Below are 56,411 nucleotides of genomic sequence, written 5' to 3' on the forward strand. Positions count from 1 at the left end.
TAGGGGTGGGCTTCCCCTTCCAGTCCGCCGGTTTCGCCCACTGGGCCCGGCGCCGGGCCGCCCCAAGGCGGGCCCAGGCCCCCTCGGGGGGCTGCCGCGTAGCGGCTGGGGGTCCACCATACTGGGCGCGCGTAAGCGCGTACGGGGGGGTTATATTACCAAGTTGCCTTTCACCCAGGCCTACGCTCGAAACATGGAAGTCATCCGGATCCGGGGTGCACGCACCCACAATCTCAAGAATGTGTCGCTGGAGCTTCCGCGCCACCAACTGGTCGTGATTACCGGGCTCTCCGGCTCGGGCAAGTCGTCGCTGGCGTTCGATACGCTCTATGCCGAAGGCCAGCGCCGCTATGTCGAGAGCCTGTCGGCCTACGCGCGCCAGTTCCTGCAGTTGATGGACAAGCCCGAGGTGGACCTGATCGAGGGGCTGTCGCCGGCGATTTCCATCGAGCAGAAGGCGGCCAGCCACAACCCGCGCTCGACCGTGGGCACGGTCACCGAAATCCACGACTACCTGCGCCTGCTGTTCGCCCGCGTGGGCACGCCCTATTGTCCGGACCACGGCCTGCCGCTGCAGGCCCAGAGCGTCAGCCAGATGGTGGACATCACGCTCGCGCTGCCGGCCGAAAGCCGGCTGTCCATCCTGGCGCCGCTGGTGCGCGACCGCAAGGGCAGCTTCGAGGACGAACTGGCCAGCCTGCAGGCCCAGGGCTACGTGCGCGTGCGGGTGGACGGACAGGTGCTGGACATCGACAGCGTGCCGCCGCTCAAAAAGAACGAGAAACACAGCATAGACGTGGTCATCGACCGCCTGCGCGTGCGGCCCGAGGCGCAGCAACGGCTGGCCGAGAGTTTCGAGACGGCCATCGGCCTGGCCGACGGCCGCGCCATCGTGCTGGAAATGGACGCCGCCGAGAACGACGAAGGCCGTGAGCACCTGTTCTCCAGCCGCTATGCCTGTCCCGCCTGCGGCCACAGCCTGCCCGAACTGGAACCGCGGCTGTTCAGTTTCAACAACCCGATCGGCGCCTGTCCGAGCTGCGACGGCATCGGCCACGTGGGCTTTTTCGACCCCAAGCGGGTCGTGGCGTTTCCCGAACTGAGCCTGGCCAGCGGCGCGATCCGCGGCTGGGACCGGCGCAATCCCTTCTATCACCAGCTCCTGACCAGCCTGGCCGCGTTCTACGACTTCGACGTGGACACGCCTTTCGAAGCGCTGTCCGAGGAGACCCAGCAGCGCGTGCTCTACGGTTCGGGCGAGCAGGAAATCGCCTTCACCTACGTCAACGAGAAGGGACGCACCACCGTTCGCGCGCACCCGTTCGAAGGCGTGATCCCGAACCTGGAACGGCGCTGGAAGGAAACCGATTCGGCCACGGTGCGCGAAGAGCTGGGCAAGTACCGCAACGTCAAGACCTGCCCCGACTGCGGCGGGTCGCGCCTGCGCGCCGAAGCGCGCAACGTCCGCATCGGCGAGGGCGACTACGGCCGCGCCATCTACCAATTGGAGGCCCTGCCGCTGGCGGACTGCCAGGCCTGGTTCGAGGACCTGGCGCTGGCCGGCGCCAAGCGCGAGATCGCCGACCGCATCGTGCGCGAAATCACGGCGCGCCTGAGCTTTCTGAACAACGTCGGGCTGAGCTATCTGTCGCTGGACCGCAGCGCCGACACCATTTCCGGCGGCGAGGCCCAGCGCATCCGCCTGGCCAGCCAGATCGGCTCCGGCCTGACCGGCGTGATGTACGTGCTGGACGAACCGTCCATCGGCCTGCACCAGCGCGACAACGACAGGCTGATCGGCACGCTGCGCCATCTGCGCAACCTGGGCAACAGCGTGATCGTGGTCGAGCACGACGAAGACATGATCCGCGAAGCCGACTGGGTGGTGGACATGGGGCCGGGCGCCGGCGAGCACGGCGGCCAGGTCGTCGCGCAGGGCTCGCCCGACCAGATCGTGGCCGACCCGGCCTCGCTGACCGGCCAGTACCTGAGCGGCCGCAAGTCCATCGCCATCCCGGCGCGGCGGCCGGTGCACGGTCAGGAAGACCTGCCCTGGCTGGAACTCAAGGGCTGCACCGGCAACAACCTCAAGGACGTGGACCTGCGCATTCCCGCCGGCCGCCTGATCTGCATCACCGGCGTATCGGGCTCGGGCAAATCGACCCTGGTCAACGACACGCTGGTCAACGTGGTGTCGCGCCATCTCTACAACAGCCAGGCCGAGCCGGCGCCCTACGAGTCCATCGACGGGCTGGAACACTTCGACAAGATCATCAGCGTCGACCAGAGCCCCATCGGCCGCACTCCGCGCAGCAACCCGGCCACCTATACCGGCCTGTTCACGCCCATCCGCGAACTGTTCGCCGGCGTGCCCGAGGCCCGCGCGCGCGGCTACGATCCCGGGCGCTTCAGCTTCAACGTCAAGGGCGGCCGCTGCGAGGCCTGCCAGGGCGACGGCGTGGTCAAGGTGGAAATGCACTTCCTGCCCGACATCTACGTTCCCTGCGACGTCTGCCACGGCAGCCGCTACAACCGCGAAACCCTGGAGATCCGCTACCGCGGCCGCAACATCAGCGAAGTGCTGGATCTGACCGTCGAGCAGGCCCTGGAGTACTTCGAAGCCGTGCCCGCCATCGCGCGCAAGCTGCAGACCCTGATCGACGTGGGGCTGGGCTACATCCGGCTGGGCCAGAGCGCCACCACCCTGTCCGGCGGCGAAGCCCAGCGCGTCAAGCTCTCGCAGGAACTATCCAAGCGCGGCACCGGCAGCACCCTGTACATCCTGGACGAACCCACCACCGGGCTGCACTTCCACGACATCTCGCTGCTGCTGGAAGTCGTCGGCCACCTGGTGGACGCCGGCAACACCGTAGTCGTGATCGAACACAACCTCGACGTCATCAAGACCGCCGACTGGATCGTGGACATGGGCCCCGAAGGCGGCGACGGCGGCGGCCGGATCATCGCGCAAGGCACCCCCGAGGACATCGCCGCCGAACCCCGCAGCCACACCGGCGGCTACCTGAAAAAATACTTGCGGTAAGCGCGGAGCTAAAACTCGCACACCGTGTAGAGGCTCAGGCCGGAAGCCCGCACGGCTTTCGAGCCGCCCAGCGCCGGCAGGTCGACCACCGCGGCGGCCTCCACGACGTTGGCGCCCAGGCGCTGCAACAGTTTCGAACCGGCCAGCATGGTTCCGCCGGTGGCGACCAGGTCGTCGACCAGCAGCACGCGCTGGCCCGGACGCACGGAGTCGGCGTGCATTTCCACCGTCGAGGTGCCGTATTCCAGCGCATACTGCTCGGCGATCGTATCGAAGGGCAGCTTGCCTTTCTTCCGCACCGGCACGAATCCCAGGTTCAGTTCGTGCGCGATCACGCTGCCGACGATGAAGCCCCGGGCATCGATGCCGGCGATCAGGTCCAGGCGCTGGTTCATGTAGCGGTAGACGAACAACTCGATCAGCACCCGGAAACTGCGCGGGTCCTGCAGCAACGGCGTGATGTCCCGGAACTGCACGCCCGGCTCGGGCCAGTCGGGCACCGTACGGATGCGGTCGCGAATGTAGTTCGGATCCAGGAACATGGCAGGCTCGGCGCAAGAAAGGCGGGGAAAGAACCGGGCACCTTCGCCCGGGCGAACAGGCTGCACTGTAAACCAAAGACGTGAAGCAAGGATCGTGCCCTTGCTACTATACTGGTAGATCGTCGCAATTGAATGACCGCCGCCGCGCATCGTGCCGGCGCAGGGCTACGGCCCATCCGCCCGGCGGTCCGGACCACCATGAACACCTCAGACAACGGCTCGTCCAACGTATACGTACCCGGCGCGTCCGAACCGGTCGATGTCATCGACTCGGCGCGCTGCACCCTGGCGGTGGAGATCGACGCGCTCAAGGCGCTGTCGGACCGGCTGGACCGGACCTTCGTGCGCGCCGTCGACATCCTGCTCGCCTGCCCGGGCCGGGTCGTGGTGAGCGGGATCGGCAAGTCGGGCCACATCGCCCGCAAGATCGCCGCCACGCTCGCCTCGACCGGCACGCCGGCGTTCTTCGTGCACGCCGCCGAGGCGGTCCACGGCGATCTCGGCATGATCACCGCAAACGATGTGCTCGTCGCGATATCGTACTCGGGCACCACCGCCGAACTGCTGACGATCGTGCCGGTAATCAAGCGCCTGGGCGCGCCGCTGATCGCCATTACCGGCAACGCCGACTCCGAACTGGCCCAGTTGGCCGACGTGCACCTCGACGGCAGCGTGCCCCAGGAGGCCTGCCCGCTCAACCTCGCCCCCACCGCCAGCACCACCACCGCGCTGGCGCTGGGCGACGCGTTGGCAGTGGCCTGCCTGGAAGCGCGCGGCTTCGGTCCCGAGGACTTCGCCCGCTCGCATCCGGGCGGCGCACTGGGCCGTCGCCTGCTGACCCACGTCAGCGACGTAATGCGCACCGGCCGCGACCTTCCCATCGTGCAGGCAAATTCCTCGGTCACCGACGCGCTCGAGGAAATCACCCGCAAGGGCATGGGCATGACGGCGGTGCTGGACGGCGACCGCGTGATCGGCATCTTCACCGACGGCGACCTGCGCCGCCTGATCGAGCGCGAAGGCGACATCCGCAACCTGACCGTGATCGCCGGCATGACCCGCAACCCGCTGTCCATCGGACCCGACGCGCTGGCGACCGAAGCCGCCGCGGTGATGGACGAAAACCGCAAGAACCAGTTGCTGGTGCAGGACGCGGCGGGCACGCTGGTCGGCGCGCTTCATACCCACGATCTGATGGCAGCCAAGGTGCTTTGACGTTTCCATGACGAATCTCTTCATTCCCCATCCCGCCGAAGCCCTGATCCTGGCCCGCGTGCCGCAAGACCTGCGCGAGCGCGTGGCGCGCCTGCGCCTGATGATCTTCGACGTGGACGGCGTGCTGACCGACGGCCGCCTGCACTATGGCGAGCACGGCGAAACGGTCAAGATCTTCCATGCGCTCGACGGCTTCGGGCTGCGCATGCTGCATGAAAGCGGCATCGAAGTGGCCTTCATGACCGGCCGCGACTCGCCCACGGTATCGCGGCGCGCCGCCGAACTGGGCATCTCGGAAGTCCAGCAGGGCGTGCGCGACAAGAGCGCGGCCGTCGCCGCCCTGGCCCAGCGCCACGGCCTGGACCTGGCCGAAGTCGGCTTCATGGGCGACGACATCATCGACCTGGCCGCCATGCAGCGCGTGGGCTTCGCCGCCAGCGTCGCCGAGGCCCCGACCTACGTCGGCCAGGCCGCGCACTGGATCGCCCAGCGCCCCGCCGGCCACGGCGCGGTGCGCGAATGCTGCGACCTGATCCTGGCCTCCCAGGGCCGGCTCGGCGGCTACGTCGCCAATCGTACCCGATCCCCCGTCACTGCCGGGGGATCTGAACAATGAGCCCCCCCCTACGCGCTGCGCGCGCCCCCCAGGGGGCGGCACTGGCGGACCGGCAAAGCCGGATCCGCTGTGCCCTGGGTCCGAAGCACGCAGGCGCAGCGGTCCAAGATGACGCTTCCAGACCCAGGATGCGGTGGATCCGGCTCCGCCGGTCCACCCGCATCGCCCCCTGGGGGGCGCGCGCAGCGCGTAGGGGGGGGCCCTCATCATGAAAGACAAAGTCGCTTCGGGCGTATCCATCGCACTGCTGGCCGCGCTCGTGGCGGGAACGTGGTGGGCGGCGGATTATGCGAAGCGGGCGGTGCTCGAGGATCCGCCGCGCCGCATGACGCACGAGATCGACTCCTACGTCGAGCAATTCGTCATGGTCCGCAGCGACGAGGCCGGCGTGCCGATCACGCGCATGGAGGGCGACCGGCTGGAGCACTACCCGGACGACGATTCGTCCGAGGTGGACCAGTTCCGCGCGGTCAGCCAGCGGCCCGAACGCCCGACCATGACGGCGCGCTCCATCCATGCCCGCATGGACGAAGACGGCGCGCGCGTGGTCATGCGCGGCGACGTACAGTTGCGCAGGCTGCCGAGCCCGGGCCGCGCCGAGCTGGATATCCGCAGCGAACAGATCACGCTGATGCCGGATGAAGACGTGGCCTTCACCGACCTGCCGGCCACCGTCGTCAACGGCACGTCGCGCATCGAAGGACGCGGCATGCGCTACGACAACGTCTCGCGGGAACTGCAGGTGCACAACCAGACCCGGGTGCAGATCGTGCCTGGCGGCCCACGGCCCGCGGCGCCTGCCGCGCGCCGGCCATCGAACGGATAAGGACAAAAGAACCGTGCTTCATCATCGCATCTTCCGACTCGCCACCCATGCCGTACTGGCGCTGGCGGCGGCCGCGGGCGCCGGACAGGCCGTGGCGGCGCGTGCCGACAACGCGCAGCCCACCACCGTCGACGCCGACTCGCTGCGCTACGACGACCTCAAGCAGACCAGCATCTTCACCGGCAACGTGGTGCTGACCAAAGGCTCGCTGATCCTGCGCGCAGACCGCATGGAACTGCGCGAGGACGCCGAGGGCTACCAGTTCGGCGTGGCCACCGCCAACGGCGGCAAGCTGGTCAACGTCCGCCAGCGCCGCGAGGGCACCGACGAATACATCGAAGGCGTGGCCGAACGCGTCGAATACGACGGCCGCAACGAACTGATCCATTTCATCTCCAAGGCCATCGTCAAGCGGCTGGCCTGCGAGCAAATGGTCGACGAAGTGCGGGGACAGCGCGTGACCTACAACCAGCGCACCGAGACCTACACCGCCACGGGCGGCCCGCAGGCGCCCACCTCCAACCAGCGCGTGCGCACCATCATCCAGCCGCGCGCCCAAGGCGCGGGCAACGCGCCGGCCTCGGGCTGCCCCGCGCCCGCGAACAAGGCGGCGCGATGAGCGCGCCCGCTCGGCCGCCCGAAGGACGCGCGTCCGCCCTCGGGGACACGGCAGCGCCCGCGGCGGAGTCCGCCAAAGGCGAAGGCCGGCTGCGCGCCGAGGGATTGCGCAAATCCTACCAGGGCCGTACCGTCGTCAAGAACGTATCGCTGCACGTGGACAGCGGCGAAGTGGTCGGCCTGCTCGGCCCCAACGGCGCCGGCAAGACCACCTGCTTCTACATGATCGTCGGGCTGGTGCCCGCCGATGCCGGCACCATAGACATCGACGCCATCTCGGTCACCAGCCTGCCGATCCACAAGCGCTCGCGCCTGGGCCTGTCCTACCTGCCCCAGGACGCCTCGGTGTTCCGCCGGCTCAACGTCGAGCAGAACATCCGCGCGGTGCTCGAACTGCAGCGCGACGAGAAAGGCGCGAGCCCGAGCGCCGCCCAGGTCGCCGAACAGCTGGAATCGCTGCTGGAAGAACTGCAGATCGGCCACATCCGCAACAGCGCGGCGATCTCGCTGTCGGGCGGCGAGCGCCGCCGCGTCGAGATCGCGCGCGCGCTGGCCACCGACCCGCGCTTCATCCTGCTGGACGAGCCCTTCGCCGGCGTCGACCCCATCGCAGTCATCGAGATCCAGCGCATCGTGCGCTTTCTCAAGAGCCGCGGCATAGGCGTGCTCATCACCGACCACAACGTGCGCGAAACGCTGGGCATCTGCGACCGGGCCTACATCATCAGCGACGGGACGGTATTGGCCAACGGCCATCCCGAGGAAATCGTCGGCGATCCGGCCGTGCGCCGCGTCTACCTCGGCGAACATTTCCGCATGTAAGCGGTGCCATGCTCAAACCAGGACTTCAACTACGCACGTCGCAGCACCTCGCTTTGACACCGGCACTGCAGCAGTCGATCAAGCTGCTGCAGTTGTCCACGCTCGAACTCGAACACGAGATCGAGCAGATGCTGCAGGAGAACCCGCTGCTCGAACGCGACGACGACCACGTCGCCGCCGCGCTGCGGGTCGATGCCAACGGCAGCATGCAGGCCCCGGGCAGCCCCGCCGAGCCCGAAGGCAACGCCGCGCCGGAGGGCGAATCCGGCGATGCCGATTCCCCGTCCATGAGCGATGCGGCGCTGTCCGACGCGCCCGAGACGCCCGGCATGCCGGAGCTCCACCGCCCCGGCGGCGAGTACGATGACGACGCCGCGCCGCAACTGGCCGCGCGCTCGACCTCGCTGCGCGAGCATCTGCTCGAACAGCTGTCGCTGACCCAGGCCACCCGGCGCGATGCCGCGCTGGTCACGGCGCTGATCGACGAACTCGACGACAACGGCTACTTCGACATGTCGCTCGAGGAAATGGCCGGCCTCTTCCCCGAAGAACTGGAAATCGACGCCGACGAATTGCGCTCGGCGCTCGGACTGCTGCAATCCTTCGACCCGACCGGCGTCGGCGCGCGCAACATCTCGGAATGCCTGTGCCTGCAATTGCGCACGCCCGACCTGGACTGCCTGCCCGAAGCCCGCGATGCCGAGACCTTGAAACTGGCGCGCGACATCGCGGCCCATCACCTGCCCCTGCTCGGCGCGCGCGACTACGCCAAGCTGCGCAAGGCGCTGGGCTGCAGCGACGACCAGTTGCGCGCCGCCCAGTCCCTGATCCGCCGCCTCGACCCGCGCCCCGGCTCGCGCTATTCTTCGCCGCCCGCCGATTACGTCATTCCCGACGTGATCGTGCGCAAGGTCGGCACCCAGTGGCGCGCCATGCTCAACGGCGACGCCATGCCCAGGCTGCGCGTCAACCAGATGTACGCGCAGATCCTGAAGGCCGAGCGCGGTTCGGCCCACGCCGGGCTCTCTTCGCAACTGCAGGAGGCGCGCTGGCTGATCCGCAACGTACAGCAGCGCTTCGACACCATCCTGCGCGTGGCGCAGGCCATCATCGAACGCCAGCAGGGTTTCCTCAACCATGGCGAGGTTGCCATGCGCCCCCTTGTATTACGCGAAATAGCAGATACACTAGGGTTGCATGAATCGACGATTTCACGCGTCACGACGCAGAAATACATGCTCACCCCGCTGGGGACGTTCGAGCTGAAGTACTTCTTCGGCAGCCACGTCGCCACGGAAACCGGAGGAGCCGCGTCGTCGACGGCGATTCGTGCACTGATCAAGCAACTCATCAGTGCGGAGGATCCCACTCAGCCACTATCCGACAGCCAGCTTGCACAGATGCTGGGGGAGCAAGGCATCGTGGTGGCGCGCCGCACAGTCGCCAAATACCGCGAAGCGCTGAAGATCCCTCCCGTTTCCCTGCGCAAGACCATCTAGTACGGCCGCACCGCGTGCGGCGGCGCCGGCATCCGCCCGCCCTCGACCCGACCAAGGTCGACCCGTACTTGAAAGCTGCGGCGTGGCGCCCATCTTATCTTTGACCGCTGTCATCCATGTGCCCGCTACTTCGCTTGCGTGGTGCCAGCCGGAACTCCGGCGCGACGCAAACCGAGTGGCACGCGCGTGTCACCATGCACTGGCAGCCCTGCGGATGCCGGTGCGGGCCCGGGAGCAGTCCCGGAACATCGCTACAAGGAGGGCTTTATATGAATCTGAGCATCAGCGGACACCACGTCACCGTGACCCCTGCCATTCGTGAGTACGTGCTGAACAAGCTCACGCGGGTACTGAGGCACTTCGACAATGTCATCGACATCCAGGTGATGCTGTCCGTGGAAAAATTGAGGCACCGCGCCGAAATCACCATGCATCTCAGAGGCAAGGACGTCCATTGCGAGGCCCAAGAAGAAAACCTCTACGCCGCCATCGACACCTTGATCGATAAAGTCGACCGCCAGGTCATCAAGTACAAGGACAAGGTCCAACACCCCCGCCCCGACGAAGCCCCCAAGCGCCAACTGATGGCTGAATAGGGGTCCCCCCCCTACGCGCTTACGCGCGCCCCCCAGGGGGCGGCACTGGCGGACCGGCGGAGCCGGATCCGCGGTGCCCTGGGTCATGAGCCCCGGCGCGGAAAGTAGGGGGGCACGGAACATGCGGAAGCTGGGAGAAACATTTCCGGCAACACATCTCGAACCTATTCAGTTGCATCGCGACATCTCATCCAGGGCACAGCGGATCCGGCTTTGCCGGTCCGCCGGTGCCGCCCCCTCGAGGGGGCCCGCGTAAGCGGGTAGGGGGTGGGCCTCCCCTCCCTACGGCTATAATGGGATTCCAACGTACAAAAGATGTTGTCCGGCGGGTGTGTGTACGAATTTGCAAGTTTGTATGAATGGCCGGCGCATATGCTATGAACCTGATCTCGCGGATTCTTCCCCCTTCGAACGTGCTGCTTGACCTGGAAGTCACCAGCAAGAAGCGCGTGTTTGAGCAAGTCGGCCTCCTGTTCGAGAACAACCACGGCATTGCCCGTTCGGTTGTGTTCGACAGCCTGTTCGCGCGCGAGCGCCTGGGCTCGACCGGGCTCGGCCAAGGGGTGGCCGTGCCGCACGGCCGTATCAAGGGACTGACCGATCCCGTGGCGGCCTTCGTGCGCCTGGCCCAGCCCATCAACTTCGACGCTCCGGACGGCAAGCCGGTGCAGATACTGGTCTTCCTGCTCGTGCCCGAACAGGCTACCCAGATGCACCTGGAAATCCTGTCCGAACTGGCGCAGATGCTGTCCAACCGGGCCTTGCGCGAATCCCTCGTCGGCGAGTCCTCGGCCAGCGCGATCCACTCGCTGCTGACCCACTGGGAACCGGCGCAATCCGCCGAAGAAGCCTGATCCCGCCGCCTTCGGTCGGCCGATTTTTGCGTGTGCCCCGATGCTGACTATCGAAAAACTGGTCGACGACAACGCCAACACCATTTCTCTGACGTGGCTGGCGGGCCGCGCGCACGCCAGCCGATCGCCGCTGCCCGACACCTGCCAGGCGGCCTCCGACCTGGTCGGCCACCTCAACCTCATCCACCCCACCCGCATCCAGGTCTTCGGCCATGAAGAACTGGCCTTCTACACCCGCATCGACTCCCGCCGCCGCGCCCACCACCTGGGCGAGCTGCTGGCCGGCGGCGTGCCTGCCGTGATCATGGCCGACGGCCTCGCGGCTCCGGCCGACGTCCTGGAACAATGCGAGCAGGTCGGCGTACCGCTGCTCGCCTCGCCCCACTCCGCCGCCGAAGTCATCGACATCCTGCGGTTCTACATCGCCAAGAGGCTGGCGCCGCTGATCACCGTGCACGGCGTCTTCCTCGACGTGCTCGGCATGGGCGTGCTGATCTCCGGGGAATCCGGGCTGGGCAAAAGCGAACTGGCGCTCGAACTCATCTCGCGCGGCCACGGCCTGGTCGCCGACGACGCCGTCGAATTCTCGCGCATCGCTCCCAGCATCATCGAAGGCCGCTGCCCGCAGCTGCTGCAGAACATGCTGGAAGTCCGCGGCCTCGGCCTGCTCGACATCCGGGCCATCTTCGGCGAGACCTCCGTGCGCCGCAAGATGAAGCTCAAACTCATCGTGCATCTGGTACGCACCACCTCGCCCGAAGCCAATTTCGAACGCCTGCCCCTGCAGGCCCTGACCCAGGACGTCCTGGGCCTCCCCGTCCGCAAAGTCGTCCTCCCCGTCGCCGCCGGCCGCAACCTCGCCGTCCTGGTCGAAGCCGCCGTCCGCAACGCCATCCTGCAGCTGCGCGGCATCGATACGCTCTCCGAGTTCATGGAGCGGCAGATGGAAGCGATCCAGAACGAAGGGTAGAGCGTTCCTCCGGGGCGCTTTCCGCCGAGGTTTCGTCATTTCTGCCGATAGCCCAGCACTCCCTGCGTGGCCTCTACCGCCTGCTTGAGCAGCGCCACGCTTTCCTCCCGCTGTACCGGCCCCATGCGTGCCGACAGATCCAGCGCTGCCAGCGCCCCGCAGATATGGCCCGTATGGTCGAAGATGGGCGCCGCCAGCGCGCAGCAGCCTGCATCTGCATAGAACTCGGCCTCGGTCATGGCGTAACCGTGATCGCGTACGGTCTGCACGCGGGCGGTGAAAGCAGCGTCGCCGGGCACGCCGGCACGCTCCCTGGCGACGAGGGGCTCGGTCAGGGCGGGGTTCTGATACGCCAAGAACACCAGACCGGTGGCGGACGAACACAGCGGTGCGACAAAACCTATACGTAGCGGCACCTGTACCGGGCACGCTCCCTCCACGGTTTTGACGATGGTGGGCCCATAGTTGCCCCAGATCGAGAGATGCACGTGATGCCCGGTAGCCGCATGCAAACTGCGCATGGGCGCCTCGGTAACGTCGACCACATTGGATTTCTTCAACGCCGCCAGCCCTAGCTGAAGCGCATAGGGGCCCAATAGATAGTGGCCACTGCCGTCGCGGGCCAGCACTCCCAACTCCACGAAGGTGGACAAATACAGGTAAGCATTGCTGCGCGCCATGCCAGCCTGCTGTGCCACGTCTTTCAACGGTAGCGCCCGTCCGGCCTCTTCCACCACACGCACCAAGCGGAACCCCACCTCGAGCGATTGGATCTTGCGCGGGGCGGCAGTACGTACTTCAGGGTTAGTCAGCATATCGATACCTTCGGACACTACCTATCATCGTTATTAAATAACAAATACCTTTATACATTGTATAACAAAAGGAGGCAAACATGATGGCAGAAGCACTTGCAGACTGCGTAGTGGACGACCCGGGCCAAGGCATTTTCACGGTGCACCGCGACGTCTACCGCGACCCCGCCATCTTTGAACTCGAGATGCGCTACATCTTCGAGCGCACGTGGGTGTTCCTGGGCATCGAGGACCAGATCGCCCGGCCGCACGACTACCTGACCACCTGGATTGGCCGCCAGCCGGTGTTGGTGATGCGCGACGGCGACGGCAAGGTGGGAGCCTTTCTGAACACCTGTCGTCATCGGGGGGCCGTGCTGACTCAGCGCGAACGCGGCAATGCCCGGGTCCACGTATGTGCCTACCACGCCTGGTCGTTCTACAGCGACGGCCGCTGTGCCAGCATCAAAGACGGCAAGGATGGCTGCTACAGCGAGGCCTTCGAACGCGAAGACCACGACTTGGCCCCCGTGGCGCGCTTCGCCTCGTACCGCGGATTGATGTTCGGCAGCCTTGAAGCCGACGTGCCGCCGCTGGAAGACTACCTTGGCGACGCGCGCTTCTTCCTGGATCTGATCCTGGACCAGAGCCCCCAGGGAATCGAGCTGCTCCCGGGTTCGTCAACCTATGTGTACAAGGGCAACTGGAAAATGCAGTTGGACAACGCGTTGGACGGCTACCACCTGACCTCGGTGCACCCCAGCTTCATGAAGATCGTCAAGCAGCGCCAGTCGGGAGAATCGCAGAACCAGTTGGCGACCATCGATTTCGCTGCCTACAGACAGCGCGGAGGCTTCACGTTCGATAACGGCCACGCGGCGGTCTGGACCCGCAATCCCCTGCCCCAGATCCGCCCGCTGTACGGACTCATCGACGAACTGCGGCAACGCGTGGGTGAAACGCGCGCCAGCCTGATGCTGGACACACGCAACGTGGTGCTGTTCCCCAACGTGCAGTTCGCCGAGAACGCCTCGTTGCAGTTGCGGGTGCTGCGCCCTCTTGCGGTGGATCGCACCGAGATGCGCAGTTATGTCATCGCGCCCAAGGGCGAATCGCCCGAAGCACGCGAGCTGCGGCTGCGGCAGTTTGAAGACTTCTTCAACAGCTCGGGACTGGCCACGCCGGACGACACCACCTGCTACGAAGACTGCCAGACCGGTTATCGAGCGCAAGGCGTGAGCTGGACCCAGGGTTATGCGCGCGGCATGACCAGCGTGCAGCGCGGCGCCAACGCGCAGGCGCAGCAGCTTGGCATCAAGCCCGCCACCAGCCAGTACGGCGACGTGGCCATCCAGGACGAAACCGTGTTCCATTCGGGCTACCGCGAGTGGCGGCGGCTGATGGTCAAGGGAGCCGCCAGCGATGCGGCAGCACAGGCTGCCGGGCAGGAGGGCGCGCGATGAATGCCGATCCCACCCTCGCCGCCGCGCTGTTGTACCGCGAGGCCGCACTGCTGGACGAACGCCGTTGGGACGACTGGCTGGCCCTGTTCACACCCGATGCGGAGTATTGGGTCCCCGCCTGGCGCGACGAGGACGAACCCACCGCCGACCCGCGCGCCGAGCTGTCCCTGATCTACTACCGCACCCGAGCCGGCCTGGAAGATCGGGTATGGCGCGTGCGATCGCGGCGCTCGGTCGCCTCGGCGGTGCTGCCGCGCACCCAACACGTCGTCACCAATATACGCGTGGCCGACGGCTCGGGCCCGGACCTGCTGAAGCTGCAATCGAATTGGACTACCCAGCAGTTTCTGCCCAAGGAAAAGGTGGTCGAGACCTACTTCGGCCGCCAGGAACATGACTGGCACCGGGTGGACGGCTGCTGGCGCATCGCACGCAAGAAAGTCCTGCTGCTGAACGACTATCTGAACGCCAAACTCGATTTCTATAACTTGTAGGAAGCACGCCGTGGCCTACGTCATGAAAAGCGAGCCGGCGGCCGCCGCCGGCATCCTGCCCGACCTGGAACGCTTCAGTCTGCGGACCTTTCTCGATTCGCTGCCGCCCGACCAGGTGGAAGTACGTCCGGACCGCATCGAGCTGGCCGATCTCGCCGCGGTTCTGGAGGGCAACCCCCGCGCCGTCCGATTCACGCAAACCGGCGGCGGCAACCTGCCCTTGTGCGGCAACGTCGCGGCCAGCCGGGCACGGCTGGCCCACGCCTTCGACACCACGCCCGACGCGGTGGCGTCGGCGGTGCTGGAACGCATGCGGCATCCCGGTGTGCTGATCGAGGTCGAGCGCAGCCAGGCGCCGGTGCAGCAAGTGGTCCAGACCGGCGACGAATGCGACCTGACCGCCCTGCCCGTGCACTTGCAGCACGCGCTCGACGGCGCGCCTTACATCTCGGCTTCGCTGGACTTCAGCCGTGACCCCGCCACGGGCTGGACCAACGTGGGCATGCGCCGCCTGATGCTGCGCGGCCGGCGCACGGCAGGCATCGATCTGGTGGCGCCGTCGGATCTTCGCGCCATCTACCAGGGTTGCGTGGCCCGTGGCGAGCGCATGCCGCTGGCCTTCGCCATCGGCTCCAATCCCATCGACCACCTGGCCGGCACGATGCGCCTGCCCATGGACGAACTCGAACTCGTAGCGGCGCTGCGCGGCGCTCCCATGGGCGTAGTCAAGTGCGTGACCAACGACCTGATGGTGCCGGCCGACGCCCAGTTGATCATCGAAGGCTACCTGGACGAGCGCGGCCATTCCGAGCCTGAAGGGCCGTACGGCGAATTCCTCGGCTATTACGGCGTGCTCAAGCGCAACCCGGTGTTTCACGTGACCGCCATCACGCGCCGCCGCGATGCCGTGTTCCAGACCGCCACCATAGGCGGACGCTCCATGGCGCTGACGGACACCGCCCAGTTGTGCTCGCTGCGTACGGAACTCATGGTGTGGCGCGGACTGGAGACCGCGGTGCGCGAAGTGGCCGCCGTATATGTGTCGCCCGCCACCGGCGGCGCGTTCAATGCGCGTGTCGCCATCAGCCAGCGCGTGCCCGGCGAGGCCCGCAACGCAATCGCCGCCGTGTTCGCCTCGGCAGCCAACATCAAGCACGTGTTCGTGGTCGATCCCGACATCGACGTCTTCAGCGACGAGCAGATGGACTGGGCGCTGGCCACGCGCTTCCAGGCCGACCGTGATCTGGTGGTGCAGTCCGGGCTGCGCGCCATGCCCCTCGACCCGTCGTTGGACGGGGCCGCCGTCACCGCCAAGGCCGGCTTCGACCTGACCCTGCCGCTGCTGCCGCCCGGCTGCAACCGGCCACTGGAACACCGGGTGCCGTCGCCGCCCGTGTACGACGCCCCGCGCCATGCTTCGCTGGACGCCGCGCTGGCCGACGGTCCCAAGCGCTTTGCCGAGCTGATGGCCGCGATCGGCACGCGCGATGGGCGCGAGATAGTGAGATGGCTGGAAGACACCGGCGCCCGCCGCTCCATCACCCGCGACGAGGAAGGCCGCTACCGCTTCGCATGACATGCGCCCCTCTACAAGAACCGCCAAGGAGACACCATGAGAACACCAACATCCCGTTTCACGCCGGCGCCAGGCCTGCGGCGATCCTTTCAGGGACTGGCAGGCTTTACCGCGCTCGCCGCGGCGTGCCTGGCCCCGTGGGGCGCCTCGGCCCAATCAACCGCTGGCAACTTCCCCGAACGCCCCGTGCGCCTGATCGTGGCCCACACTCCAGGCGGGCTGGTCGACACCTTCGCCCGCTACATGGCCCAGAACCTGTCGGCCAAGTGGGGCCAGCCGGTCGTGGTCGAGAACAAGCCGGGCGCCAACCAGGCGATCGCCAATGAACACGTGGCGCGCTCGCCCGCCGATGGCTACACGCTGCTGGTCGGCACCCAGACCGGCCTGGTATTCAATGCCATCGTACGCAACGACCTGCCGTTCGATCCCATCCGCGACTTCGCGCCCGTCTCCGGCCTGTTCACCACCCCTTTCTATCTCGTGGTGAACCCCAAGGTGCCGGCGCGCGATGTGAATGAACTCGTCGCGCTGGCCAAATCCCACCCTGGCAAGCTGACCTTCGCTTCCATCGGCGTGGGCAGCGCGCATCAGCTGGCGGCCGAGATGTTCAAGACGCTGACCGGCACCGACATCCTGCACGTGGCGTACAAAGGGAGCGCGCCGGCCATGACCGAGCTGCTGGGCGGCCAGGTCGACATGATGTTCGAAGGCGGCGCCTCGTCGCTGCCCAACGTGCGCGCCGGCAAACTGCGCGCGCTCGGATCCACGGGCAAGCATCGTTCGGAGGCGATGCCGGACGTGCCCGCCATCGGCGAGACCGTGCCCGGCTACGAGCTGACGGTCTGGATCGGCCTGGTAGCGCCGGCCGGCACGCCGCAGGCCGTGCTGGACAAACTCAACCGCGACACAGTGGAAGTGCTTGAGCGGCGCGGCACTCACGACAAGTTCGCCAGCCTGGGCATCGAGATGATGCCCACCGCACGGACCGAACTCGACCAGCGCATCCGCATAGAAGTCCCGCAATGGACCAAGGTGATGCGCGATGCGGGCATCGTGCCGCAGGGACGCAATAAAGGAGACGACAAATGAAAAAGCAACCAATGATCCGCAAGACGAACCTGCCGCTGATGCGCGCCGCTGCGGTGGCGATGGCCTGTCTGGCCCTGCCGGCGGGGGCCGCGCCGGCAGACGGCTATCCCTCGAAGCCCGTGCAAATCGTGCTCGGTTTTCCTCCCGGGGGCAGCACCGACATCCTGGCCCGCATGGTGGCCCAACACCTGCAACAGGCCTGGGGCCAACCGGTGGTGGTGGTCAACAAGCCCGGCGCCAGCACCATCATCGCCACCGAATCGGTGGCGCGCGCCACCGCCGACGGCCACACTCTGCTGGTGGGCGCCAGCAGCGCCATGACGATCAATCCCGTGCTTTACAAGAACCTGCCCTATGACGCGGGGCGTGACTTCGAGCCGGTGGCCATCATGGGGAGCTTTCCGCTGGTACTGGCGGTACAGCCGTCGATGAAGGTCAAGACGGTATCGGAACTGGTCGCCTCCGCCAAGACGGAATCGCTGAACTACAGTTCGGCTTCGACCCTGTTCCAGCTTGCGGGCGAGATGTTCAAGCAGACGGCCGGCGTGGAAGTGACCCACATTCCCTACAAGGGCAGCGTGCAGGCGCTGACCGCGCTCACCACTGGCGACGTGCAGATGCTCTTCCTCGATCCGGCACCGGTCATCACGCAGATGAAGGCCGGCAAGGCGCGCGCGCTGGCGGTGACCTCGGCGCACCGCTGGTCGCTGATGCCCGACGTGCCCACCATGACCGAATCCGGAGTGCCGGGCTACGACTTTGCCGGCTGGATCGCGCTGTTCACGCCCAACGGCACGCCGCCCGACATCGTCGCCAAAGTGCAGCGCGAGGTGGCGCGCATCGTCGAACTGCCCGATGTGAAAGGCAAGCTCGAAACCCTGGGCATCGACGCCGGCGGCCGCGCGCTCGGCATCGGGCCGGCCGAAAATGGCCCGGCGGCGCTGTCGCGGATCATTCAGTCCGAGGGCGAGCGTTTCGCCAAGGTCATTCGCACAGCCAATATCAAACCCGAATGAGGAGTCCAGCATGAACGCCCCTGACCAGCAGCCTCGCATGCTGCTCGAAGTCCGTCCCGAAGGACTCACCATACCGGAGCCGCCCCGCTTCGACGACCCGCAGGCAGAGCGCCTGCACCGCAAACAGCGGCTGGCGGCCTGCCTGCGCATCTTCTCGATGCACGGCTTCGACGCCGGCATCGCCGGCCACATCAGTTGCCGCGACGCCGTTCGGCCCGACCACTTCTGGGTCAACCCGCTGGCCCTGCACTTCAGCCGCGTCAAGGTATCGGACCTGGTGCTGGTGGACCACGAAGGCCGCATCGTCGAAGGCCGCCATCCGGTCAATGCCGCGGCCTTCTCCATCCACTCGCGCATCCATCGCGCCCGGCCCGAGGTCATGGCGGCCGCCCATTCGCATTCGCTATACGGCACCACTTATGCGTCGCTGGGCAAGCCGATCCCGCCCATCTCCCAGGAAGCCTGTGCTTTCTACCAGGACCATGCCGTCATGCAGGCCTACAACGGCATCGCCGCCGAGCTGTCGGAGGGCGAGGCCATCGCCAGCGCCCTGGGGCCGGCCAAGGCCGTGATCTGCCGCAATCACGGCCTCTTTACCGTCGGGCAGACGGTGGAAGAAGCGGTATTCTGGTTCCTGCGCATGGAGCGCGCGTGCGAGCAGACCCTGCGGGCCACCGCCGCCGGCCAGCCCGTCGAGGTCGATGAAGCCACAGCCCTGATGACCCGCAAGCAGGTGGGGGCGCCCAAGGCCGGGTGGTTCGGCCTGCAGCCGCTGGTGGACAAGGTCTTGGCCGAACAGCCCGACCTGCTGGATTGAAGCGCATGAAACTCTGTGTATTCGGTGCCGGCGCGATCGGCGGACTGATCGCCGGACGCCTGGCCCGGGCCGGCCAGCCCGTATCGATCGTGGCGCGCGGCGCCCATCTCGAGGCCGTCTGCCGCGATGGACTGACGGTTCGGAGCGACCGGGGCGACTGGAACGGCCCCGTGCACGCCGCCGCCCAGAGTGAAGACCTCGGCGTGCAAGACGTGGTGATCGTCACCGTCAAGACCTGCGGCCTGGCCGCCGCGCTGCCCGCCCTCGCGCCGCTGGTCGGACCGTCCACCGTCGTGGTGCCCGCCATGAACGGTGTCCCGTGGTGGTTCTTTTCCGGCTTCGGCGGCCGCCTGGCCGGCACCCGCCTCGAGAATCTCGACCCTGGCGGACGTATCGCCGCCGCCTTGCCGGAGCGCCAGATCCTGGGCTGCGTGGTGTACCCCACGGCCTACCTGGCGGCGCCGGGCGTCGTACAGCACACCGGCCGGTGGGAGCTGCACCTGGGCGAGCCGGACGGCAGCCTGTCGCCGCGCGGACAGGCCCTGCAGGCGGTGCTGGCGCAGGCCGGCTTCGCCTGCAGCCTGACCGCGGACATCCGGCACGATATCTGGCTCAAGCTGATCGGCAACGCCGCCTTCAACCCGGTCAGCGCACTGACGCGGGCCACGCTCGACCGCATGCTGGCCGACCCCGATGTCTATGCCTTGCTGCAGGCCTTGATGAACGAGACCATCGCCGTAGGCGCGGCGCTCGGCCTGGACACCGGCGAAACGCCCCGGGCCCGGCTGGAACGAGGGCGCCCCCTGGGCAAAATCCGGTTCTCCATGCTGCAGGACCTGGAACAGGACCGGCCCCTGGAACACGAGTCGCTGAGCGGCGCAGTATCGGCGATCGGCCACCTGATGGGCGTGCCCACGCCCTCCATGGACGCCGTGCACGGGCTGGTGCGCACGCTGGCGGCCAGCTCGCGAATCGCGCCCTGAAGCCCGCACTCCCCCCAGAAAAAACCCCATGTCTGCAGCTTTGCGGCTGCGCTGCCCCCCGAGGGGCGTTTTTTTGCCTTGGAAGCGGCCCGGCGGCAAAAGAGAACCTATCGGTTCTGTCATGGTCGATAATGACTAGCTGAGGTATCTTCTCCCTCCAGTAAGAAAGTTTTTCATTTCCAACCGCGGGAGGCACGCGGTTTCGATCTTCTATTGCTGGGCGAATCAATTACTGTGTTACGCGTCGTCTTCCTCACCGGGATATCGGGATCCGGCAAATCCGTGGCGCTCCGCACGCTGGAGGATGCCGGGTACAACTGCGTCGACAACCTTCCCGTGCGCTTCCTGCACGACTTCATCGCCGCTGCCCGCGACGATGGCCTGCAGCGCGTCGGCGTTTCCATCGACGCACGCTCCTCCAGCGGCGCCATCCAGAGCCTGCCCGAAACCATTACCGCGCTGCGGGCGCTGGGCGCCGAGATCCGGCTGGTCTTCCTCGACGCCGATACCGGCACCCTGGTGCAGCGGTACTCCGAGTCGCGCCGGCGCCATCCGCTCACCGACAAGCTCTTCCGCGAAGGCGTCGCGCCGTCCGTGGAAGCCTGCATCGCCCACGAACGCGAATTGCTCGGGCCGCTGCGCGAGCTGGGCCACGTCATCGACACCACCGGCCTGACGCCCTCGCAGCTGCGGTCGTGGATACGCAACGTGGTGCAGGCCGACTCCACCCCGCTCGTCCTGACCTTCGAATCCTTCGCCTTCAAGGAGGGAGTGCCGCTCGACGCCGACCTCGTCTTCGACGTGCGCTGCCTCCCCAACCCCCACTACGACCCCGTCCTGCGTCCCCTGACCGGACGCGACGCGCCCGTGGCCAACTTCCTGGCGGCCATTCCCAACGTGGGACGCATGATCGAAGACATCTCGTCCTTCATCCGCACCTGGCTGCCCGAGTACCTCCACGACACCCGCAGCTACCTTACCGTGGCGATCGGCTGTACCGGCGGGACGCACCGATCGGTCTACGTGGTCGAACAACTGGCCGCCATGTTCGCGGGCCGGGGGCAGGTACTGGTGCGCCATCGTGCGCAAAAACAATTCGACCTATATGATCCGGGCGACATCCCGCCCCAGAGCAGACCCCGGCATTCAGGATCCTAGACCGATGACGCAGACCGACCGGCTTCCCCGCCTTGGCGCCCCCGCCGCAGCCAGACGCCAATCCCCGGGGAGTTCCCGTCTCCTGCTCTGGACCGCCGTATGCGCCACGGTCGTCCTGGCCGCATGCGGCAGCGCCCCCAAATCCTCGTCGGGAAGCAGAGGCGGCGGCTACTACAAAGACGACGGCCCGCCCGCCTCGCCGCCCGCCAACCTCGACCAGGTGCCCGACCCGCTGCCCGCGGTCGAGCCCCTGGCCAGCGGCGCCAACAAGCCCTACGTCATTTTCGGCAAACGCTACGTGCCCGACACGTCCATGCAGCCCTACCGGGTGCGCGGCGTCGCATCCTGGTACGGCCGCAAATTCCATGGCGCCCGCACTTCGAACGGCGAGCTGTACGACATGTACGCGATGACGGCGGCCCACACCACCCTGCCCATCCCCAGCTACGCCCGGGTCACGCGCACCACCACCGGCAAAGCGGTGATCGTGCGCATCAACGACCGCGGACCGTTCCACGACGACCGCGTCATCGATCTTTCCTACACCGCCGCGCACAAGCTCGGGCTGCTCGCGCAGGGAAGCGGCGAAGTCACCGTGGAACTGCTGGTCCCCGCGGAAATCGCCCGCATCCGCGCCGAACGCGCCGCCCCGACCCAGCTGGCCTCGGCGGCCGCGGTGGCGCAGCCCATCGCCGACCCCGGCGCGGCCGAAGTCGTGGCCCTGCCCGTGGCGGCCCAGGAGCCGCCCAGCGACATGCGCGAACTGCCGCCGCTGGCGAGCGCGCCGGCCTTCGACGCTGCGGCCATGAATGCCCCGGCCCCCGTCGCCGTCCCGGCCGGCGCCGCGCGGCCGGTCTCGGCGCCGGCATCGCCTGGCATCTACCTGCAACTGGGCGCCTTCAGCGGCCAGCGCAACGCCGAGGACCTCGCCGCCCGGGTACGCGCCAGGCTGGGCGGAGCCGGCGAGCCGCTGCGCGTGGTCAGCGCCGACAGCCTCTACCGCGTCCACGTAGGGCCCTACCCCACGCGGGAGAGCGCGCAGGCGGCCGCGCAGCGCTTGCAGGCCCAGGTCGAGATCACGCCGGTCATCGTCCTGCGCTGACCGGGCCGGCGGTTCGCCGGTTTAGGCCAGTCCTGACCGGTTTGACACTACACTCCAGCCAACAGACTCAACTTTGCTTGGAGAAGGCTTGCACGGACGACAGATGATTCGCGGGGTGGATTTCAACTTGCTTCTACTGTTCGAGGCGATCTATCGCACCCGCAATCTTTCCGCTGCTGGACGAGCCGTGGGAATCAGCCCGTCCGCGGCGAGCCACGCGCTCGCCCGTCTGCGCAGCGTCTTCAACGACCCCTTGTTCGTGCGCATCCCGCGTGGACTCGAACCGACGCCGCTATCGGACCGGCTCGCCAAGCAAACGACGACCGCGCTGGAGGCGGTAAGCGCCATTTTCGATCAGGTCGCCTTCGAGCCTCATCGCGAGCACCGGACGTTCCGCCTGGCGATGACGGACATAGGCGAGCATCTGCTCCTGCCGCGTCTGCACGAACGGGTTACCGCAGAGGCGCCAGGGGTACGGATCGAAACCTGTGCTCCTCCCTTGCACCTGCTGCACGAGGGCCTCGAGAGCGGCGAAGTCGATCTGGCTCTTGGTTTCTTCCCGCAGATACGCAATGCCATGCGGCAACTGCGAGTCAAGACGTCGAAGTACGTCTGTCTCGTGAGAAACGAACACCCGGTTATCCGGGACGCGCTGAGCCTGGAGCAGTATCTCGACGCTTCGCACGCAATTGCTGCGCCTGCGGGAGACCAACGCGGGGAAATTCTGGAGCGCACGCTCAAGCATGCGCCATTGCGTGGCCAGATAGCCATCAAGGTTCTTCATTTCCTGGCCCTGCCCCACTTGGTCGCCAACTCCGACTTGATTGCCACCGTACCGTCCCGGTTGGCGGAATCGCTCCATCCGTCCTGGAACCTGCGCACATTCGACCTGCCGCTCGAACTGCCGCGCTACGATGTCAAGCTGTACTGGCATGAGCGCTTCCACCAGGACCCGGGCAACAGGTGGCTGCGGGGCCTTATCGCAGCCCACTACAACAACGAGTGAGCAGCGCCGTCGCCCATTCGGCATCGTCGACGTTTCCCCGCAGAATGACGACGAGGAAACCAGGTCCATCGAAATCCGCTATGGATTCCAGAGGAAATATCTGGGAACGGACGGCTTGCACGACGCTGGGTTGCGGCTTTCCCGATAACCGCACGATTCCCTTGAGCCTCAGCAGGCGGTCTTCGAATCGCGCCGTCAATTCGTCCAGAGCCTGGTACAGCGCCATCTCGTCGACAGACTGCGGCAAGTGTATTGTGGCGGTGCATACCTCCGAATGGCGCGCAGAACGTGCCAGACTGCGCGGCAGCGACCAGGCCACGGCGTTCTCCCGGCATCGCTGCCCGAGGCTTGCTCCGGGGATTTCTTCGAAGAAGCCTGCCAGGCCGGCCGGAAATGCATCGGCCCGGATGCAGGACAACTCCGCCGCGGGATTCGCGCGGGACAAGGCCGCGCTCCAGGCATCGATGCAATCCCGGTCAACCAGATCCGTCTTGGTCAGCAGTATCCGATCGGCCGCTGCGATCTGCGGCGTGCCTTCCGGCGCGCGCAATACCGAGGCCGCAGACGCCGTCGCATCGACCGTGCACAGGACGGCCGCCAGCCGAAACCGTTCATTGACGAGCGGATGGGCGCGCAGTGCCTGCATGATGGAGCGGGGGTCGGCCAATCCCGTCGTTTCGATGACGACGCGCTGGAATTTGGGGACTTTCCTATACAGCCTCAGTTCGAAGAGCTCCACCAGCATGGCGATCAAGTCATCGCTGACGCTGCAGCAAATGCAGCCGTTCTCGACGACCTGAACGACCTCGCCGGCACGCCACATCAACGTGTGGTCGAGCCCCACCGCGCCGTACTCGTTGACGAGGACGGCGGTGTCGGCCACGCTGCCCGACTCGAGCAGCGCGCGAAGCAAGGTCGTCTTGCCGCTTCCCAGGAAGCCGGTGAGCACGATGACCGGAATCCTTTTGACGGCCATGCCGGCGCCGCCGTCCGACAGAGACGGAAATCCGCCTACTTCCATGGATCGACGCAGCAATGAATCCCCCTGCGCCCATCGACGGCACCGACCGTCAGCAAAGCCTCGCCCACGTCATCGAGCCCGAACACATGGGTGCACAATCGGTCGAGCGGGTACCTTCCGGAGCCCAGCACGGCCAGAGCCAGCTCCACCGCCTGATAGCTGTGCCCGCGCAGCCCCTTGATCGTGAGGTTCTTGCGGAATACGAGATCGATGTCGAACTCGGGAATGGGTTTTCCCTTCGCTCCGCACACCATCACCCGGCCTGTCTTGTGCACCATCCTCAGCGCCAGCGCCGTTGTCGCGGCGCCTCCCGACGAGCAATCGAGAACCAGATCGGCCATCATGCCGCCGGTGATGTCGGCCACGGCTTCCAGCGGATCGGTTTGCCCGACGTCGATCGCATGATGGGCGCCGAGCGCCTTTGCCAGCATCAGCCTGTCTTTGTCGGCTTCGAGCCCGGTCACGATGATGCATCCGGCCCCGGCCTCCCTGGCCGCGACGACGCAGGCGAGCCCCTGCTGCCCCGGCCCCTGGACCACGACCGCCTCGCCCACTGCGGCCGCGCCATCGAAGCATGTCCACTGGAAACCGTTCCCCAGGGGCAAAGCCAGGCTTGCCAGCGTCGCCGGCATCGACGCAGGAACCTTGTGGAAGACCGAGTTCGGGTGCAGGTACTCTTTCTCCGCATACCCGCCCCACAGCGACGGCGCTATCGACACCGGGGTCGACCCATAGCGGATGCCGCTGCCGATCACCGTATCGGTCGCATCGCACAGCCTGAACTGGCTCGTCCGGCAGTAATTGCAGTAGCCGCACGGCAGGTACTCTTCCAGCGCGACGCGGTCGCCCTCGCGCAGTCCCCAGCGAAGCGCCGCGTCGCCGCCTATCGCCTCGATGAAGCCCACCGTTTCGTGCCCCTGGATCAGCGGACCGCGCGTTTTCGGAAACTTCTGAAAATTCGGCCAATCGGAGCCGCACACCCCGGACACCTCCACCTTCAGCAGGCCGGCTCCGGGGGTGATCTCGGGAACCTCGAATTCCCGGACTTCGACCTGGAACCCCTCCACCGATACCGCTGCCCTTACCTTCTGTGTCATGGCCGGGCCCTATGCGAACGAACGTTCGCCGTAGGGAGACTCGGTACGCGTCGCCTCCTGCAGCGTCGCCTCGGCATCGGCCAGCCGCACGCCTTCGGGCAGGAAGAGCGTGGCCGAGCGCACGCGGTAGGTCGACGGGTCCAATGCGGGAAGTTCTTCCCCCCGCTCGGCTCTTCTGGCCGCCTCCATCAGCCGCCGCCGGGTCTGTACGATGGCGATGTCCGTGGTGGTCAGGCGCTCCAGCGAGCGGTCGACGATCGGGCCCATGCTTTCCTGCACCGAGGCGTCCTGCATGGCGATCCCCTTGATGCCGCTGTAATAGCGGCCTTCGCGCTGGGCCTCCCGATCCATGAGATAGTCGTTGTCCTTGTTCGCCGCAGTCCTGAACGAACCCGGAATCAGTTCCGCGTATATCCCCTCGCCGTTGTGCATTTCTTCCAGTTCCGTCTCGGTCAGGGGACGGCTCGGGTGGTAGGTCACGTTCCACACGAAGCAGTTCTCGTCGTCGATCGGCACCCAGGCATGGCCATGCAAGGGACTGTCGGTAGTGCGCGGCGGAATCATCGTGTACCAGGGCATGATCCACTGCGTAATCCGCCAGTAGTTCGTGCCGTCGCCCGCGCGGCGGCTGGCGCCGATCTGCAGGCCGGAGGCGGAAGGCGTCACCTCGAAATGGATTTTTTTCTCGTTCAGGAAGGAAAGCCGCTCGCGCGAACCCGTGCCCGGATCGCTATCGAGCGTGCCGCCTTTGCGCAGTTCCCCGCCATGCAGCGACGAGACGTGGCTGGAGTCGATTCCCCCTTCCAGCGCCTGCAGGTAGTTGCATTCGCCAAGGCGGCGGTCCACGTAGCGGTGCGAACCCGGAACGGTCGTCCATTCGAACTCCGGCGGAGGGGGCCGGTGTTCGGGGGGGCCCATATAGGTCCACACCACACCGCCGCGCTCGATGCACGGATAGGACTTGATCCTGATGTCCTTGCGCAAGGCATCGTCGCCCTCGTGCGAAGGAATGTCCACGCACTGCCCCTCGGCATCGAATTTCCACCCGTGATACGAACAGCGCAAACCGTGCCCCTCGTTCCTGCCGAACCACAGGGATACGCGCCGATGCGGACAGTACCGGTCGAGCAGCGCCACGGTTCCAGCGGTGTCGCGAAAGCAGATGAGCTCTTCCGACAAGAGCTTGACGCGAACGGGATCGCAGTCGGGCCCGGCCACTTCGCTGGACATCATCACGGGTATCCAGTAGCGCCGGAACAGCGCCCCCATCGATGTTCCCGGACCGGTACGGGTCAACAGCTCGTTTTGCGCAATCGTAGTCATATAGGAAGGCCTTTCTTTACTCTTGATTCGAAACTCGGTCTTTCGCGTGCGAAGCGGGAAACAAGGCCCCCCACATCTTCAGATCCGAGGCGATGAGGTCGCCGAGCTCCTTCGTCGTCCCCTGCACCTCCACCTTGTCCAGGCTGCCGAAGCGCTTCATCACGGCTTCGCGCATCGACGGTTTCTCCCGCGCCGCGTTGAACGCCGCGTTGATTTTCTTGACGACCTCGGGTGAAGTACCGGCCGGCGCGAGGACGCCGCTCCATCCCACGACCTTCAGATTCCGGAAGTCGGATTCCGCCGCCGTAGGAACGTCGGGCAGCCGCGGATCGCGTTCCGGGCTTATGGTCATCAGCACCTTGATCCGTCCCTGCTCTTCCAGACTGAGCACCTGCGCGCCCGAGACGATGATGGCGTCGATGGTGCCGCCCGCGAGATCGGCCACCGCTGCGGCGGCCGTCTTGTACGGAACGTGCACGATGTCGATGCCGGCCTCGCGCTTGAACAGCTCCATGGCCAGGTTCTGTACGGAACCGTTGCCGGGAGACCCGTAGTTCAGGCTCCCGGGTTTGTCCTTCGCCAGCTTGACCAGGTCTTGGACCGTGCGGACGCCGAGCTTGTCGCTCACCGCGACGGTGAAATAACTCGGCCCGCCGAAGAACACCGGCGTGAAACTGCGCACCGGATCGTACGAGGTCTTGCCGATGACGGCGTTGAGGACGATGCTGCCGCCGGTGAACAGCAAGGTGTAGCCATCGGCCGCTGCTCTGGCCGCCTGTCCCACTCCGATGTCGCCGCCGGCGCCTGTCCGGTTCTCGACGACGACGGGGACCCGCCACGCCGCGGACATATGCGTGGCATATTCCCGCGCCAGCCAATCGACTTCCGTGCCTGCCGCCTGAGGAACAACCATGGTTATCGGCCTTTCAGGAAAAGCCGCATAGGCGGCATTCCCGAGGGGACCGAAAAAGGCACAGCCCATTGCGGCGATTCGGAGCCACCGTTGTCTCGTCGTTGTAGTCATTTTTTGGCAATTCGCTGGTTGAAGGTACAGCGCGATGGTAGGACCGCCGACGGCGTTCCACAATTGATGCTCCTTCAGCTTCGATGTGCACCGCATGCACTATGCGCGGGCCCGCTTCCCCCCTTTCGGCCCGTATAGTTCACCTCGGCACGCGGCCGGCGGACAGGCCGGCTCCGCCTCCTCGCGGGGGCGTTTTTCTGAGGACCCATCATGCGCATCATCATCGTTGGCGGCGGAATCGGCGGCCTGACCGCCGCCCTCGCGCTGCTGAACCAAGGCTATCGAGTACGCGTTCTGGAACAGGCCGCCGAACTCAAGGAAGTGGGCGCCGGCATCCAGCTTGGCCCCAATGCCGTACATGCGCTGTTCGCGCTGGGTCTCGAGCAGGACCTGATGCGGCTATCGTGCGAACCTTCGCAGAAGGTCGTGCGCCTGTGGAACACGGGCCAGACCTGGCCCATATTCAATCTGGGCGACGTTTCGCGCGAGCTGTACGGCTATCCCTACCTGACGGTGCACCGCGCCGACCTGCACGCCGCCATTGCAGAGGGCATCCGCCGGATCGATCCGGCCGCCCTGGTGCTCGGCGCGAAGTTCACCCACTACGAACAAAATACTGACGGCGTACTGGTCGAGACCGCCGACGGCCGCAGCTTCGAGGGCGACATCCTGGTGGGAGCCGACGGCATGCACTCGCAGATGCGCAGCCTGCTATTCGGCGCCGACAGCCCGCGCTTCTCGGGCCTGCTCGCCTGGCGCGGCGTGATCGACGCCTCCAGGCTGCCCGCGCAACTGCGCGAGCCTCATGGCGTGAACTGGGTCGGCCCGGGCGCGCACGTCGTGCACTACCCGTTGCATGGGTACAGGCAAATCAATTTCGTCGGCGTGGTCGAGCGCAGCGACTGGCTGGTGGAATCGTGGACGGAACGCGGCAGCACGGAAGATCTGCTGAACGATTTCAAGGGTTGGCACGAAGACATACAGACGCTCGCAAAAGCCATCGATACTCCCTACAAATGGGCATTGATGGTGCGCGATCCCATGTCGCGCTGGAGCGCCGGCCGCGCCACGCTGCTGGGCGACGCCTGCCACGCCACCCTGCCCTTCCTGGCCCAAGGTGCCGGCATGGCCATCGAAGACGGCCTCATCCTGGCGCGAGCCTTGAAACGGTATGAATCCAATCCGGTCGAAGCGCTGATGCGCTACGAGGAAGCGCGCAAGGAACGCACCGCCCGCGTCGTCACCGGCTCGAACGACAACACCAGGCGCTTTCACAACCCGGCGCTCGCGTATGCCGACGGCGCACAAGCCTACGTCAACCGCGAATGGCAGGAAGAGCGCGTGAAGGAACGCTACGAGTGGCTGTTTACTTATGACGCGGAGACGGCCGACATCTAGCGCTCTGTTTGCGCATAAAGGCGCCGCCGCCAAACCTGGAGCGGCGCATTCACGAGGACAGCAAGGTCCCAGCAGCGGTCAAGCGGCGGACGAACGGGCGCATGCTGGCGCTTTCGCCTGCCCGCTCAGCCCCATGCATACGATCGCCTACTCCTCTTCGCCTTGCTTGAGCGCCAGCGCCCGCGCATACAAGGCGTCCCGCGCCGCCCCGGTAATCCGCGCAGCCACCTTGGCGCTGTCGCGCACGCTCAACACCTCCAGCAGGGCCCGCAGCACCTCGTCGGCGCCGGCATCGCCCGGTTCGACCCCGCTCTGGGGCGGCGCCTCCACGATCAGCACGAACTCCCCCTGCACGCGCTGCGGATTCGCCGTGAGCCACGCCTGCGCCTCCTCCAGCGGCAAAACGGCGATTTCCTCGAAGCGCTTGGTCAGCTCGCGCGCCACGGTCACCTGGCGGCGCCCGCCGCAGACGGCCGCCAGGTCCGCCAAGGTCGCCGCCACCCGGTGCGGCGCTTCGTACATGACCACGGGCGCGGGCAAGGCGCACCACTGGGCGAGCCAGCGCTGGCGGGCAGCCGCCTTGGAAGGCGGGAATCCCGCAAACGCGAAGGCGGGATTCTCGTCCGAGGTCGCTCCGCTGGCCATCAGCGCCGCGATGACCGCGCTGGCCCCGGGCATCGGCACCACCGGATACCCCGCCTCGCGCACCGCGCGCACGATGCGCGCCCCCGGGTCGCTGACCCCGGGCGCGCCGGCATCGGACACCAGCGCCACCCGCTCGCCGCCGGCCAGCCGGGCGACGATGGCCTGGGCGGCCTGGGCCTCGTTGTGGCGGTGCGCCGCCATCAAGGGCGTGGCCACGCCCCAGGCGTCCAGCAGCGGACGGGTCATGCGGGTGTCTTCGGCGGCGATCACGTCGACCCGCTGCAGGCACGCCTGCGCGCGCAGGCTCAGGTCGCCCAGGTTGCCGATGGGCGTGGCCACGACGTACAGCGCCGGCGCCGGCCAATGCTGCGCCGCGATTTTCTCCGCCAGGCGGCTCCAGGCGGAGACGGGCTGGGCGGCTTGCTCGAATTCTTTGTCCATGCCGCGAGAATAACGCGAGGCCGCGCATGACGTCCCCCGATCCGGCCCACGCGCTGGCGCATGCCGCCCAGCGCCGCGCCGTGCGCAAGCGCCGCCGGCGCGCGGCGGCCCGCCCTTCCGGCGCGGCTCCGCCCGCCGCCCGGTCGCCCGCCCAGCAGGCCGGCGACCGGGCCGAAGACCGGGCCCTGGCCTGGCTCCGGGCGGCCGGGCTGCGCCTGGTCGCCCGCAACGCCAGTTGCCGGGCCGGCGAGATCGACCTGATCATGCAGGACGGCGCGGTCCTGGTCTTCGTCGAGGTCCGGGCCCGCACGGCGGCGCGCTACGGCGGCGCGGCAGCCAGCGTCACCCCGGCCAAGCAGCGCCGGCTGGCCCTGGCGGCGCGCCACTTCCTGCACACCCGCTGGCGCGGCCCGCTGCCGCCGTGCCGGTTCGACGTGCTGGCCTTCGAAGCCGCCGGCCCGCCGCGCTGGATCCGGCATGCCTTCGATGCAACGCTCGCCTGAGCGCCGTGCGCCGGCGCTCCAAAACGCCCGCCAAGGAAACTATCATTGCGAAAACGGATCGAACCCCGGATCGGACAGGCCCGGCCGTCGCCCCAGGCACGCCTGCCCATCCCCCGCAAGCCCACCGCAGCGTACGCATGAGATAATTCCGGCATGGACCTTATCGCCCGCATTTCCAACCATTTCCGCGACGCCGTCGCGCTGTTCGAGCATTGCCAGGACACCCTGTCCGCCCCCACCGCCGCGGCGGTGGACGCGCTGGTGTTCTCGCTGACCAACAACGGCAAGATCCTGGCCTGCGGCAACGGCGGCTCGGCAGCCGACGCGCAGCATTTCGCCGCCGAGCTGGTCGGCCGCTTCGAGCGCGAGCGCCTGCCGCTGGCGGCCATCGCCCTGAACACCGATACTTCCATCCTGACCGCGGTCGGCAACGATTTCGGCTACGACCGCGTGTTCTCGCAGCAGGTCAACGCCCTGGGCCAGCCCGGCGACGTACTGGTGGCCATCTCCACCAGCGGCAACTCGGTCAACGTGATCGAAGCCATCGAAGCCGCCCATTCGCGCGAAGTCCGCGTCATCGCGCTGACCGGCAAGGGGGGCGGCAAGATCGGCCAGATGCTGACCGAGGACGACGTGCATCTGTGCGTGCCGCACGACCGCACGCTGCGCATCCAGGAAGTCCACATCCTGCTGCTGCACGCCATGTGCGACGGCATCGACGCTCAATTGCTTGGAGATCTCTGATGCTTGGCAAACCGGTCAAATCGGTACGTCCCTGGATACTCGCCGCGCTGGTGGCCAGCTCGGCCTGGGCCGTGTCGGCCTGCGCGCCCATCATGCTGGGCGGCGCCTACGTGGGCACCATGGCCGCCACCGACCGCCGCACCGTCGGCATCCAGGTCGAAGACAAGAACATCGAGCTCAAGGTCGGCAACCGCCTGTCCGGCCGCTATGGCGACAAGGGCCACATCAGCACGAACGTCTACAACCGCAAAGTGCTGCTGACCGGCGAAGTTCCCACCGAAACCGCCAAGGCCGATGCCGAAACGCAGGCGCGCGGGGTCGAGAACATCCTCTCCGTTGTCAATGAACTGCAGGTCGGCCTGCCCACTTCGCTGGCGACCCGCTCCAACGACGTCTTCATCGAAGGCAAGATCAAGGCCTCGCTGGTCGACGCCAAGGACTTGTTCGCCAACTCCTTCCGCATCGTCGTAGAGAACGGCACGGCCTACCTGATGGGCCGGGTCACCGAGCGCGAAGGCAAGCGCGGCGCCGAGATCGCCGCGGGCGTGACCGGCGTCAAGAAGGTCGTCAAGGTCTTCGACTACATCACCGAGGAAGAACTGCAGGATCTGTCCAGGGTGAAGGCCGAAGAGAACCAGTCCGCCCCGGCCGGCCAGTCCGGGGCGCGCTGAGCCCGCCAGACCGGAGATTCGCATGCGCCCAGCCGTTTTGCCCCCGCACCGCGCCCAGCGCGGCGCCGCCAGGCTCGCCGCGGTGCTTGCCGCGGCCCTGCTGGCGGCAGCCGGCGCATGGTTCGCGCTCGCGCCCTCGGCGACCATGCCCGACACCACCTTCACCTCCATCCAAGGCGAGAAGATCGACGCGTCCAGCCTGCGCGGCAAGGTCGTGCTGGTCAACTTCTGGGCCACCAGCTGCGTCACCTGCGTGCAGGAAATGCCGATGATGGTCGAGACCTACAAGAAGTACGCGCCGCAGGGCTACGAGATGATCGCCGTGGCCATGAGCTACGATCCGCCCAATTACGTGCTGAACTTCGCGCAGACGCGCGACCTGCCCTTCATCGTCGCGCTCGACCCCATGGGCGCCATCGCCCGCAGCTTCGACGACGTCAAGCTGACCCCGACCTCCTTCCTGATCGACAAGCAAGGGCGTATCGTGAAGCGTTACCTGGGCGAACCGAATGTCGCCGAGTTCCACGCCACCATCGAGAAAGCGCTCGCCGGCTGAGCGCCCTGCCATGACCGCCACGACCCGCATCGTCTCCATCGACCACCAGGACTGGCACGCCGCCCCGGCGCTGCCCGGCCCAGCCTCGGCCATCGCCGAGCTCGAAGAAGGCAAGGTGCTGTATTTCCCGCACCTGCGCTTCGATCTGAGCGCGGCGGAAATCCGGCTGCTCGACCCCGCGCTGGTCGATCCCAAGCGCAAGAACATCAGCCTGAATGCCACCACCGGCAAGCTGACCGGCGTTGCGGTGGAAGACCAGCGGCGCGACGCCATCGGCGCGCTGGTGCGCCGCTACTACGAGACCACGCGCGGCTTCTTGGAGCAGTTGCTGCCCGAATACGCCGGCCGCCTGCACGCGCCCACCACCAGCCTGCGGCTGCATCGCATCGGCACCTGGAAGATGTCCTGGCGCAAGGACGACACCCGGCTGCACGTGGATGCTTTTCCGTCGCGCCCGGTGGGCGATCAGCGCATCGTGCGCGTGTTCAACAACATCAACCCGCACGGCGACACGCGCCGGTGGCGCGTCGGCGAATCGTTCGACACGCTGGCCGCGCGCTACCTGCCGCAGCTGCCGCCCTACCGCCCGGGCGTGGCCTGGCTGCTGGACAAGCTGCACATCACCAAGAGCCGCCGCAGCGCCTACGACCATTTCATGCTGCAATTGCACGACCGCATGAAAGCGGATGCCGGCTACCAGCGCGACGGCGAACAGGAAAGCATCGAGTTCCCGCCCGGCAGCACCTGGATCTGCTTTTCCGACCAGACCCCGCATGCGGCCATGACGGGCCAGTTCATGCTGGAACAGACTTACCTGCTGCCCGTGTCGGCCATGGCCCATCCCGAGCGCTCGCCGCAGCGGGTGCTGGCCCGGCAGGCCGCCGCGGCCCACTGAACATTTGCGACATGGCTAGCCAGTCTCGCGACGAACAGATCGCGGCCCTGCGCCGCGACGGCCTGGTGGTGGTGCGCGACTTCCTCGATGCGCCCGCCTGCGCGGCCCTGCTCCAGACCGCGCGCGCCCAGCTCAACGCGCACATCGAGCCCATCGAGTACGAGGCCGACCTCGGCTACCCCGGCGCCCCCCCCTCGCGCGAGGCCGAAGGCGGCCGGACGGTGCGGCGGCTGCTCGACGCCTGGTCGCGCGACGAGGCCTACCGCCAGTACGCCACCTGTGCGCCCATCCGCGACTGGATGGCCGCCTACTTCGGCGAGCCCGCCCGGCTCTCGCTGGCGCACCACAACTGCATCATGACCAAGCACCCGCGCTACGGCACGCTGACCGGCTGGCACCGCGACTTCCGCTACTGGTCGTTCGAGCGCGACGACATGGTCTCGATCTGGCTGGCGCTGGGCGATGAGTACGACCGCAATGGCGCGCTGCACCTGGTGCCGGGTTCGCACCTCGAACAGTTCGACGCCTCGCGCTTCGACGCGAAGAAATTCTTCCGCGACGACCTGCCGGCCAACCGTTCCTGGATAGACCGCGCCATCGTGCCGGAGCTGCATGCGGGCGACGTCATGTTCTTCCACTGCAATACCTTGCATGCCGCCGACCGCAACGCCACCGACGAGGTCAAGTTCTCGGCCGTGTTCACGTACCACGCGCGCAGCAACCGCCCCCTGCCGGGCACGCGTTCGGCCTTGAAAGGAAGCGTGGGGCTGGAGGGATAGGCGGAGGAAAGGGTTGTTTCGAGTAGTGGCGCGGTGTTTCTGTCGCGGCTGCGCTCCGCCTTGTTATGCTCTCGGCTCCACCCCATCCATGGAGCGATGATGTCACGCCGCCTGAGCTGGATCTTCCCCGCCGCGCTAATTGCGGCCAACCTGTTCGCGCCGCTGCACGCCACGGAGCGGCGCCCGCTGGACGTGCCGTTCATCACGACCCCGTCCGCCATCGTCCAGCGCATGCTGGACATGGGCGACGTCAAGGCGGGCGATTACCTGATCGATCTGGGCTCCGGCGACGGCCGCATCCCCATTGCCGCGGTGGGCACCCGCGGCGCGCAGGCGCTGGGGGTGGACATCGACCCGGCGCGCGTCACCGAGGCCAAGGCCTACGCGCAACAGGCGGGCGTACAGGACCGCGTCGCCTTTCGGCAGCAAGACCTGTTCGACACCGACCTTTCGCGCGCCCAGGTCATAACCATGTACCTGTTCCCGGAAATCAACATGCGGCTGCGCCCCCGGCTGCTGGACCTGAAACCCGGCACGCGCATCGTCTCCCACGCCTTCCACATGGAAGACTGGACGCCGGACCGCCACGACGTCGTCGATAGCCGCGACATCTTCCTGTGGATCGTCCCGGCGAAGGTCACCGGCCTGTGGAGCCTGAACAGCGCCGGCGGCGAACCCATCGTGCTGCGGATGTGGCAGCAGTTCCAGCGCATCCAGGGCATCGCCATCTTCCCCGGCGAGCACTCCATCCCGCTGATGAACGCCACGCTGGAAGGCTCGCGCATCCGCTTCGACCTGCACACCGCGAGCGGCGTGCGCAGCTTCTCGGGACAAGTGCAGGGACGCACGATGCAGGCCGATGCCGCCGACGGCGGCGCGTGGACGGCGACCCGCTACGACTGAGCCGCCGGCGCCGCGCGGCCGATTACTGCACCGTGACGCCTGCCTGCTCGAGCAGCTTGGCCCAGCGCGGCAGGTCCAGCCGCAGGCGGTCCGCGACCTTCTGCGGCGTGCCGCCTTCCGGCTCGGCGCCGATGTCGGTAATGCGCCGGCGCACATCCTCTTTGGCCAGTCCGTCGTTCAGCGCGCGGTTCAGCGTCTGGATGATCGAGGCCGGCGTGCCGTGCGGCGCGTTCAGCGAAATCCACGAACTCGCGTCGAAACCGGGATAGCCCAGCTCGGCGACCGTGGGCACCGACGGCAGCATGTTGGAGCGCTTCGGCGTGGTCACCGCCAGGGCGCGCAGCTTGCCGGCCTTCACCAGCGGCGTCGCGGTCGGGACGATGTCCATCATCACCTGCACGTTGCCGCCGACCAGATCGGTCAGCGCCGGAGCGCTACCCTTGTACGGCACGTGCATCCACGTAACGCCCGTGGCCTGCTGGAAATATTCCCCCATCAGATGGTTGATGCTGCCGCTGCCGGCCGAGCCCATCGCCAGCGGACGTGAGCCGGACTTCGACAAAGCCACCAGCTCGGACACCGTGTTCGCCTTGAGCGCCGGGTTGACCACCAGGATGCCCGGCGTGCTCGCATACCAGATCACCGGCTCCAGCTTCGCCAGCGGATCGAACCCGCGCTCCTTGAACAGGGACGGGCTCACCGTGAGCGGCCCGGCGGCGCCGACCGCCAGGGTATAGCCGTCGGGAGCCGCCTTGGCCGCTTCTTCCATCGCCAGCAGCCCGCCCGCGCCGGGACGGTTCTCGACCACCACCGCCTGGCCCAGGCTCTCGTTGATCGACTGCGCCATCAGGCGGCCGATGATGTCGACCGCGCCCCCCGGCGCGAACGGGACCAGCAGCCGGATGGGCTTGGTCGGATAGGTCTGCGCCGCCGCCGCGCCACAGGCGGCCATGCAGGCCAGGGCGACGGCGCCGCGGCGCAATGCGGCGATGGGGAAGGACCACGAGGACATGCTGTTTCTCCTTTGTTTGGGCATGAGCGCGACCCTGCCTGTGCGGCATGCGCGTCCTGCGCTTGGAATGATGGGAATCGCCGGCTGTTTCCAGACTGCCCGGATGCCGGCGGCTTTCCGGGCGGCAGCGGAAGAATCCGCTCGGTCCGTCTTCAGTTCAGGCTGTCGTGTCTCGGTATCGTTGTCGAAAAATCACTGTTTTCTTGATCGAGGCAAACGGTTTTTCCACCGATGAGTCCAGTGTAATCTTTATCTTTGGAAAGAACAAAGTATTTTTGAAAGAAACACAAAAACATGACTCGACGGTGCGTTTTCACGCGGCGGCCCGATGCGCATTGCGCACCGAGCCATGCCGCGCCCATGCTCGCATGGCGGCAACCGCGGGGGGAACGGAGGATAAAGACCGGCTCCGCGAGCCTATTGCGCGCCGCTGCGGTGGAATCGCCGCAGGCGCAGCGGCGCGCGTCCGGGCGGGCGTGGCTCAGGATGCGGCGGGCGGCGCGAAGGTCTGCCAGTATCCGGGCCGGGAAGCCTGGTCGGCGTAGGATTCCAGCCGGTCGGCCGCGACGCCCAGCAATTGGGCGGCGGTCTTGCCACGGCTCTGCAGGTATTCGTCCAGCTCGCGCACGCTGCGCGCCAGCACCTCGTACCCGCCGGTGAACACGGCCGAGGTCATTTCGGTGGCGCTGGCGCCGGCCAACAGGAAGCGGGCCACGTCGCGCCCGTTGCGTGCGCCGTTGGTCGCCAGCAGCGGGTAGTCGCGGCCCAGGCGCTTGCGGCTCAGGGCCAGCCAGCGCGCCGTCAACGGCAATGCCCAGCCGCCCCCCAGCGCCGCGGACGTGCCCAGCATGGGCGCCTCCGTATCGAGGTCGGGCAGGAAGCCCATGAAACGGCCCATCATCACGACCGCGTCCGCGCCGGCCTGCTTGGCGGCGTCGGCCAGGGCCGCGACGTCCTCGCTCTGTCCGGTCAGCTTGATCCACAGCGGCAGCCGCGTCGCCGCGCGCAGCGTGCTCACGATGGTGGCGATGCGGTCGCTGCTGCGTTCGAGCACGATGGCGCCGCGCGCGGCTTCCTCGCCGTGCGGCGCACCGATGTTCACTTCCAGCACCCGCAGGCCCATTTGCTCGATGGCCCGCGCATAGCGCGCGCACTGGTCGAGATCGCTCAGGATCAGGCTCGGAATGACGTACGAACCCTGCGCCGCGGCCTCGCGATCGAGCACGACCAGTTGCTCCATCCAGGTCTCGAACTCCAGCTGGATCAGGCCCGAACGGCACAGCAGCTGCGCATCGGCAGGCGGCGCGAAATTCCACGGCTGCCGCTGCCAATCGCTGCCCAGCAGCGCGTAGTCGGTGCGGTCCAGCTGCTGCTTGGCCGCCGCCGATTCGTTGACGGACTTGGCCACCACGGCACCCGCTCCGGTGCGCAGGGCCGCGCGGATGGCGTCGGCCGTCATGGTGTGTTCGCCCGATCCGCAGATCACGGGATTCTTCAGGCGCAGCGAACCCACCGCCACTTCAAGTCTGGACATGGAAACTCTCTTTCGATTGCGGCGGGTCTTCCCGGCGCGGCTTATTTCTTGCCGGCGCCGGCCAGACCCAGATGCTTGTAGGAAACGCCGTTCATGCGTTCGGTAAGGGCCGCCGCCGCCTGCTGCACCTGCTCCACCATCGCGGGCAGCGGCGGCGCGGGCACGTCCTTGCTCGCGCCGATCACGCCTATGCTGCCCACCAGCTCGTCGCCTTTCTCCGTGCCCCGGAATATCGGCGCGGCCAGCACGTTGATGCCGTCGAGGACCTCGCCGTTGGCTTCCTCGTACAGGCGCTCGCGGATTTGCTCGAGCCGCGTCAGGATCCGCGCCGGATCGACCATGGAACGCTCGGTGTAGGCCTGCAGCCCGCGCCTGAGGATCTTGCGCTGCAGGGCGGGATCGCAATAGGCCAGCACGATCCGGCCCTGGGCCGAACAATGATGCGGGACGCGGTTGCCGGGCTTGACGGTGATGCAGACCTGGTTGGTCGACTCCACCGACGAGATGACCAGCGCGGAATCTTCGGTGACCGCGGACAGCAATGCCGTCTGGCTGGTCAGGTCGCGCAGCTGCGTAAGGTAGGGATCGGCGATCAGCCGCAGGTCGAACTGTTCCCCCGCGGCGGTTCCGTAGGACACCAGCTTGGCGCCCAGCCGGTATTTCTCGCTGATGGGATCCTGCTCGACGATGCCGATCTGCCGCAAGGAAGCCAGGTGCCGGTAGACGCGCGGCTTGGGCTCGTCGATGGCCAGCGCCAGTTCGGTCACGCCCAGCGGCCGCCGGGCCGCCGCCAGTTGATCGAGTATCGTGAACACGATGGCCACCGACTCCAGCATGGCGGGTCCGGTCTTGGTCGAAGCCGCCGGCACTTCCGGTTCCGTCTTCGGCTGCTTTGCGGCGCTGGTCCTCATACCTCTCCTCAGATACCCATCAGGGCGGATGCGTTGGTGGAAGTCATTTTACGAACTTCCTCCTCGCTGTATCCCAGATCGAGACAGGTACGGATCACATGGCGGAAACCGTCCACGATGCGCGGATTGCCCTGCTGGCCGAGGTCCGAGCCCAGGATGGTCCGGTCGACCGTGCCGGCCTCGATGATCTGGCGCAGGAACTCCGGTTCGTAGAACTTGAACTTGGAGCCGGGCACCCACATGCACATCGAATGCTCCATGTAGACCCCGTCGCGCGCGAGCACCTTCATGTCGTCCAGCGTGGCGTCCACCACGTAGGTGGGATGGTTGACCAGCAGGCGCTTGACGCCGCGCTTGCGCGCTTCCTCGAAGAGCGGCCACATTTCCGAGATGTGCAGGTGGCCTCCCGACAGCACAACGTCGGCCTCGGCGATCAGGTCGAGGATGTCCTTCACTTCCTCCTTGAGCCTGCCGTTGGCGTCCAGCACCGTCAGCGGCACCGGATCGATCATCTTCTTCTTGGTCTGCGGGAATTTCTCGGTGAACTTGTGATCCTGCTTGTGGTGGTCGATGTGGTTGGCCGACGAGAAGGTCGGCATCCACACCAGGCGCGCGCCCAGCTTGATGCCATGCTCGACCGCGTGCACGTTGAGCCCGCCCACCGAGTTGTTCAGCGGCACGCCCGACAGCATCAGCACGCCCAGGTTGCTGAAGTGCTTGTTCAGCAGGTAGGTGACCGGCGTGGCCGAATAGTAGTGGTCTTTGAGCAGCACGGCCTTCAGGCCTGCCTCGGAGGCCTCCCGCATCGCTTCCAGGTGATCCAGATAGCGGGCCATCACCGAGGGGCCGCTGTGGCAGTGCAGGTCGATGGCGCCCTTCACGAGGCTCTCGACCACCGGGTCCAGGTCGGTGCCGGACGCCGCTGCGACGGTAGAAGTATTCATAGCTAGCATTCCTGAAAAATGAAGAAGAGTCCCGCGCTCACGTCCGCGCCGAGGCCATGCGGCCGCTCAGGCCGAGGGCGGCGGCGCGCAGCCAGCTTTGGTCGGACCCGATGACGAACAGGCTGACGCCACGCGCGGCATACGCATCGAGCGCGCCGGCGTCCGGCAGGAAAATACCCACGGCGACCCCGGCTGCCGCGCCGGCCCGGACGACCTTGTCGACCGCCTGCGCGACCAGCGGATGATCGAGCTCCGCCACGCCGTAGGACACGGCCAGGTCCGCCCGCCCGATGAACAGGCAGTCGACGCCGGGCACCGCGGCGATCGCCTCGATGTTGTCGACGCCGGCCTTGTCCTCGATCTGGCACAGCACACTGACGCCGGAATCGGCCTCCTGCATGTGCCGGGCCATGGACAATGCGCCGTACCCGCCCGAACGCGGCGAGTTGCTGTAGCCGCGCACGCCGCCGGCATAGCGCGTCCGCGCGATGATCTCGCGGGCGCAATCGGCGTCGGTCACGTGCGGCACCAGCACCCCGGCGGCGCCCATGTCCAGAACGCGCAAGACACTGGAGGCGCCCGGATCGGGCAGGCGCACCACCGCGGCGGTGCCCGCGGCACAGGCGGCCAGCACGCATTGGTCGAGCTGGGCCGGATCGAATACCGCATGCTCGGCATCGAGCACGACGAAATCCAGCCCGGCGCCGCCCGCGATCTCGACGTGCTGGTACGCGGGCGTCTTGATGAACGTGCCGCCCAATTGCGCACGTGCGCGAAGCCTGTCGCGGAACACTTTATTGATGGCGGTCATGGTCGCTCCCGGACGGTCGCTGCTGCGCATTCACTCGAACTCGGCCTTCTGGTACTCGACCAGATGCTTGTAGTCCTCGCGCAGCGGCGCAAACACGTCCAGATTCAACACCACCTCGTCGCCCACCGGCTCCGCGTAATGCACCACGTGCGGCGGAATGCGGATCATGCTGCCCGGCCCGCCCTCGACCACCTCATCGCCCAGGTGGAAACGCACCCGGCCCTGCACGATGATCACCACCTGCTCGAACGTGTGGCTGTGGGGATTGGTGTCCATTCCCGGCGTCAGCCAGTTCATCACGCACATCACGTCGTCGCCGCGGAAGCCGACCCGCTCCACGCCCTTGCGCACGGTCTCCCTAGGCAAGTCGTTCCAATTGTGCAAATTCGCCAATGCCATGCGACCTCCTAATTTCGTTCTCTTGAAGAGAAAACTATTCTAATCCAAGAAACAAAATTAGGACAATGCGACAAGAGAGGGTCTGGCCACTAGCGAGCCGCGCGGATGCAATCTCTACCGGCGCCAGACCACATCCGGCTCCAGTTTCAGCAGGAAGTTGTAGTTACGGCGGCAACGCACATGGCTGCCAGTGACTTAAGCCGCCTCGACCCCATCGAGGAAGTGCTGCGCCTGCGCGCGCATTTCCCGGGCAATGGGTATCCATATCCGTTCGGGGAAATCCGGTGCGAGGATGGTTTCGACAGTATCGAGCGCTTCGGGGACACGTTCGGCGAGCAAGATCATCTGCTGCCATACTTCCTCCCCGCCGTGGCTTCCGGTCAAGTTGCGCCAGTAGCGAGGGCGGATCCTATCCAATGCGTAGTGACGATTCTTACCGCGCACGGCCATGGCCATGTGCAGCTTATTCATCCGCCATTGTCCGATGCCGTTTCCGACATAGGGCCATACCGACATGACGTCGTAGAGCGGAGTCATCGCAAAGCGACCGCCCGGATACAGGAAGATCGAGAAATTCTTGGCGTGTCCATCGATAGCCGCCATCAGCCAATAAGCGAACATCGCCAATTGAAAGGCCAGGGGATCCGCTGGCGCATCGCTGCCAGCCAGCAAGTCCAGGCACGCGGACGCACCGGGCCCCCCGTGCGCCTCGTATTTTCTCCCAGGTGGAACGCCCAACGCCTGGCACAAATCCTCCTGGGGCAGGCGTGCGATCCACCTGCCGCCATCGACCCATTGCCGATCGAAACGTTCGACGATCAGTGCTTCCTGGTCTTCGAACTGCGCCATCTCAGCGCGAGCGGTGGGCAAACCGAGGGCCGTCAGTATCTGTGCGCATACCCATTCATTGGCTACCGTATCGAACAATTGCACCGTACGGTGGCGGTTCACGATGGGCAGTTTGAAAATGTGCGTACTGGGAGTCGCGCCAATGGGCCGATGCCACCGGCCGCCAATGAGCGCAAGCGCCGTTTTGTCCTGTGCTCCGGCCAACGACAGGCGGAACACCTCTACATCCGTCTGGGCCCCGACTCCTGCCACGGGTACATCGCGCAACGCTTGTGCGATGGCGGGCGTGTCGAGTAGTTCGCCGCGAATTTGGTCGTATCCATCGGGCGGAATCTCTGGCGGCAGCAATTGCACTGCGCCTATGCAATCTCGTCCCACAGCCTCTAGCAATGAAAAAGGGCTGAGATCCCGAACGGCAAAGCGCGCAGCGATCTGCTCGCGAATGAGCTTGCTGTCCGGCAATAAGTTGTCGAAGTAGTTCTCGACATGCTCACCCTGCAGCTCCAGCTCCGCAGTAATGGGCAGCGATAGGGAGATAGGTCGCGCGTGGGCGGATTCGGCCCATTCCCGGGTATATGCAAAACGATGCAGGCCGCGATTGAAAAACCAGGTCCCCACGCGCTCGCCATTCATCCAGACCCACAGGTCGGCCATTACCAGCTCCCCTGCCTGCGTTCGATCTTGATGGCGGGCTCCGCTTCACCGACCTTGCCTTTTTGGCGGGCAGCCCCTTGTGTGACAGTTGCACTGCGGCCGTATACCCTGTCTGCGCCACTTGTGGCCGAGGCGTGCTCATGAGTCTGAAGAACCATGCGCGTCTGCAGTACAGCCAACAGGCGCAGCAACTGCTCCACGCTGACCGACCCCGGATTGGCTTCTATCTCGGCAATACGCGCTTGTCCCACACCCAGCATTTTCCCGAGCTCTGCCTGGGTCCATCCGCGCATTCGCCGCAATGCGCGAAGCTGCTGTCGCAACTGTCCGCTCACCGCAATCGGGAAGTCCATGCCATGTCCTCTGGCTTTTCAGCACAAGGTATTTTTATAGGCGATCCCCGATTTTTTTTCAATATTGGCAATTACCGATAATTCTAAAAATCGGGAATCACCGATAAATTTCCATTATTGGCAGTTCCCGATTTACCTCCGCGATTATTCGAATTTCAAGTTGGCCTTCTTCACCAGCGCCTTGATGGTCTCGGTCTCCTGCGCCACTCTCGCGCCCAACGCTTCGGGCGTACTCGGAAGAGGGGCGGCGCCCAGCGCGGTCAAGCGGCTTTCGACCTCCGCCGAGGTCAAGACCGCGCGGACTTCGCCGTTGAGCCGCCGGACGATTTCGGCCGGTGTTCCTTTCGGCGCGAACAACCCTGCCCATGGACTCAGGTCGACCCCGCTCAACCCGATCTGCCCAAAGGTGGGAACCTCGGGCAACGCATCCGCCCGCGCTTGTCCCGTCACCGCCAGCGGCACCAGGCGGCCGGCCTGGATGTACGGAATGGACGACGCGACCGTGTTGAACAGCAATTGCACGCGCCCCGCCGCGACTTCCTGTACCGCCGGCTCGCTGCCCTTGAAGGGGATATGGGTGATGTCCATTCCCGTTTGCGATTTGAATATCTCGGCCGCGAAATGCGCCGAACTGCCGACGCCGAACGAAGCATAGTTGAGCTTGCCCGAATGGCGCCCGGCGTACTGCCGCAGTTCCGGGACGGATTTCACGCCCAGCGCCGGAGAGGCGACGAGGACCATCTGCGCGGCATTGAGCATTGAGATCGGCGCGAAATCGCGGGTAGCGTCGTAGCCCAGCTTCGCGCCCACCATGCTGGCGGCATAAGTCATTTCGGCGGCAGTCCCCTGCAGCAGGGTATAGCCGTCCGGCGCGGCGCGCGCCACGTATTCCGCGGCGATCACTCCACCTGCGCCCGGCTTGTTCTCGACGATCACGGGCTGCCCCAGCCTGGCGCCGAGCTTGTCGGCCACCACGCGCGCCAGGGTGTCACCCAGCCCGCCGGGCGCGTAGCCGATGACGATGCGGATCGGACGTACAGGGTAGTCCTGCGCGGCGGCCCGGCCGGGTACCGCCGGCGCCGCGGCGGCGCATGCGCAAGCAAGAATCGAAACCAAGCGGATCATGGTGTCTCCCCTTTTGTTGTGGGTGATGCTCGTATGGCGAACGACGCAGCCCCGAAACCCGCGCTTTATGCGGGGCCGGCGACCAGGCTACGGGCTTCCTCGGCGATCTGCGCCACCGTCGGCAACGGCCCCTCTTCCCCCAAGTGCGGCAAGAAGGTCTCTTCCCGGCACAGCAAACGGGCGGCGCGCTCGAGCGTGCCGGCCGGCAACTGGGCGAGCGAGGCCAGCGCGATCGCGCCGTAGCCGCCGTAGCCGGGTTCGTCCTGGACGACCAGCATCCGCCGCGTGCGCCGGGCGCTCCGCTCCAGGGCCTCATGGTCGAACGGCTTGACGTGCCCCAGGCTCAGCACCTCGGCCGACACGCCTTCGGCCTGCAGTTGAACGGCGGCATCCCGCGCGAGGGCGAGCGCGCGGCCGGCCGCGACGATGCTGAGATCCGTCCCGGGATGCACCACCTTCGCCCGCCCTGCGCCGCTGCCGTCGCCGATATCGCCGGAAGCATCGAACAGGGAACGATCGGGCAGATACAGAGTGGGCGTCTTTCGATTGAACGCCTCGCGAAGCTGCCAGTACGCCTCGTCCGGCGTAGCCGGCATGCAGATCGCCAGGTCGGGCACATTGCAATACCACGAGGCGGTAATCTCCGTCCCCATCGGCCCATGGCGCGAGCCGCGCCCGATCGGCGCATGGATGATCACGGGGCAATCCAGTTGGCCAGCCGTCGAAAAACGCAGCTTGCAGGCCGAATGGACGATCGAACCGAAAGCCACCGCGGAAATGTCCGCGTAAGCCAGCTCCACGACGGAGGTCCAGCCCTTCATGGCCGCGCCCACCGCCATCCCGATCATCGCGCTCTCGCTGATCGGGCAGTCGCGGATCCGCTGCGGGCCGAACCTATCCACCAATCCCGCGCTGAGGCCCGACGCGCTGAAGCGGCCGATGTCCTGGCCGGTCATCATGGTCCGGGGATTCGCCACCATCGCGTCTATCAACGCCTGGCGTATCGCGGCTTTATAAGTGTGCATCGGCTGCCTCCCAGGCGGCGTGAATGTCCGAGGCTTCCTGCTCGGCGACGGCGTCCAGCTCGCTCTCCGCCAAGCCCAGCGCGACGCAATGCCGGCGCAGGCGCGCGATCGGGTCCTTCGCCGCCCAGGACGCGAGCTCATCGCCGATGTCCTCGCGCGGCTCGGCGAAATGCGTACTGTAGCTGCCCATCCGGTAAGTGAAGCAATCGAGCAGCACCGGCTCGCCCGCCAAGGCGCGCGCCCGCGCATGCGCCGCCGCCTGGTACACGGCCAGCGCATCGTTGCCGTCGACGTCCAGGCACTCGAACCCGTAGTTGGAGAAGTAGGGAGCCATCCCACGGTGCCGGCGCATCGACGACCATGGCTGGGACACCTGGTATCCGTTGTTCTCGCAGATCATCACGAAAGGCAGGCGCCAAAGCCCCACCAGATTCATCGCTTCGTGGAAATCGCCGGCGCCGAAGGTGCCGTCTCCCATGAAGCACGCGGTCACGCCCGCATCCCCGTCCATCCGCTGCGCCAACGCGTAGCCGGCGGCCATCGGCAGCCATGCCCCGATCATCGACGAGGCGGGCATGACGCCTCGCGCCGGCCACGACACATGGTGAAAGACCTCTCTTCCCGACAAGAGCGAATCGGACGCTCCGGCCAGTTCGCGGAAATGCTCGCGCGCGGTGATGCCTTTGCCGAAGAAAGCGGGCCGGGACCGATAGGAAGGGAAGACGACATCGTCGGGCCCGAGCGCCGCGGCGGCCGCGCCTATGGCCTCCTGCCCGAGCGACGGATAGGTGTTGGTCACGATCCGGCCGGCCGCCTTGAGGCCGATGCACAATGTCTCGAACTCCCTTGTCCGCACCATCAGCCGGTACAGCCGGATCATCAGGCCGGCGTCTTCTCCTGCGGCGCTCGCTCTACCGTTGTCCATCCATCCTCCCTTGCCTGGCGCATCGGTCCGATCCGCCGCAACACGGCGCGTCGGATTGCATGGGCATGATGTGGCGGCCCGCCGGCCGCGTCCAATAGGGATTGAATCTGGAATCGATAAGAACGGCTTATCGAATGCGCGATGGAGTAGCCGGTCAGGCGCTCTGCAAGCCGGCGGCGGCGGGAACGATTTGTTCCTGCATCAATGCCGAGAAAGCCAAGGTGCGAGGTTCGATGTTGGTTTCGACCCAGGCGATAGCGACGCGGAAATCGGTCGCGGGAGCGACCAGTTTCGCCGCGGCGACCGGAGGCCCGTCGGTCCTGACGATCCAGCTCGGCATCACCGCCACGCCCATGCCCTGGGCAACCAGTTGCCGGACCAGCCGGATCTGCCCCGCCTGATAGGAAACCGGAATGTCGATGCCGCGCTCGCGGCAAAACTCCTTCATGGCGGCATGGCGAACGGTCGACCCTTCCGAAAACCGGATCAGGCGCTCGCCGACCAGGTCCGGCGCACCCACGGCCTTACGGCCGGCCAATCGATGCACAGGCGCCATCAACACCACCGCATCGGCACGGAACAGCTCGATCACGGTCAATCCCCGCAGCGTTTCCGGCGGACAAAGCGCGATGTCGATGAAGGCGGCGTCGAGCTCGCGTTCGTGCAAGGCGGCGCAGAGTTTCTCGTTGCTTTGCTCGATGTACGAAAAATCCACGTTGGGATACGTATTCGAGAACGAGAGGAAGATTTCCTTGAAGAAGAACTCGCCCAACAAGGGCAAGGCGCCGACCAGCAAGCGGCCGCCCTGGAAATTGTTCAGGTGGAGCATCTCGGCCTCGGCCAGCCTGATTTCGCTCAGCACTTTTTCGGCGCGCCGCAGGAAGGTCCTGCCGGCGTCGGTCAGCTGGACGCTGCGTTTGCCCCGCTCGACCAGGGTCGTGCGCAGGTGCTCCTCCAACTGGCGGATCTGCATCGACAGGGCCGGTTGGGCGATGTGCAGATCGCGGGCGGCGCGAGTGAAATTCTGCTGTCGCGCCAGCGCAATGAAATACCGCAGATGGCGTAGTTCCAGCATGCCGCCCGGCCCTCCTTTTCGGAGGACCATTCTATAGCGGTCAGGCCACGCCGGCCGCGTGCGCCTGCTGGTCGGCGTGGTACGAGGAGCGCACCATCGCGCCCACCGCCGCATGCGTGAAGCCCATGGCATAGGCCTCGCGCTCGAACATCGCGAAGGTGTCGGGATGCACGTAGCGCAGCACCGGCAGGTGGTGCTCGGAAGGCTGCAGGTACTGGCCGATGGTGATCATGTCGACGTTGTGGACGCGCATGTCGCGCATGACCTCGAGGATTTCCTCGTCGGTCTCGCCCAGGCCCAGCATCAGGCCGGACTTGGTGGGCACGTCGGGGTGCAGCGCCTTGAACTCGGCCAGCAGCTTGAGCGAGTGCTCGTAGTTGGAGCCGGGGCGCGCCTGCTTGTAGAGGCGCGGCACGGTTTCGAGGTTGTGGTTCATGACGTCGGGCGGGCCGGCGTTCAGGATGGCCAGAGCGCGGTCGAGGCGACCGCGGAAATCGGGCACCAGGATCTCGATGCGGGTCGAGGGCGACAGCTCGCGGGTCTTGGCGATGCACTCGACGAAGTGCGCGGCGCCGCCGTCGCGCAGGTCGTCGCGGTCCACCGAGGTGATGACCACGTAGTTCAGCTTGAGCGCGGCGATGGTGCGGGCCAGGTTGAGGGGCTCGTCGGTATCCAGCGGATCGGGCCGGCCGTGCCCCACGTCACAGAACGGGCAGCGGCGCGTGCACTTGTCGCCCATGATCATGAACGTGGCGGTGCCCTTGCCGAAGCACTCGCCGATGTTCGGACACGAGGCTTCCTCGCACACGGTGTGCAGATTGTGCTCGCGCAGGATGCGCTTGATGTCGTAGAAGCGCGAACTCGGCGAAGCGGCCTTCACGCGTATCCATTCCGGCTTCTTGAGCCGTTCCACCTGCACGACCTTGACCGGGATGCGGGAGACCTTGGATTCGGACTTCTGCTTCTTCAGCGGGTCGTAGGCCGGCGCTGCCGCGGGTACGTCGGCATGGCCGCCCAGGGTGGACGTGTCTGGTACAGAACTCATCGAACATTCCTCTTCAGCGGGGCCGGGGGTGCAGCCGGGCTGAGGCTGGGAGACTGGTAAAGACCCTTATTCTACCGCCGCCGGCCCGCCAGCCGCCAAATCCCCTGCCGCCGGCGCGGCCGTCAACGCCCTTGCCAGCGACTGCGCCAGCCGGTCGCCGGCCTCCTCCAGCCCGATCGCCACGCCGCACGCCGCCAGGTCGACGGTGCGCAGCCCGGCGTAGCCGCAGGGATTGATCCATTCGAACGGCGTCAGGTCCATGTCCACGTTCAAGGCCACCCCGTGGTAGGTGCAGTGGCGATGGACCTTGATGCCCAGGGCGGAAATCTTGGCCAGCTCCGGCGGGGCGGACGCGCCGCCGGACCCGGGCCGCGGCCAATCGACGTAGACACCGGGCGCGGCCGGCTTGCGGCGGGCGTCGGGCAGGCCCAGCCCGGCCAGCAGGTCGATCACCGCCTGCTCGACGCGCTGCACGTACTCCTTGACGAAGTAGCCGGCCCGGCGCAGGTCCAGCAGGACGTAGGCCACGACCTGGCCCGGCCCGTGGTAGGTCACCTGGCCGCCGCGATCGCTCTTGACCAGCGGCACGTCGTGCGGCGCCAGCACGTGTTCGGTCTTGCCCGCCAGGCCCAGGGTGAAGACGGGCTCGTGCTCGACCAGCCAGATCTCGTCGGGCGTATCGTCGGCGCGGGAAGCCGTGAAGGCCTTCATGGCCTCCCAGGTCTCGTGGTACGGGGCGGGGCACGGCAGCCAGCGGACGATGGGGAAGGTGGACATCATGCGAGTGTACCGCCGGGCGGGCGGCACACTCGCCGGATCAGGCCGGCATCCCGCCGGGATGCCGGGCCGCCGCGAACGGCATCACGAGCAAGCTGCGACCGAACTGCTCGGCGGCTTCCACTCGAACGTGAAGTTCGGCAGTTCCTTGATCCTGAACGACCATACCAGGCCGTCCTTGCCGACCATCTGCATGCCGTCGCATACCTCGGGGTTGTTGGCGATTGGCCATACCAGCTGGAACTCCAGAACCTGGCCCTTGCGCACGATCTGGCCGTCGCTCAGCCCCGCGAACTTGGGTTTTTCGACGCCGTAGGTGTCGTAGGCTTTCAGATCCGCAATGGTGTAATCGCCGCCCGCGGTCAGACGGATGGTCTTGACCACGAAATCGCCGCTGAAACCGAACCTGGCCGCCAGTCCCAGGCCTTGAATCCCGTCCCCGACCCCGGCGGTCACCGGGAACAGCAGCTGGTTGGGTTGCTTGGTCGCCGAGATATTGGCGTTCCAGGCGGGCTCCTCCTTCAGCGTCAGCCCCTGCTTGGTATTGTCCCAGTAGTGGCCGATATGGAGATCCTCCAGCAGCACGGTGGGGTAGTCCTCGCGCGTGGCCGCCTGGACGCTGAACAGGAAGGGGCCGGCCACCTCGGCGCCGTCGGTCACCAGCAGCGAGAGATCGTAGATGCCGGTCTTGGACGGCGCGAGCTTGAACGCGCTGCAGTCCCACTCCTCGGCCGCCATTTGCCTGTCGAACCATTCCTGGACGTCCACTCCCGGCAGGTAGCGGCCTCCCGAGAAGCACGACTGGATCGTTTCGCTGGGCTTGTGTCCGGTGTAGTTGTCGGGCTTCCCGGTCAGCGTCCACAGGTAGTTGATCCGGTCGCCGTCCGGGTCGAAGGCGTTGGCGGTGAACTGGAAGCCGTTCCACATATCTATGGGCAGCGCGTTGAACAAGTTCACGTTCTTGAGCACCGGGGCGATCCGCAAGGGCTGCTCCCGGTCGTACGGCAGCGCCTGGTAGGGCCGGGCCTCTGGCGGGCTGTTCTGGCTCTTGGCGAACACGGCGAGCGCGACGGACGCGCTGCTCGACCCCCAGCTGTCGGTCACGACCAGCGCAACCTTGTACGGCCCCGGCTTGTCGGTGACGAACGAAGCCTGCGCCTGATCGGCGTTCTTGATCGTGGCGGTGCTGCCGTCCGGCTTGTCCACCATGCGCCATGTGTAGGCAAGCCGGTTCTTGTCCGGATCGCTGCTGCCCGCGCCGGTCAGGACGACTTCGGCGCCGGCCATGACGGCGGCGCTGCCGGAAGACACCGCAGGCACGGCGGTCGGCGTGCGGTTGGCGCCGTTGAGCACGGTGAACGTCGCCGTGACGGGTTCGGACCATGCGCCGGCAAGATCCTGCACGCGCAGCTGGAACTTGTATTTTTCCGCGCCGCTGCCGTCGAAAGTGCGCGGGGTGAAGAAGGTGTTGCGCATGGAGGTCCGCTCCAGTGTCGCGGCCCCCGGCGCGGGTTCTTCCAATACCGTGTATTCGTAATTCATGCCCGCATAGGGGGACTGGTCGACGTCGTAGCTGGCGCCCCGGCCGTACAGCTCGGTGCGGGCGCCCTTCTCGATTTCGAAAGTATTCTGGTTGTAGGCGTGCATGAACATAGCCACGGGCGGCGTGTTGGCAGCGCCATCGGGAATGGCCGCATCGACGCGGAAATCGGCGCTCCCGACCTGCACGCCGTCGAACACGGCCAGGGTCACGTTGTAGGTGTCCGCCGCCACCGGCACGAAGCTGAGCTCGGCGGCATTGGCGCCGGTCAGTTCCGGCAGCGGCGCCAGGCCGCCCTGCGCGATGGTCCAGCGGTACTGCATGGTGCCGGTGCTGCGGCTGCCGGGCTTGCTGTCGACGGCGCTCAGCGTCACTTTCCTGCCGCGCACGAAAGGCTCCGGCGTCACGGCCTTGATGATGGCCTGCGGCGTGGTGGGCGCCTTCACGATGTTCAGGGTCAGCGTCGCCGGTTGCAGGCTTTTCCTGCCTTCGTAGCTCACGCTCAGTTCGGCTTCGTAGCGGCCTTCGACGTCGGCCGTGAAGCGCGGCTGCGCCTGCGTAGCCTCGGCGGGATCGAGCCCGGTCAACGCGCTGCCGGGAGGCACCGACACCAGGCGCCACGCGTAGATCAGCTTGGAGGCGTCGCCGCCGGTGGGCGGCTGGCTGCCGCGGCCGTCGAGCTGCACCATGCCCAGCGTCACGTCGCGCTCGCGCCGCTGCACCGCCGCGACGGGGTATACGCTGGTCGTCGTGAACTCCAGCTGCAGCGAAGCACTGCCGACGCCGTCGCTGACCGTCACGCCGAGGATGTACTGGCCTGCCAGCGCAGGCACGAAGCTGGTCTGCGCCGACGCGGGGCTGGCGACCGAGGCCGCGGAATAATCCGGCTGCTTGACGATGGTCCAGGAATAGCGCAGCGCCACGCCCGCCGGACCGGTGCTGGCGGAGGCATCGAGCGCGATGGCCGAACCGGCTTCGACTACGCTGCCGTTGAACAACTCCTTGCCGTCCACGCTGGCGCGCAGCACCGTGGTCACCTCGCTGGAGCCGTTGCCGCCTCCGCCGCCCCCGCCGTTGCCGGCTCCGCCCAGATCGTCGCCGGCGCTGGTGCCGCCGCCGCAGCCGCCCGCGGCCAGCAGCGCGGCCAGGCCCAGGCCCGCCATCAGCTTGCGCAATAGGTTCATCTTGCTTCCTTGGTTGTCCTGCGAGTTGAAATCAGAATTGCAGCGTCACGCTCAGCCTGGCCGTGCGTCCGGGCGCCGGCACCGCGCCCAGTCCCAGGGCGTCGAGGTAGTAGCGGTCGGTCGCGTTGTCGAGGTTGAAATCGACGCTCACCGTGTCGTTGATCCGGTAGCTGGCGAACAGGTCGAAGATCCGGTAGGCATGCCACTCCACCGGACGCGCGAACGCCGAGTTGACGCCCTGGTCGTCGAATTCGGGCACGCGGTTGCGCGCCCCCATGAACGTGCCGCGCACGCCCAGCGTCAGCTTGCGGTCCAGCAGGCGCATGCCCAGCGTGAGCGTGCCGTGCCAGTTGGGCGGAATCATGTTGTTGACGTAGCTGGCGGCCAGGCCGTAGTCGGTGCACGGCTGGCGGCGGTAGCTGCCCTCGTGGCAGATCTCGATCTTGGTGTATTTGGTGATGCCGAAATCGGTGTAGAACATGCCCATGTCGTAGCCGCCCGACAGTTCGAAGCCGTTGAATCGGGCGCTGTCGATGTTGCGCACGCGCCAGAAGCCGTTGGCCGAGCCCTCGCTGACGTTGTTGATGGTGCGGGTCAGGTAGTTGCTGGTCTGGTTGTTGAAATAGGCCAGCTTCACCCGCAGCTTGTCGCTGCTCTTCAGCAAACCGTCTTTCAGGAAGTTGACCCCGACCTCGCGGTTGCGGGCATGCTCGGGCTTCAGGTAGCTGCCGACCACGGTGCTGACCGACACGCCGCTCGTGCTCTCGAACATGCTGGGCATGCGCAGCGCCTCCGCATAGCGGCCGTACAGCTGCACGCCGGGCAGCGGTTCCCAGGTCAGGCTGGCGATGGGCGCCGAGCCGCTGTGGCGCGACTTGCCGGGCTGCACCGTTTCGCATTCGGTGGCGCCGCCGGTGCCGTCGTCGTTCGGGACGAATTCGCAAACGCTGGCCGAGTGGTAGTCCTGCGCCGAATAGCGGGTGTGGCGCAGGCCCGCGTCCAGGGTCACGCTCGGAACGGGCTGGTACATGAAGGCGAGAAAGGCGCTGTATTCGTCGCGCGTGCCGTCGCGTCCCGTGCCGGCGGCGCCGCCGCTGGCCTCGTCCACCGTGCTGGCCACCGTCTCGCTTTGCGCGGCCAGGCCGTAGCGGATTTCCCCCGTCCCCCACGACTTGGCATCGAACACCATCGTGTTGCTCAGGTCTCCGCCGCGGCGGCGATAGCGTTCCGCGCCGTTGGACGCCCACGGATTGCTTTCCAGCCAGCCGGAATAGTTGCGGTTGATGCTGTGGGTATTGGTGAACCACAGGTTGGCGCGCAGGTCGATGGCGTCGTTGCCGGCCGGGTTCCAGCGATAACGGCTGGCATAGGTATTGGCGGTGACTTCACTGCTCTCGGTCTGGCGGGCGTAGTCGAAGCCCAGCAGCTGCGAAGGCATCAGTTCGCCGTACAGGCTGTGGTAGCGCAGCCAGCTCAGCTCCAGTTCCTGGTCGTTGGGCAGGTAGAGCTTGCTCTTGAGCAGGAAGGATTCGCTCTGGTAGTTGCTGTTGACGATCATTTCCCCGCCGCGGAAACGCGAGGCGCCATCCACGCTCGGGTAGACGTTGGTCCAGCGATTGAAGGTTCCCGGCGCGGTATTCGACAGATCGAGCACCGGTGCGGGACCGTGCCGGCCCGCGTAGTAATTGCCCTGCCGGCGCGTGGCGTAGGCCGCCACCAAGTCCATGGACTCCAGCCGCGAAGCCAGGGCCAGGCTGCCTGCCCAGCTGCGCGGATCATAGGTATCGGGACGATTCAGCGTGCCGTTGCCCTGCGGCCCGAGTATGGTCCTCAGGTCGTTGGTACCCGCGCAATTCGACTCGCTGCCGGCCACGCAATTGGTGCGATAGGCGTCGTTGCGCACGAAGTAGCCGGAGATCGTGCCGGGCTCCGCCGGCGAGCCGGAGTTGTTGCCCATCAGGCTGCCGCGCATGCGCATGCCGAAGGTATTGCCGGGCTTGACGATGTCGTCGGCATTGAGCGTCCGCATGCTGACCACGCCGCCCACCGCGCCGGTGCCCTGCGCGCTCATGCTCGGGCCTTTCTCGATCTGGATGCCGCCGATCAGGTCGGGATCGATGTAGCTGCGCGACGCCACGCCCGCGTAGCCGCGATACACCGTGGTTTCCTGGCGCGCGCCGTCCACCAGCACCGGCACCCGGCCCTGTCCCTGCATGCCGCGGATGTTGACGTCCAGCCCGCCCGAGTTGCGGTTCTCGCCCACCAGCACGCCCGGCGTGCCCTGGAAAATGTCGCCGACCGACGTGCCGCGGAAGCGTTCGATATTTTCGCGGCTGATGTAGCTGGACGAGCCGGCCGTGCGGTAGGCTTCGTCCTCCGGCTTGATCGCATCGGCCTCCACGTGCACGGTGGACAGTTGCTGGATGCTTGCCGACACGCGCGGCGGAACGGGCTCCAGCGTGTAGATGCCCGAAGCATGGGGAGCCGCGCGCAGTTGATGCGGCGCGAGGATCCGGTCCAGCCCTTCGGCTACGCCGTAGCTGCCGGTCAACCCGTCGCTATGGCGCGACTCGATGGCCCGGCTGTCGATCGACAGCAGCACGCCCGATTGCGCCATGAAGGCTTCGAGCACGCCGCGCAGACTGCCCGCCGGAATCTCGTAGCGCCGCGACTGCGCCGCCGGTTCGGGGGTCTTCGCCTCCTGGCCCACGGCCGCGCCCGCGGCGACGGCCAGCGCCACGGCCATGCATCGCGCGGCGCCCCGCCACCGCACCCCCCGCGCGCCGGCTCCGCGCCCGGCGCGCCCTCCCTTCGTCAACCGCATGAACCTTCCCTTTGGCTATGGCCCGAAGTGGCCTGTCATGGGAGGTACCGAACGGCAACGGAAAGTGGGAAAAAACTTGCCCGCCACAGTTGAAACAAGATATTTCAAAGTTCCCCAGGCCGACACGCGCCTGATCCTGAGCGCACTCAACCCGCGGGCACGACCTCGATCCGTTCGCGTCCGCCGCGTTCGATGCGCACCGGCAGGGTCCGCGCAATGGCCGCCAGCGTGGCGTCCACGTCGCCGGAGGGAAAACTGCCGACTAGGCGATAGCCCGCTGCGGCAGGATGGCAATGCACGCCGCCTTTGCGGTAGCGCGAGAGTTCGCGGATGAACGCTCCCAGGGGAACGTCTTCGGCGACCAGCACGCCGTCGATCCAGGCTTGCATCGCCCTGCTCGCGGGACGCAGGCTGGCGACGCCGCCGCGCCCGAGCGTCGCCGCCGACCCGGCCGGCACGATGCGCCCTGCCGTCTCCGCGCCGGACGGCCTGCAGTCGACCGCCCCGTCGAACACCGCGACGTCGAGGCCGCCTTCGTCCATCCTGGCGCAGAAACGCGTGCCCAGCGGCCGCAGCACGCCGAGGGCGGACGTCACTTCGAACGGACGGGCGGGCCGCTCGCGATCCGGCGCGGTTTCGATGAAAATGCGGCCCTGTACGAGTTCGAGGCGGCGGGCCGCCGCGCCGAGGCGCACATTGACCGCGCTGTCGGTATCGAGCCAGAGCGTGGAGCCGTCGGCGAGCACGATGCGTTCGATGCTGCCGGTCGGGGCGTGGTGGGTAGCCATCCAGACCCGCAGCGGCAAGCTTCGGAACACCATGGGCGCCGCCGCCCCGCCGCAGAACAATAGCGCCAGGCCGGCGCCGAGCGCGCGGCGGCGGCCACGCGCCTTGTTGCCGCGCAGCAAGGTCGATACGGGCGCCCCCGCGGCCGACTTGAGCCCGGCCATCTTGCCGCTGACCAGCATCATCCATTCCCACGCTCGGGCGTGCGCGTCGGCGGCATGCAGCCACGACTCCCATTGCCGGCGCAGGGCGCTGTCCGGGCCGGCGTCCTGCAGGCGGGCGAACCAGTCGGCGGCTTCGCGCAGGGCATGCAGATCGGCCTCGTCGAGCGGGTGTTCGAGACTGCCGCCCGGCCTGGGCATGGGCATGGCTCAGCCCCCCTGCTTCATCAGGTACACGCTGCACGCCACCATGGCGCGAGCCAGGTAGTTGTGCACCGTGCGGCGCGTCACGCCCAGTTCGGCCGCGATGCGCTGCTGGCACATGCCGTCCAGTTGCGCCAGCAAGAAGGCCTGGCGGCACTTGGGCGGCAATTCGTCGAGCATGGCGTCGATCTCGCACAACAGCTCGAACGCGACGGCCCGCGCTTCGGGCGACGGCGCGCTGGCCGGCTCCATCGCGGCCAACGCCGCCAGGTATTCGCGCTCCAGGGCATCGCGGCGCCACTTGCTGATGACCAGGCCGTTGGCGATCAAGGCCAGTTGCCGGCGCGGATCGAAGCGGTCGGAGGCCTGGAAGCGGAATGCCGTGCGGCCGCCGAGCACGCGCAAAAAAGTTTCCTGCAGCAGGTCCGCCGCATCGGCGCTGTTGCCGAGCTTACGGCGCAGCCAGCCTTGCAGCCAGCCTCGATGATCCCGAAACAGACCATCGATCGGCACCCCTCCGCTCAGGTCGTTCTGCGCCATACCCCCTCCCCGGCGTCAGGAAACACGTCGTCCCGTCAACTCGTTCGGTAATAAAATTGAGAATCATTCACAATTTAGCATACCCGACGAGCAGCGGGCCAGACCGGCGGAAATCCGGCCGAGGCGGCGTCAGAGCACGTATTTCACCATCGGATGCGAGGTGAGCTCGCGGTACAGGGCGTCGAGCTGCTCGCGCGAGGTGGCCCGCACGATGAAAGTCAGCCCCAGGTAGTTGCCGCTGGAACTGGGGCGCTGCTCGACCGTTTCGGGATCGAAGGCGGGGTCGTGCCGCAGGACGACCTCGGTCAGGACGGCGACGAACTCGGGATGGGATGCCCCCATGACCTTGATCGGAAAATCCGACGGGTATTCGATCAGCGATTCCCCCTTGCCGGGGATGTCGGGAGTGGTAGCCATGATTAACCAACCCTGCGCGCAAGCGCTGCGATTGCCTCGTCGTAGCTCTGGCGCAATTGTGCATAGACCGGGCCGGGACGGCCCGCGCCGACGGGCTTGCCGTCCAGGGAGACGATGGGCAGGATTTCCTTGGTGGCCGACGACAGCATGAGTTCGTCGGCCGCTTCGACCTCGGCCTGCGCGATCTTCCGCATCTCGAGCGGGATCCCGCGGGCCG

The 56,411-nt window shown here is 66.7% G+C and carries 55 protein-coding genes (1 of these 55 running past the window's edge); 28 read left to right on the top strand and 27 right to left on the bottom strand.

Features of this window, described 5'->3' with window-relative positions; all coding sequences use genetic code 11:
• Positions 1-193 precede the first annotated feature (193 nt).
• Positions 194-3,043 (top strand): excinuclease ABC subunit UvrA, encoded by a 2,850-nt coding sequence (gene uvrA, locus PIGHUM_RS19395; protein ID WP_124081371.1) that lies wholly within the window; start codon positions 194-196, stop codon positions 3,041-3,043.
• 8 nt (positions 3,044-3,051) lie between these two features.
• Here uvrA and PIGHUM_RS19400 read toward each other — a convergent pair whose 3' ends face one another.
• Entirely contained in the window at positions 3,052-3,585 is a 534-nt protein-coding gene (locus PIGHUM_RS19400) for an adenine phosphoribosyltransferase (RefSeq protein WP_124081372.1), read from the bottom strand.
• Positions 3,586-3,783: 198 nt separating this feature from the next.
• Here PIGHUM_RS19400 and PIGHUM_RS19405 point away from each other — a divergent pair, with 198 nt between their 5' ends.
• From PIGHUM_RS19405 to hprK, 9 genes are all read left to right on the top strand, one after another.
• A complete protein-coding gene (locus tag PIGHUM_RS19405) occupies positions 3,784-4,800 on the top strand; it encodes a KpsF/GutQ family sugar-phosphate isomerase (protein ID WP_124081373.1) in 1,017 nt (338 codons plus the stop codon).
• A 7-nt stretch (positions 4,801-4,807) separates the two neighbouring features.
• A complete protein-coding gene (locus PIGHUM_RS19410; RefSeq protein ID WP_124081374.1) occupies positions 4,808-5,416 on the top strand; it encodes a KdsC family phosphatase in 609 nt (202 codons plus the stop codon).
• Between the two features lie 208 nt (positions 5,417-5,624).
• Complete coding sequence (lptC, locus tag PIGHUM_RS19415) at positions 5,625-6,242, top strand: LPS export ABC transporter periplasmic protein LptC (RefSeq protein ID WP_124081375.1); 618 nt, start codon at positions 5,625-5,627, stop codon at positions 6,240-6,242.
• A gap of 13 nt (positions 6,243-6,255) precedes the next feature.
• Positions 6,256-6,861, top strand: coding sequence for a lipopolysaccharide transport periplasmic protein LptA (gene lptA / locus PIGHUM_RS19420; RefSeq protein WP_124081376.1), 606 nt, complete (start codon positions 6,256-6,258; stop codon positions 6,859-6,861).
• Positions 6,858-7,682, top strand: coding sequence for an LPS export ABC transporter ATP-binding protein (gene lptB, locus PIGHUM_RS19425; protein ID WP_124081377.1), 825 nt, complete (start codon positions 6,858-6,860; stop codon positions 7,680-7,682). The genes lptA and lptB overlap by 4 nt, the downstream gene beginning before the upstream one ends.
• An 8-nt stretch (positions 7,683-7,690) precedes the next feature.
• A complete protein-coding gene (locus PIGHUM_RS19430; RefSeq protein ID WP_124081378.1) occupies positions 7,691-9,181 on the top strand; it encodes an RNA polymerase factor sigma-54 in 1,491 nt (496 codons plus the stop codon).
• 269 nt (positions 9,182-9,450) lie between these two features.
• Positions 9,451-9,777, top strand: a complete 327-nt coding sequence (gene hpf / locus PIGHUM_RS19435; protein ID WP_124081379.1) for a ribosome hibernation-promoting factor, HPF/YfiA family — start codon at positions 9,451-9,453, stop codon at positions 9,775-9,777.
• A gap of 377 nt (positions 9,778-10,154) precedes the next feature.
• Entirely contained in the window at positions 10,155-10,631 is a 477-nt protein-coding gene (gene ptsN, locus PIGHUM_RS19440; RefSeq protein WP_124081380.1) for a PTS IIA-like nitrogen regulatory protein PtsN, read from the top strand.
• 40 nt (positions 10,632-10,671) lie between these two features.
• A complete protein-coding gene (hprK, locus tag PIGHUM_RS19445; RefSeq protein WP_124081381.1) occupies positions 10,672-11,601 on the top strand; it encodes an HPr(Ser) kinase/phosphatase in 930 nt (309 codons plus the stop codon).
• 35 nt (positions 11,602-11,636) lie between these two features.
• On the opposite strand, the gene PIGHUM_RS19450 is transcribed toward hprK, so the two are convergent.
• Positions 11,637-12,434 (bottom strand): IclR family transcriptional regulator, encoded by a 798-nt coding sequence (locus tag PIGHUM_RS19450; protein ID WP_124081382.1) that lies wholly within the window; start codon positions 12,432-12,434, stop codon positions 11,637-11,639.
• A gap of 62 nt (positions 12,435-12,496) precedes the next feature.
• Here PIGHUM_RS19450 and PIGHUM_RS19455 point away from each other — a divergent pair, with 62 nt between their 5' ends.
• From PIGHUM_RS19455 to PIGHUM_RS19500, 10 genes are all read left to right on the top strand, one after another.
• Positions 12,497-13,858, top strand: coding sequence for an aromatic ring-hydroxylating oxygenase subunit alpha (locus PIGHUM_RS19455; protein ID WP_124081383.1), 1,362 nt, complete (start codon positions 12,497-12,499; stop codon positions 13,856-13,858).
• Positions 13,855-14,352 (top strand): aromatic-ring-hydroxylating dioxygenase subunit beta, encoded by a 498-nt coding sequence (locus tag PIGHUM_RS19460; protein WP_124081384.1) that lies wholly within the window; start codon positions 13,855-13,857, stop codon positions 14,350-14,352. The genes PIGHUM_RS19455 and PIGHUM_RS19460 overlap by 4 nt, the downstream gene beginning before the upstream one ends.
• Before the next feature lie 10 nt (positions 14,353-14,362).
• Positions 14,363-15,928, top strand: coding sequence for a UbiD family decarboxylase (locus tag PIGHUM_RS19465; RefSeq protein WP_246013352.1), 1,566 nt, complete (start codon positions 14,363-14,365; stop codon positions 15,926-15,928).
• A gap of 36 nt (positions 15,929-15,964) precedes the next feature.
• On the top strand, positions 15,965-17,017 hold the full coding sequence (locus PIGHUM_RS19470) for a Bug family tripartite tricarboxylate transporter substrate binding protein (RefSeq protein ID WP_124081385.1): 1,053 nt from the start codon (positions 15,965-15,967) through the stop codon (positions 17,015-17,017).
• Positions 17,014-18,033 carry a Bug family tripartite tricarboxylate transporter substrate binding protein gene (locus PIGHUM_RS19475; RefSeq protein WP_124081386.1) on the top strand — a complete coding sequence of 340 codons (1,020 nt, stop codon included), beginning with the start codon at positions 17,014-17,016 and terminating at the stop codon, positions 18,031-18,033. Before PIGHUM_RS19470 ends, PIGHUM_RS19475 begins: the two co-directional genes overlap by 4 nt.
• Before the next feature lie 10 nt (positions 18,034-18,043).
• Positions 18,044-18,850, top strand: coding sequence for a class II aldolase/adducin family protein (locus PIGHUM_RS19480; RefSeq protein ID WP_124081387.1), 807 nt, complete (start codon positions 18,044-18,046; stop codon positions 18,848-18,850).
• Between the two features lie 5 nt (positions 18,851-18,855).
• A complete protein-coding gene (locus tag PIGHUM_RS19485; protein ID WP_124081388.1) occupies positions 18,856-19,833 on the top strand; it encodes a ketopantoate reductase family protein in 978 nt (325 codons plus the stop codon).
• Between the two features lie 234 nt (positions 19,834-20,067).
• Positions 20,068-20,991: an RNase adapter RapZ gene (gene rapZ, locus PIGHUM_RS19490; RefSeq protein WP_124081389.1), complete on the top strand. Its 924-nt coding sequence runs from the start codon at positions 20,068-20,070 to the stop codon at positions 20,989-20,991.
• A 4-nt stretch (positions 20,992-20,995) separates the two neighbouring features.
• On the top strand, positions 20,996-22,093 hold the full coding sequence (locus tag PIGHUM_RS19495) for a septal ring lytic transglycosylase RlpA family protein (RefSeq protein ID WP_124081390.1): 1,098 nt from the start codon (positions 20,996-20,998) through the stop codon (positions 22,091-22,093).
• An 88-nt stretch (positions 22,094-22,181) separates the two neighbouring features.
• Positions 22,182-23,099, top strand: a complete 918-nt coding sequence (locus PIGHUM_RS19500) for a LysR family transcriptional regulator (protein ID WP_124081391.1) — start codon at positions 22,182-22,184, stop codon at positions 23,097-23,099.
• Here PIGHUM_RS19500 and PIGHUM_RS19505 read toward each other — a convergent pair.
• Genes PIGHUM_RS19505 through PIGHUM_RS19520 form a run of 4 tightly spaced genes read right to left on the bottom strand, consistent with a single transcriptional unit; the run spans position 23,071 to position 27,453 of the window.
• Positions 23,071-24,075: a CobW family GTP-binding protein gene (locus PIGHUM_RS19505; RefSeq protein ID WP_160142358.1), complete on the bottom strand. Its 1,005-nt coding sequence runs from the start codon at positions 24,073-24,075 to the stop codon at positions 23,071-23,073. The genes PIGHUM_RS19500 and PIGHUM_RS19505 overlap by 29 nt on opposite strands.
• A gap of 35 nt (positions 24,076-24,110) precedes the next feature.
• On the bottom strand, positions 24,111-25,217 hold the full coding sequence (locus tag PIGHUM_RS19510) for a zinc-dependent alcohol dehydrogenase (RefSeq protein ID WP_124081393.1): 1,107 nt from the start codon (positions 25,215-25,217) through the stop codon (positions 24,111-24,113).
• 9 nt (positions 25,218-25,226) lie between these two features.
• A complete protein-coding gene (locus PIGHUM_RS19515; protein WP_124081394.1) occupies positions 25,227-26,540 on the bottom strand; it encodes a Rieske 2Fe-2S domain-containing protein in 1,314 nt (437 codons plus the stop codon).
• A 16-nt stretch (positions 26,541-26,556) separates the two neighbouring features.
• On the bottom strand, positions 26,557-27,453 hold the full coding sequence (locus PIGHUM_RS19520) for a Bug family tripartite tricarboxylate transporter substrate binding protein (protein WP_160142359.1): 897 nt from the start codon (positions 27,451-27,453) through the stop codon (positions 26,557-26,559).
• Positions 27,454-27,774: 321 nt separating this feature from the next.
• On the opposite strand from PIGHUM_RS19520, the gene PIGHUM_RS19525 reads away from it, so the two are divergent.
• Positions 27,775-28,962 carry an FAD-dependent monooxygenase gene (locus PIGHUM_RS19525; protein WP_124081396.1) on the top strand — a complete coding sequence of 396 codons (1,188 nt, stop codon included), beginning with the start codon at positions 27,775-27,777 and terminating at the stop codon, positions 28,960-28,962.
• 147 nt (positions 28,963-29,109) lie between these two features.
• Here PIGHUM_RS19525 and rsmI read toward each other — a convergent pair whose 3' ends face one another.
• Entirely contained in the window at positions 29,110-30,048 is a 939-nt protein-coding gene (gene rsmI / locus PIGHUM_RS19530; protein WP_124081397.1) for a 16S rRNA (cytidine(1402)-2'-O)-methyltransferase, read from the bottom strand.
• Positions 30,049-30,074: 26 nt separating this feature from the next.
• Here rsmI and PIGHUM_RS19535 point away from each other — a divergent pair, with 26 nt between their 5' ends.
• From PIGHUM_RS19535 to PIGHUM_RS19565, 7 genes are all read left to right on the top strand, one after another.
• Positions 30,075-30,551, top strand: a complete 477-nt coding sequence (locus PIGHUM_RS19535) for a YraN family protein (RefSeq protein WP_124081398.1) — start codon at positions 30,075-30,077, stop codon at positions 30,549-30,551.
• A gap of 153 nt (positions 30,552-30,704) precedes the next feature.
• Positions 30,705-31,295: a phosphoheptose isomerase gene (locus tag PIGHUM_RS19540; RefSeq protein WP_124081399.1), complete on the top strand. Its 591-nt coding sequence runs from the start codon at positions 30,705-30,707 to the stop codon at positions 31,293-31,295.
• A complete protein-coding gene (locus tag PIGHUM_RS19545) occupies positions 31,295-31,966 on the top strand; it encodes a BON domain-containing protein (protein ID WP_124081400.1) in 672 nt (223 codons plus the stop codon). The genes PIGHUM_RS19540 and PIGHUM_RS19545 overlap by 1 nt, the downstream gene beginning before the upstream one ends.
• Before the next feature lie 22 nt (positions 31,967-31,988).
• On the top strand, positions 31,989-32,522 hold the full coding sequence (locus PIGHUM_RS19550) for a TlpA disulfide reductase family protein (RefSeq protein WP_124081401.1): 534 nt from the start codon (positions 31,989-31,991) through the stop codon (positions 32,520-32,522).
• A gap of 10 nt (positions 32,523-32,532) precedes the next feature.
• Positions 32,533-33,417 (top strand): Kdo hydroxylase KdoO, encoded by an 885-nt coding sequence (gene kdoO, locus PIGHUM_RS19555; protein ID WP_124081402.1) that lies wholly within the window; start codon positions 32,533-32,535, stop codon positions 33,415-33,417.
• An 11-nt stretch (positions 33,418-33,428) separates the two neighbouring features.
• On the top strand, positions 33,429-34,196 hold the full coding sequence (locus PIGHUM_RS19560) for a phytanoyl-CoA dioxygenase family protein (RefSeq protein ID WP_124081403.1): 768 nt from the start codon (positions 33,429-33,431) through the stop codon (positions 34,194-34,196).
• 96 nt (positions 34,197-34,292) lie between these two features.
• Positions 34,293-35,099: an SAM-dependent methyltransferase gene (locus PIGHUM_RS19565; RefSeq protein WP_124081404.1), complete on the top strand. Its 807-nt coding sequence runs from the start codon at positions 34,293-34,295 to the stop codon at positions 35,097-35,099.
• Between the two features lie 22 nt (positions 35,100-35,121).
• Here PIGHUM_RS19565 and PIGHUM_RS19570 read toward each other — a convergent pair whose 3' ends face one another.
• From PIGHUM_RS19570 to PIGHUM_RS19665, 20 genes are all read right to left on the bottom strand, one after another.
• On the bottom strand, positions 35,122-36,111 hold the full coding sequence (locus PIGHUM_RS19570; protein WP_160142360.1) for a Bug family tripartite tricarboxylate transporter substrate binding protein: 990 nt from the start codon (positions 36,109-36,111) through the stop codon (positions 35,122-35,124).
• A gap of 481 nt (positions 36,112-36,592) precedes the next feature.
• A complete protein-coding gene (locus PIGHUM_RS19575; RefSeq protein WP_124081406.1) occupies positions 36,593-37,645 on the bottom strand; it encodes a tRNA-dihydrouridine synthase in 1,053 nt (350 codons plus the stop codon).
• 41 nt (positions 37,646-37,686) lie between these two features.
• Positions 37,687-38,556: an IclR family transcriptional regulator gene (locus PIGHUM_RS19580; RefSeq protein ID WP_124081407.1), complete on the bottom strand. Its 870-nt coding sequence runs from the start codon at positions 38,554-38,556 to the stop codon at positions 37,687-37,689.
• Positions 38,557-38,564: 8 nt separating this feature from the next.
• A complete protein-coding gene (locus tag PIGHUM_RS19585) occupies positions 38,565-39,500 on the bottom strand; it encodes a DUF6282 family protein (RefSeq protein WP_124081408.1) in 936 nt (311 codons plus the stop codon).
• A gap of 37 nt (positions 39,501-39,537) precedes the next feature.
• Positions 39,538-40,311, bottom strand: a complete 774-nt coding sequence (locus PIGHUM_RS19590) for an HpcH/HpaI aldolase family protein (protein ID WP_246013354.1) — start codon at positions 40,309-40,311, stop codon at positions 39,538-39,540.
• Between the two features lie 30 nt (positions 40,312-40,341).
• Positions 40,342-40,710 carry a cupin domain-containing protein gene (locus PIGHUM_RS19595; protein ID WP_124081410.1) on the bottom strand — a complete coding sequence of 123 codons (369 nt, stop codon included), beginning with the start codon at positions 40,708-40,710 and terminating at the stop codon, positions 40,342-40,344.
• A 195-nt stretch (positions 40,711-40,905) separates the two neighbouring features.
• Complete coding sequence (locus PIGHUM_RS19600; RefSeq protein WP_124081411.1) at positions 40,906-42,213, bottom strand: type II toxin-antitoxin system HipA family toxin; 1,308 nt, start codon at positions 42,211-42,213, stop codon at positions 40,906-40,908.
• Positions 42,213-42,566, bottom strand: a complete 354-nt coding sequence (locus tag PIGHUM_RS19605) for a helix-turn-helix domain-containing protein (RefSeq protein ID WP_124081412.1) — start codon at positions 42,564-42,566, stop codon at positions 42,213-42,215. The genes PIGHUM_RS19600 and PIGHUM_RS19605 overlap by 1 nt, the downstream gene beginning before the upstream one ends.
• Before the next feature lie 144 nt (positions 42,567-42,710).
• Positions 42,711-43,691, bottom strand: a complete 981-nt coding sequence (locus PIGHUM_RS19610; protein WP_124081413.1) for a Bug family tripartite tricarboxylate transporter substrate binding protein — start codon at positions 43,689-43,691, stop codon at positions 42,711-42,713.
• A 65-nt stretch (positions 43,692-43,756) separates the two neighbouring features.
• Positions 43,757-44,650 (bottom strand): transketolase C-terminal domain-containing protein, encoded by an 894-nt coding sequence (locus tag PIGHUM_RS19615; protein WP_246013356.1) that lies wholly within the window; start codon positions 44,648-44,650, stop codon positions 43,757-43,759.
• Positions 44,651-44,702: 52 nt separating this feature from the next.
• Positions 44,703-45,641 carry a thiamine pyrophosphate-dependent dehydrogenase E1 component subunit alpha gene (locus PIGHUM_RS19620; protein ID WP_124081415.1) on the bottom strand — a complete coding sequence of 313 codons (939 nt, stop codon included), beginning with the start codon at positions 45,639-45,641 and terminating at the stop codon, positions 44,703-44,705.
• Positions 45,642-45,795: 154 nt separating this feature from the next.
• Positions 45,796-46,716: a LysR family transcriptional regulator gene (locus tag PIGHUM_RS19625; RefSeq protein WP_160142361.1), complete on the bottom strand. Its 921-nt coding sequence runs from the start codon at positions 46,714-46,716 to the stop codon at positions 45,796-45,798.
• A 40-nt stretch (positions 46,717-46,756) separates the two neighbouring features.
• On the bottom strand, positions 46,757-47,761 hold the full coding sequence (gene lipA / locus PIGHUM_RS19630) for a lipoyl synthase (protein ID WP_124081417.1): 1,005 nt from the start codon (positions 47,759-47,761) through the stop codon (positions 46,757-46,759).
• A 66-nt stretch (positions 47,762-47,827) separates the two neighbouring features.
• Positions 47,828-48,523 carry a lipoyl(octanoyl) transferase LipB gene (gene lipB / locus PIGHUM_RS19635; RefSeq protein ID WP_124081429.1) on the bottom strand — a complete coding sequence of 232 codons (696 nt, stop codon included), beginning with the start codon at positions 48,521-48,523 and terminating at the stop codon, positions 47,828-47,830.
• A 99-nt stretch (positions 48,524-48,622) separates the two neighbouring features.
• Entirely contained in the window at positions 48,623-51,262 is a 2,640-nt protein-coding gene (locus PIGHUM_RS19640; protein WP_124081418.1) for a PKD domain-containing protein, read from the bottom strand.
• A gap of 31 nt (positions 51,263-51,293) precedes the next feature.
• On the bottom strand, positions 51,294-54,086 hold the full coding sequence (locus PIGHUM_RS19645; RefSeq protein WP_124081419.1) for a TonB-dependent receptor: 2,793 nt from the start codon (positions 54,084-54,086) through the stop codon (positions 51,294-51,296).
• A 146-nt stretch (positions 54,087-54,232) separates the two neighbouring features.
• Positions 54,233-55,240: a FecR domain-containing protein gene (locus PIGHUM_RS19650; RefSeq protein WP_124081420.1), complete on the bottom strand. Its 1,008-nt coding sequence runs from the start codon at positions 55,238-55,240 to the stop codon at positions 54,233-54,235.
• A gap of 3 nt (positions 55,241-55,243) precedes the next feature.
• Positions 55,244-55,777 (bottom strand): sigma-70 family RNA polymerase sigma factor, encoded by a 534-nt coding sequence (locus PIGHUM_RS19655; protein ID WP_124081421.1) that lies wholly within the window; start codon positions 55,775-55,777, stop codon positions 55,244-55,246.
• 129 nt (positions 55,778-55,906) lie between these two features.
• Complete coding sequence (locus PIGHUM_RS19660; RefSeq protein WP_124081422.1) at positions 55,907-56,194, bottom strand: DUF493 family protein; 288 nt, start codon at positions 56,192-56,194, stop codon at positions 55,907-55,909.
• A 2-nt stretch (positions 56,195-56,196) separates the two neighbouring features.
• Positions 56,197-56,411: the 3' portion of a D-amino acid aminotransferase gene (locus PIGHUM_RS19665; RefSeq protein WP_124081423.1), read on the bottom strand. It continues 664 nt past the right edge of the window; the window shows 215 of its 879 coding nt (coding positions 665-879); its start codon lies beyond the right edge, outside the window; it ends in the stop codon at positions 56,197-56,199.

This window comes from Pigmentiphaga humi (assembly GCF_900606115.1).
GTDB lineage: Bacteria > Pseudomonadota > Gammaproteobacteria > Burkholderiales > Burkholderiaceae_B > Pigmentiphaga > Pigmentiphaga humi.

Excerpts from the sequence above, each read along its gene's own strand:
- uvrA (WP_124081371.1), top strand. The coding sequence starts at position 194 with ATGGAAGTCATCCGGATCCGGGGTGCACGCACCCACAATCTCAAGAAT.
- PIGHUM_RS19400 (WP_124081372.1), bottom strand. The coding sequence starts at position 3,585 with ATGTTCCTGGATCCGAACTACATTCGCGACCGCATCCGTACGGTGCCC.
- PIGHUM_RS19405 (WP_124081373.1), top strand. The coding sequence starts at position 3,784 with ATGAACACCTCAGACAACGGCTCGTCCAACGTATACGTACCCGGCGCG.
- PIGHUM_RS19410 (WP_124081374.1), top strand. The coding sequence starts at position 4,808 with ATGACGAATCTCTTCATTCCCCATCCCGCCGAAGCCCTGATCCTGGCC.
- lptC (WP_124081375.1), top strand. The coding sequence starts at position 5,625 with ATGAAAGACAAAGTCGCTTCGGGCGTATCCATCGCACTGCTGGCCGCG.
- lptB (WP_124081377.1), top strand. The coding sequence starts at position 6,858 with ATGAGCGCGCCCGCTCGGCCGCCCGAAGGACGCGCGTCCGCCCTCGGG.
- PIGHUM_RS19430 (WP_124081378.1), top strand. The coding sequence starts at position 7,691 with ATGCTCAAACCAGGACTTCAACTACGCACGTCGCAGCACCTCGCTTTG.
- hpf (WP_124081379.1), top strand. The coding sequence starts at position 9,451 with ATGAATCTGAGCATCAGCGGACACCACGTCACCGTGACCCCTGCCATT.
- ptsN (WP_124081380.1), top strand. The coding sequence starts at position 10,155 with ATGAACCTGATCTCGCGGATTCTTCCCCCTTCGAACGTGCTGCTTGAC.
- hprK (WP_124081381.1), top strand. The coding sequence starts at position 10,672 with ATGCTGACTATCGAAAAACTGGTCGACGACAACGCCAACACCATTTCT.
- PIGHUM_RS19455 (WP_124081383.1), top strand. The coding sequence starts at position 12,497 with ATGATGGCAGAAGCACTTGCAGACTGCGTAGTGGACGACCCGGGCCAA.
- PIGHUM_RS19460 (WP_124081384.1), top strand. The coding sequence starts at position 13,855 with ATGAATGCCGATCCCACCCTCGCCGCCGCGCTGTTGTACCGCGAGGCC.
- PIGHUM_RS19470 (WP_124081385.1), top strand. The coding sequence starts at position 15,965 with ATGAGAACACCAACATCCCGTTTCACGCCGGCGCCAGGCCTGCGGCGA.
- PIGHUM_RS19475 (WP_124081386.1), top strand. The coding sequence starts at position 17,014 with ATGAAAAAGCAACCAATGATCCGCAAGACGAACCTGCCGCTGATGCGC.
- PIGHUM_RS19480 (WP_124081387.1), top strand. The coding sequence starts at position 18,044 with ATGAACGCCCCTGACCAGCAGCCTCGCATGCTGCTCGAAGTCCGTCCC.
- PIGHUM_RS19485 (WP_124081388.1), top strand. The coding sequence starts at position 18,856 with ATGAAACTCTGTGTATTCGGTGCCGGCGCGATCGGCGGACTGATCGCC.
- PIGHUM_RS19495 (WP_124081390.1), top strand. The coding sequence starts at position 20,996 with ATGACGCAGACCGACCGGCTTCCCCGCCTTGGCGCCCCCGCCGCAGCC.
- PIGHUM_RS19505 (WP_160142358.1), bottom strand. The coding sequence starts at position 24,075 with ATGGCCGTCAAAAGGATTCCGGTCATCGTGCTCACCGGCTTCCTGGGA.
- PIGHUM_RS19510 (WP_124081393.1), bottom strand. The coding sequence starts at position 25,217 with ATGACACAGAAGGTAAGGGCAGCGGTATCGGTGGAGGGGTTCCAGGTC.
- PIGHUM_RS19515 (WP_124081394.1), bottom strand. The coding sequence starts at position 26,540 with ATGACTACGATTGCGCAAAACGAGCTGTTGACCCGTACCGGTCCGGGA.
- PIGHUM_RS19520 (WP_160142359.1), bottom strand. The coding sequence starts at position 27,453 with ATGGTTGTTCCTCAGGCGGCAGGCACGGAAGTCGATTGGCTGGCGCGG.
- PIGHUM_RS19525 (WP_124081396.1), top strand. The coding sequence starts at position 27,775 with ATGCGCATCATCATCGTTGGCGGCGGAATCGGCGGCCTGACCGCCGCC.
- rsmI (WP_124081397.1), bottom strand. The coding sequence starts at position 30,048 with ATGGACAAAGAATTCGAGCAAGCCGCCCAGCCCGTCTCCGCCTGGAGC.
- PIGHUM_RS19535 (WP_124081398.1), top strand. The coding sequence starts at position 30,075 with ATGACGTCCCCCGATCCGGCCCACGCGCTGGCGCATGCCGCCCAGCGC.
- PIGHUM_RS19540 (WP_124081399.1), top strand. The coding sequence starts at position 30,705 with ATGGACCTTATCGCCCGCATTTCCAACCATTTCCGCGACGCCGTCGCG.
- PIGHUM_RS19545 (WP_124081400.1), top strand. The coding sequence starts at position 31,295 with ATGCTTGGCAAACCGGTCAAATCGGTACGTCCCTGGATACTCGCCGCG.
- PIGHUM_RS19550 (WP_124081401.1), top strand. The coding sequence starts at position 31,989 with ATGCGCCCAGCCGTTTTGCCCCCGCACCGCGCCCAGCGCGGCGCCGCC.
- kdoO (WP_124081402.1), top strand. The coding sequence starts at position 32,533 with ATGACCGCCACGACCCGCATCGTCTCCATCGACCACCAGGACTGGCAC.
- PIGHUM_RS19560 (WP_124081403.1), top strand. The coding sequence starts at position 33,429 with ATGGCTAGCCAGTCTCGCGACGAACAGATCGCGGCCCTGCGCCGCGAC.
- PIGHUM_RS19565 (WP_124081404.1), top strand. The coding sequence starts at position 34,293 with ATGATGTCACGCCGCCTGAGCTGGATCTTCCCCGCCGCGCTAATTGCG.
- PIGHUM_RS19570 (WP_160142360.1), bottom strand. The coding sequence starts at position 36,111 with ATGTCCTCGTGGTCCTTCCCCATCGCCGCATTGCGCCGCGGCGCCGTC.
- PIGHUM_RS19575 (WP_124081406.1), bottom strand. The coding sequence starts at position 37,645 with ATGTCCAGACTTGAAGTGGCGGTGGGTTCGCTGCGCCTGAAGAATCCC.
- PIGHUM_RS19580 (WP_124081407.1), bottom strand. The coding sequence starts at position 38,556 with ATGAGGACCAGCGCCGCAAAGCAGCCGAAGACGGAACCGGAAGTGCCG.
- PIGHUM_RS19585 (WP_124081408.1), bottom strand. The coding sequence starts at position 39,500 with ATGAATACTTCTACCGTCGCAGCGGCGTCCGGCACCGACCTGGACCCG.
- PIGHUM_RS19590 (WP_246013354.1), bottom strand. The coding sequence starts at position 40,311 with ATGACCGCCATCAATAAAGTGTTCCGCGACAGGCTTCGCGCACGTGCG.
- PIGHUM_RS19595 (WP_124081410.1), bottom strand. The coding sequence starts at position 40,710 with ATGGCATTGGCGAATTTGCACAATTGGAACGACTTGCCTAGGGAGACC.
- PIGHUM_RS19600 (WP_124081411.1), bottom strand. The coding sequence starts at position 42,213 with ATGGCCGACCTGTGGGTCTGGATGAATGGCGAGCGCGTGGGGACCTGG.
- PIGHUM_RS19605 (WP_124081412.1), bottom strand. The coding sequence starts at position 42,566 with ATGGACTTCCCGATTGCGGTGAGCGGACAGTTGCGACAGCAGCTTCGC.
- PIGHUM_RS19610 (WP_124081413.1), bottom strand. The coding sequence starts at position 43,691 with ATGATCCGCTTGGTTTCGATTCTTGCTTGCGCATGCGCCGCCGCGGCG.
- PIGHUM_RS19615 (WP_246013356.1), bottom strand. The coding sequence starts at position 44,650 with ATGATGACCGGCCAGGACATCGGCCGCTTCAGCGCGTCGGGCCTCAGC.
- PIGHUM_RS19620 (WP_124081415.1), bottom strand. The coding sequence starts at position 45,641 with ATGGACAACGGTAGAGCGAGCGCCGCAGGAGAAGACGCCGGCCTGATG.
- PIGHUM_RS19625 (WP_160142361.1), bottom strand. The coding sequence starts at position 46,716 with ATGCTGGAACTACGCCATCTGCGGTATTTCATTGCGCTGGCGCGACAG.
- lipA (WP_124081417.1), bottom strand. The coding sequence starts at position 47,761 with ATGAGTTCTGTACCAGACACGTCCACCCTGGGCGGCCATGCCGACGTA.
- PIGHUM_RS19640 (WP_124081418.1), bottom strand. The coding sequence starts at position 51,262 with ATGAACCTATTGCGCAAGCTGATGGCGGGCCTGGGCCTGGCCGCGCTG.
- PIGHUM_RS19645 (WP_124081419.1), bottom strand. The coding sequence starts at position 54,086 with ATGCGGTTGACGAAGGGAGGGCGCGCCGGGCGCGGAGCCGGCGCGCGG.
- PIGHUM_RS19650 (WP_124081420.1), bottom strand. The coding sequence starts at position 55,240 with ATGCCCATGCCCAGGCCGGGCGGCAGTCTCGAACACCCGCTCGACGAG.
- PIGHUM_RS19655 (WP_124081421.1), bottom strand. The coding sequence starts at position 55,777 with ATGGCGCAGAACGACCTGAGCGGAGGGGTGCCGATCGATGGTCTGTTT.
- PIGHUM_RS19660 (WP_124081422.1), bottom strand. The coding sequence starts at position 56,194 with ATGGCTACCACTCCCGACATCCCCGGCAAGGGGGAATCGCTGATCGAA.